The sequence below is a fragment of the Desulfovibrio sp. X2 genome (assembly GCF_000422205.1).
Classification (GTDB): domain Bacteria; phylum Desulfobacterota; class Desulfovibrionia; order Desulfovibrionales; family Desulfovibrionaceae; genus Alkalidesulfovibrio.
The window spans coordinates 1-55723 of record NZ_ATHV01000022.1 but is presented as its reverse complement, the minus strand read 5'-3'; the positions used below and the strand labels follow the sequence as shown (position 1 = coordinate 55723).

Sequence of the window (55723 nt, the reverse complement as noted above, 5' to 3'; positions counted from 1 at the left end):
TCTGAAGGTGCCCCTTCTCAAGGCCAGTGGCGCGTCCGGAGAGTTCGCGCAGGATCTCGAGGGCCCCGGCGTAGTCCCCCTGGGACACGAGCAGTTCGGCCATGGTCCGCGTGCGCAGATTGCCTTCGCCATCCGCGGCGGCTGCGGCAGCCTCGTCGGGGACGGCGGCAGCATCACCGCCCTCTTCCTCGGCGGCCTCGAACGTGAAGTCCGTATTCTCGTGGCGCTCGGGGGCGGAGGCGACGGGCTCCGGCGCCGCAGCGGGACGCGGAGCCGGGAAATCGAGAAGGTCGTCCTCCAGGGGAAGGCGGCCGGTTATGGCCTCGAAACCTTTGAGAAGCACGTCGGCCCAGGTGATGTCCCGTCCGCCGAGATGGGCGGAGAGGAAGTTGAGGGCCACGGCGGCGTCCTTCGAGCGCTCTCCGGCGCGGTCCGCCCAGAGCGCCCAGAAGGAGGGATATTTGGAGAGCAGGCCCGCCAGGGTCTCGACTTCCTCGAGGGCCTGGTCGTCCCGCTCCATCTGATGCAGGATGTCGATGAACAGGAGACGCGCCTCCATGTGGTCGGGATGGCGTGAAAGCCCCTGGCGCAGAGTCTCTCCGGCCTGGATGAGCATCCCGGACTCGGCGTAGAGCTTGGCAAGGGGGTAGAAGACCTTGGAAGTGGGGTCGGAGGCGAACAGTTCCTGAAAGAGCTCGATCTTATTTTTCATCGATTTGGGCTCCGGCCGTGTCTCCCGCGCTCGCGCGGTCCTGCTCCGGGAAAAGGTAGAGGATCTCGTTGTCGCGCACGAAATTGGTCTGGGCCCGCACTGCGCGCTCCATGTGTTCCCGGTCCGACTTGAGAAGGCGGATGTCCTGGGAGAGCTCGAGGCTCCTTTGGTCCACACTCTTCAGCTTGGCCGCCAGGTCTTCGTACCTGGCCCGCATGTCGCGGTAGGCGAAGAGCCCCTGGTTGCCGATGAAGACGAGGCCGAGCAGCGTCACGTTGGCGGCGAGCAGGATGATCAGGAACGCGCGTCGCAGGACCATGTATCCACTGACCTCACTGGAGGAAACGGGGCTTCGACCCGTCGCGTTCGAGCGCTGCGAGCGGGCCTTTGAGTTCGTCCAGGAAGCTGGCCGTGGCGCTCTCTATGCGCTCCACGTCGTCCTCCTGCAGGTCGATGTGGTCGACCTTGGACAGGAAAGCCTTGAGATGCTCGAATTCCTTGAGCAGATCCTTCCCGAGTTCGAGCCTCTCGATCTGCGGCTCGAGTTCCAGGATGGTCTGCAGGCAATTGGTGATGCGGAACATCAGGTGCAAGGACTTCCCTTCCTTCATCGCCCCCTCGTGATGCAACACGAATGCCAATCTGCCATCATTACTCGGTCTTCGCCCATATGACGTAGAAAGACCGCATATAATTCCATCCGGAATATACAGTCAATGCGAGAGCGATGTAAAGCAGCACCTCTCCGATCGGCCTCGGATCGAGTGACCCGAGGGGAAAATGGAGGATCAGGGGGCACAGGGCCACTATCTGAAGGATGGTCTTCAGCTTGCCGTAGCGGTCGGCGGCGATGACGAGCCCCTTGTCCGCGGCCATGGCACGCAGGCCGGTGACCATCAGCTCGCGGGCGATGATCAGCACGGCCACCCAGGCCGGCGCCCAGGAAAGCATGACCAGCATGACCAGCACCGAGCAGATCAGCAGCTTGTCGGCCAGGGGGTCGAGGAACTTGCCGAGATTGGAGACAAGGGCCTGACGCCGCGCGACCATGCCGTCCACCATGTCCGTGAGCGCCGCCGCAATGAAGATTACCAGCGCGATCCAGCAGGTGACGCGGTTGGGAAAGTACAGCAGGAAGACGAGCAGCGGTACCGCCGCGATGCGCAAAAGCGTCAGCTTGTTGGCGAGATTGAACATGCTGCTTACTCGGGCTTGTCTGGGGATGCCGCGGCTTCCAGGCTCTTGCCCACCTCGGCGACGATGTTGCGGGCGAGTTCCTGCAGGGCCGCCTTGACCGGCGTGTCTTCGTCCAGGAGGACAACCGGCTTGCCCAGATCGCCGGCCACCACGGTGGCGGGATCGAGAGGGATGGCACCGAGGAAGGCCAAGCCATAGCGCTCGGCCAGTTCACGGCCGCCGCCCTTCTTGAACAGGTCGATCTCCTGGTGGCAGTGGGGGCAGATGAGCCCGCTCATGTTCTCCACCACGCCCAGGATGTTGGCCTTGGCGTACTGCAGGAAGTTCACGGCCTTGCGCACGTCGGCCAGGGAGATCTCCTGTGGGGTGGTGACGATGACGCACAGGGCGTCGGGAATGGTGCGCAGCACGGTCATGTGCTCGTCGCCGGTGCCCGGAGGCGAGTCGATGACCAGGAAGTCGAGCTCGCCCCAGGAGACGTCCGCCACGAACTGGCGGATGGCCGAGGTCTTCATGGGCCCGCGCCAGAGCACGGCCTGATCCGGGTCCTTGAGCAGCGACTCCATGGAGACGACGAAGAGATTATCGTTGTATTTCTTCGGCTTGACGATATTGCCTCGGTCGACCTCAAGCTGCCCCTTGATGCCGAGCAGGCCGGGGATGGAGGGACCGTGGATGTCCACGTCGAGGATGCCGACGCGGTGTCCCAGGGCGGCCAGCGCCGCGGCGATGTTCACGGCCACGGAACTCTTGCCCACGCCGCCCTTGCCGCTCATGACGAAGAGCTTGTAGCGGATCTTGGCCAGGGTGCTTTTGATGAGCTCGTCCTGCATGGCCTGGGCGGCCGAGCCGCCCTTTCCGCCGCTGCCGCAGGAAGAACAGGAATTCGATGCCATGGTCGTGTTCCTATTTCTAAAGATGTTCGCAATAGGGCTATGCCATAGCCCTATGCGCCCCGGAGGGCAAGGGGAACACGGCAGGCGGCCTTCCCCGCCGCACCGCGCCTGCCTGTCCTACTCCTCCCAGCCGTGCTTCCCGACGAGGTCCACGAACATCACGCCGAGGCGGTCCTCCGCGCGCACGAGCCCGCGTTCCTTGCGCACCACCTTGAGCATCTGCGTGCGTTTCGCCGGACCTACGGGGATGACCAGTATCCCGTCGTCCGCGAGCTGGTCCACGAGGGGCCTGGGCACTTCAGGGCCGCCTGCGGTGACGATGATGCGGTCGAAGGGTGCCTCCTCGGGCCAGCCGAGCGTACCGTCATCGAGCTTGAGCTTGACGAAGAGGTACTTGAGCCGGGCCAGACGGTCGCGCGCCTGCTGGTGCAGCTCCTTCACGCGCTCCACCGTGAATACGTCCGCGCCCATCTCGGCCAGCACGGCGGCTTGGTAACCTGAGCCGGTGCCGATCTCGAGGACCTTCATGCCGGGCTTGAGCTCCAGGAGCTCGGTCATGAACGCGACGATGTAGGGCTGGGAGATGGTCTGGCCGAAGCCGAGGGGCTGGGGGCGGTCGTCGTAGGCCTGGGCGGCCAGGGCCTCCTGCACGAAACGATGGCGCGGGACCGTGCGCATGGCGCGCAGGACCTCGGGATCGCGCACGCCTCTGGCTTCGATCTGTTCGCGCACCATGCGCTCGCGCTTGCGGACTGGGTCGATGCTCATGTGAATTCGTGGATGGCTTAAGCGGGCGCCCCGACGGGCAAAGTCCCGCGTCGCAGGCTTGCAATGCATGGTTTAGGCATTCAAGTCAACTCAATCGGCTCCCCCCCTCTCCCGACAGATCCGGCGGCACCGGCCCCGAGCCTCGGTTGACAGCCCGATGCGCATCCGCCAAAGTGCAGCATAGAATAAAACGTCGACCCTTCGGAGGACGCCATGCTGTGCGTGGGCGAGCTGATGACCCGTGATCCGGTGGTCCTGCACGATTCGGATACGCTTGCGACCGCGAGGACCACCATGGAACGGCGCCGCATCCGCCATCTCCCGGTCGTCGGCCCGGACGGCAGATTCGTGGGCCTGCTGACGCATCGCGACCTCCTCTCCTTCACCATCTCCCAACTCGCGGACATCGACGACACCGCGCAGGATGAAATCGACGCCTCAATCATGGTCGGCACGGTCATGCGCCAGGGAGTCATGGCCGCCGAGCCGGGCACACCCGTGCGCGAGGCAGCCCAGATCATGCTCGACAACAAGTTCGGCTGCCTGCCCGTGGTGGACAAGGGCAAGGTGGTGGGCATCCTGACCGAGGCGGATTTCATCAAGTTGACCATCGGCCTGATGGACGAATTGGCCCGCATCAGGAACGGCTGACCTGTGCCGCCTGGATGAACGAAAAGCGCCCCGGAACGGCCGTTCCGGGGCGCAATATTTTTACAAGACGAATGCAAAAAATTTTCTAGAAAAAATTTTATTCCTGCCAGGACAGCGAATTACCGCGCCTCCCCGACAAGCACTCCCGGACGGTGTCCGCTCAGAACATGTCGGCGAGGTGCTCCTGCCCTTCCACCGACCGCGCCATCTCGCGCAGGATGCGCAGGCTCTCCTCGGCCTCCTGGGGGTCCAGGATGCGCAGGGCGAAGCCCGCGTGGACGATGAGGAAGTCTCCCACCTTGGCCTCGCCTTCGGTCATCATCAGGGAAGCGTTGATGAACGTGTCGCCCTCACCGACGCGGCAACGGGCCACGCCGTCTTCGATCTCCTCGATGCGAACGGGAATCGCAAGGCACATGATGTCTCTCCTCTTCGCTCGACGGACGGATCAGGCCTTGGCCGTGTAGCCGCCGCCGGCGCGTGAAATCTCTTCCAGCACCACCTTCGCGATCTCGGGCATGCGCTCGGCTATGCACGGGGAAACCTCGACGGCCATGGTCTGGAAGTCGTACGGCTCGACGCCGATGACCACCGCCTCCGGGCGATGGCCCGCGATGTCGCAGTAGATCAGCGTGTCCACGAGGTCAGTTTGATGCATCGAGTTCTTGAAGGCAAGGCTCTTTCTGAGATCGTCCCCGGTGAGACGGTAAATGCTCCCCGGATCACCGTCGCCGAGCACCGCGTCCACGACGATCAGCAGGTCGGACTCCATGATCGGCTCCATGAGGCGCATGCCGAGCGTGCCGCCGTCGAACAGGCTGACGTTCCCGCTGAAATCGTAGTTCTTCTCGAGCCACTCGACGGTGCGCACCCCGAGGCCCTCGTCAGACCACAGGATGTTGCCGACCCCCATGACCAGGATTCGTTTCGTCTCCGTCTGCTCCATGCGTCCGTCCTTGGAAGAAAAAGGGAACCTGGCCCTTTCGGGCCAGGTTCCCGGAGTGGTCGTGCGGTGCCGCTTCCTACAGGATGCGGAACTTGTGGACCTCGTTGCTCTGGGAGTCGATGACGTGCACGCCGCAGGCGATGCAGGGGTCATACGAGTGCACGGTGCGCAGGATCTCGACCGGACGCTTCGGATCGGCGATCGGAGTGCCCATGAGGGCCTCTTCCACCGCGGAGAGCTGGCCGGTCTCGTCACGGGGCCCGAGGTTCCAGGTGGAGGGCACGACGAGCTGGAAGTTGTCGATCTTGCCGCCCTTGATGTGGATCCAGTGGGACAGCGAGCCGCGCGGCACGTCCGCCCAGCCCACACCGTAGGCTTCGTCCGGCATCTTCCAGTCCTTGTAGATGTCGAGCTTGCCCTTGGAGACGTTGGAGGCCAGCTGATCCAGCCAGACTTCCATCTTGCCGGCGATGACCATGGTCTGGATGCCGCGGGCGGCCGTACGGCCGAGGGTGGAGAAGAGGGCCTCGGGGCCGACGCCCAGCTTCTTGAGGACCATGTCCACCGCGGGCTTGAAGTCCGGATGGCCCTTGGCGTAGGCCACCAGGCACTGCGCCAGGGGGCCGACTTCCATGGCCTTGCCGTCGTAGCGGGGAGCCTTGAACCAGGAGTACTTCTCACGGTCGTCCAGGCTCGTGTACATGGGCTCGGTGACGCCCTTCCACGGATGCAGGGCGGCGGAACCCTTGTACCAGGAGCGGGCCACGTGCTCTTCGATCTTCATCTGGTCGAAGGCCATGGGCTTGCCGAGGTCGCGGCCCATGATCACGCCCGGGGGCATGTAACGGGAGTTCAGATCGTACTCGTCGGTCGGGAACTCGCCGCAGCAGAAGAAGTTCGTCGTGCCGCCGATCTTCGCCCAGTCCTTGTAGTAGCTGGCGACGGTAAGCAGGTCGGGGATGTAGACCTCGTCGATGAACTTCTTGGTCTCACGGAAGAGCTGACGGAACTCCTCGATGCGCTCGGGGCGCAGGCCGTCGTAGTTGGTCACGCCGCCCACGACCATGAACTGGGTGTGCGGGTTCTTGGCGCCGAAGACGGCCATGGCGCGCGCGGCCTTGATCTGCAGGCGCAGGGCCTCCAGGTAGTGGGCCGTGGCGATGAGGTTGACCTCGGCGGGCAGGTAGTAAGCCGGGTGGCCGCCGAGGAAGTAGGCGTTGGTGAAGATGCCGAGCTGGCCGGAGGCCACGAAGGCCTTCAGCTTGTCCTGGACGGCCTTGAGATCGGCAGCGGTGGTCTTGCGGTTGGGCGAGATGTCGTTGGCGATCTTGGCGGCCTTGGCCGGGTCGGCGGTCAGCGCGGAGGTGACGTCCACCCAGTCCAGGGCGTGCAGGTGATAGAAGTGCACGATGTGGTCGTGCAGGAACTGCTGCGCGAGCACGAGGTTGCGCATCAGGGTGGCGTTCTCGGGGATCACGACCTTGACGGCGTTGTCCACGCAGCGCACGGAGGCGACGGCGTGCACGTTCGTGCACACGCCGCAGGAGCGCTGGGTGAAGTGGGCGGCGTCGCGGGGGTCACGGCCCTTGAGGATGATCTCGAGGCCGCGGAAGAGCTGTGCCGAGGTCCAAACGTTCTTGACGTAGCCTTTCTCGACCTCGACCTCGACACGGTAATGGCCCTCGATGCGGGTGATCGGGTCCACCACGACGGGGCCGCTGAAGTTCTGGGCAAACGGAGTGGCCATCACTCCGGGAGCCTGCGTCTTACATCCGGACATGTGTATTTCCTCCCTTGGGGAAAGCGGCTGGGTTCTGTTCTCCTGACACCTGACGAACGGGCCTTACATCTGCACGTAGAACGGGCTCATGGCGTCCCAGAAATTGGGCTCGCTGCAGCCGATGCAGGGGTGGCCGGCCTCGACGGGCCAGTTGGTCTGGTTGAACTTCACCGTCGGGCAGTTGTTGAAGGTGTAGGGACCGCGGCAGCCGAGCTCGTAGAGGCAGTAGCCCTTGCGCGCTTCCTCGGAGTCGAAGGAAGGAGCGAACATGCCCTGGTCGAAGTACTTCTGGCGCGGGCAGTGGTCGTGGACGGTCTCGCCGTAGAAGGCCAGCGGACGGCTGTACTCGTCCAACTCGATCTTCTTGCCCTGCAGGTACAGGACCACGGCGCCGACGAAGTTGTAGGGATTCGGGGGGCAGCCGCCGATGTTGATGGCCTTGATGCCCTTGTCCTTGAACGCGTCGTTCACGCCCTTGGCACCCGTCGGGTTGGGCTTGGCGGCCTGCACGCCGCCGAAGTTCGCGCAGTTGCCGATGGCGATGACGGCCTTGGCCTTGGGGGCCACTTCGGCGACCAGGTCGTACATGGTCTTGCCGGCCACCTTGCCGTAGATGCCGCCGTCCTTCATCGGGATGGCGCCCTCGACGACGCAGATGAAGCCATCGGGATTGTTGATGGCGCTGTGCAGGGCTTCCTCGGCTTTCTCGCCGGCGGCAGCCATAAGGGTTTCGTGGTAGTCCAGGGAAATGGTATCCAGGATCAGGTCGTCGATCATGATCGGCTGAACGGCGCGAAGGACCGACTCGGAACAGCCGGTGCACTCGGCGCAGTGCAGATACACGACGCTGGGCCTGCGCTTCTGGGTCAGCGCGGCGGCGACTTCGGTCGCCCCCGAGGCACCGAGGCCCAGAACCGCCGACACCGCGGCGCAGAACTTCATGAAGTCACGGCGCGAGACGCCGTTCGCCTGCAGCCGCTCCTCGGCGCTCCTGTCTCCGTGTCCCACGTGAATTTTCATTCGAACACCTCCAAGGTCAAAGGATCACCTGTTGCCGATTGCCATGCACCCTATGCCACCAGCCGGAAAACCAACCGCCTTTCCGGCCGGATGAAGCCGTGCGCACCACCGCCTTGGCGACAGTGATGTACGCATTGTTTCCCGGCGTTCCACCGGGTCTCCTGAAGCAGCCGTCAGTCCGCATTGCTCCGGCGTCCGCAGAAGTTTGTAACGGTTTAATACAAGTACCCCCCGTCTACTCGAATTCCAACCGCGCCGTCAATACAATTTCAGTTTTTATCAGTGCGTGGAGCCTTGCCACGCGCGGAGTTGCGGAGTTCGTCGATAGTGGCATGAATGATAATTTCGTAACACCACATGGACCGCAACGGCTCCCCTTTGCCGCACCTGATCACAACCGTACCGGGTGCACGTATGCCCCAGGATGTTTGACACGGCCCGAAAAAAACCTACGATGCTCCCCGTCCCGACCGTGGACATTCCCCCAAACCACAACCCCGGATGCAGCATGCAGATTTCCCGTTTCATCAGCGTCATATTCGGCTTGGCCGTGCTCGCCGCGGCCGTCTTCGTCGGCGTGAGCTATTTCAGCGACACCACGCCGCCTCTGGTTTCAGTCCGGCTCGAAGGCACCGCGGTCAACCGCGACCACGATATCGTGATCGACCTTGCGGACGAAGGCTCGGGGCTGCGCTCCGTGGTCGTCACCGCTGACCAGGACCAGGCGCACGTCGTGCTCCTGGACAAGAAGCTCGACGGAGCCAAGAAGGCCGAGGTCAAGGTGCATCTCGGGGATACATCCTTCAAGGAAGGCCCCTTCACCCTGCACATCGAGGCCGCGGACGCCTCGGCCTTCCACTTCGGCGCCGGCGCCAAGCAGACGGTCGACCAGCAGCTCACGCTGGATACCCGCAAGCCCGTGATCGACCTGCAGAGCCAGTTCCACAACCTCACGCGCGGCGGCTCCGGGCTCGCCGTGTACACGGCCGACGAGAACCTGAGCCGCACCGGCGTCAAGGTCGGCGACTTTCTCTTCCCGGGATACCGGCTCGCCGACGGGCGCTACGCCTGCCTCTTCGCCTTCCCGTGGTTCATGTCGGTGAACGACTTCTCTCCCGTGCTCGTCGCCGTGGACATGGCTGGAAACGAACGTGATCGCCCCCTGCCCTTCCACGCGAACGACAAGCAGTTCAGAAACGACAACATCAACATCTCCGACCGTTTTCTCGACGACAAGATGCAGCAGTTCGAGAGCGACTTTCCGGATCTGAAGAGCAATCTGGAGATATTCCTCAAGGTCAACCGCGATCTGCGCAAGAAGGACATGGCCCATCTGCTCGAGCTCGGGGCCACGAGCATGCCCGAGGTCATGTGGAAGGAGGCCTTCCTGCGGCCCGAAGGGCAGACCATGTCCCAGTTCGCCGACCACCGCACCTACATCTACCATGGCCAGAAGATCGACGAGCAGGTGCACACGGGCATGGACATCGCCAACGTGGCCAACACCCCGGTGCAGGCCACGAATCCCGGCAAGATCGTCATGGCCCAGTTCTTCGACATCTACGGCAACGCGGTGGTCATCGACCACGGCCTGGGCCTCATGTCGCTCTACGGCCACCTGAGCCAGATCAACGTACACGTGGGCGACATGGTGACCCGCGGCCAGGTCATTGGCCATTCCGGCGCCACGGGCATGGCCGGCGGCGACCATCTGCACTACGAGATGTTCGTCTCCGGACAGTCGGTGAACCCCACGGAGTGGTGGGACCCGCACTGGGTGAAGGACAACTTCTTCAGCAAGCTCGGCGGCAAGTAGCCCGTCGGGTCGAGACTGAACGGCGAAGCCGAAGGGCCGTCCGGAAACGGGCGGCCCTTTTTCGTGCGCTCTTCCGCATCCGCCCCCCTTCCTGCTGGCCCGCCTGCCCGGTCACAGCCTCCCCGTTCCTCTCCTTGCTGAAGCCGGACGCAAAAAAAGCGGGGCGGCCCAGGTGGGCCGCCCCGCTGTCGTGCATGATCGTGTCCGGAAGCCGCTACCAGTCGCTGCGCGCCCGCTGGGCCGCAAGCGCCTTGGCCTGCTCCTCGTAGTCCTTGAAGCCTGCCTGGTGCAGCGCGTCGAGCACGGTCTGCTCCCAGTTCCAGGCGGCGTAGATGACCGGCTTGTGGAAGGTGCCGCGGAAGGACTCCATCTCCTGGCGGTAGAAGGTCTCCTTGCTCGAGTCCATGTTCTCGCGCAGCTGCTCGGCAAGCCTCGTCAGCTCGCCGTCGTACCACTCGCGCAGGTCGTCCGGCGTGGAGTACTTCTTGAGCACGTGGCCGTAGTTGTTGTCGGTCAGGATCTTTTTCAGGCGCTCCATGTGGCGAGCCTTGAGCCAGGCGCCGAAACCGGAGACGGGGATGTTCTCAGCCTCCACGGCGGCCATGTCGAACTTGGTCTGCTGGTAGGTGTCAGGCACCACCGAGGCCGAGACGATGCCCGCCACGCAGACCAAGCCGCGCAGGATCTCGGAGTTGGACACGCCCTGGCCGCAGAAGCCGACCTTCTTGCCGAGCTTCTGACCGGTGAAGATGGTCACGAGGATGGCCCAGACGACCGCCGGATCCTCCTCGTCGTAGATGTGCTTGAGGTGCGAGTTGTCGCGGTCCGTGGCCAGGACCATCTGGGTCATGTCGTTGGAGCCGATGGAGAAGCCGTCGAACTCGGAGAGGAACTCCTTGGCCAGGATGGCGTTGGAGGGAATCTCGGACATCTGGATGAGCTTCAGGCCGTCCTCGCCGCTCTTCAGCTTGTGCACGAGCTCGAGGTAGCGCTTCATGCTGCGGGCTTCCTCGATGGTGCGCACGAAGGGCAGCATGAGCTGGAGGTTCTTGCCGCCGAAGATGCCCCGGGCCAGCTTGAAGGCCTCGAGCTCCCAGTCGTGGATGTTGCGCGACACGCCGCGGTAGCCGAGCATCGGGTTGTCCTCGACGAACTCGAAGAGCGCGCCGCCCACCAGGTTGCGGTATTCGTTCGATTTGAAGTCCGTGGTGCGGTAGATGATGCTCTTCCCGTAGAAGGCCATGGCGAACAGGGCCAGGTTCTGGGAGAGGATCTGGATGTAGTATTCGCGGCCGGTGCGGAAGCCCTTGGAGAGCAGCAGCTTCCTGATGCGCTCCTCCAGGGTGCGGACTTCCTCGATGGCGCCGTGCAGGCCGATCTTCACGGCCACGTCGCGCCTGAGGTCGGCGATGCGCTCGATGGCTTCGCGGATCGGGGGCAGGTCCTTGATCCGGTCCACGATCTCGCGCACGCGCTCGCGCAGCTCGAGGCGGCGGCCGCTGGCCTCCTGATCCTGAGTCTCCGGGGCAAGGAGCTCGTCCCAGCCCATGATCACGGCCACGTGGGTCTCGAGATCCACGGAGGTCTTCAGCAGGTTCAGGTGGTTGGTGGCCATGGCCACGTGCTCGTCCAGCTTGTGGTCGAGCTCGCGCAGCTTCCGGTGGATGGCCAGGATCTCGTCCGTGCCGCGGGCGCCCTCGGCCTCGGCCAGGGTGTCCATCTCGTCGGTCAGGCCGGTGACCAGGCCGACGTAGTTGCGCAGCTTGAGGGTGAAGGAGATGACGCCGGCCTGCAGTTGCTCCTGGAGCACCTTGCTGAGCTTGGCGTCGAGCTCCTTGACCTTGCGCCTGACCACGTGCTCGAGGGTGCCGTTGTCGAAGGCCTCGAGCGCCATGGGATGGATGCCGATGTTGCCGAGCATGAACTCGGCGCGCAGAAGGCCGATCTCGAAGTCCGGCACGTCGCGCAGGCGGGAGAGGAAGAGGGCCTGTCCCACGTCGGCCAGGATGAGGCCGACCTTGGTCTTGGTGGCGGGCAGTTTCGAGACGTCGAGTTCGCCGCCGACCTCGACCAGCGGCAGGCGGCCGCGGAAGATCTTGCCGCGCGAGCCGTCGACCGTGACCTCCTGGCCGTCCAGGGAACGCAGCATCTCGTGGCGCTGGATGCCGATGACCGCGGGGATGCCGAGCTCGCGCGAGGTGATGGCCGCGTGCGAGGTGTCGCCGCCGACGTCGGCCATGATGGCCGCGGCGATGCGCATGCCGGGAACCATGTCCGGGTCGGTGCGCTCGGCGGCCAGGATGTCGCCCTTGTTGATCTTGTTGAGCTCAAGCGCGCTGCGCAGGAACTTGACCGTGCCCGTGCCCGCGCCGCGCGAGGCGCCGTTGCCCTCAAGCACCACCTCGGCGCGCTTGAGCGCCTTGGGGTCGACTTCGAGTCGACGCATGAAGATGGTGTGCGGATGCAGCTCGAACTCCTCGTTCCAGCGCGTCTCGGGCCTCGCCTGCACGAACCACAGGCGTGAGGAGGCGTCGAGGCAGAACTCGGTGTCCATGATCATGCCGCCGTAGGCCTTGGAAATGGCGCGCACGCCCTTGGCGACCTCCTCGGCCTGGGCCAGGGAGAGCGACCAGCGGTAGGCCTCGTCTTCGTCCACGGAGACCAGATCGGTGCCGCCCTTGGGGCTGTAGACGATCTTCTTGTCCTTGAAGCCCATGGAGCGGATGACGACTTCGGCGCCGTCGTCGCGCTGCCAGACGTAGAACTTGTCCGGGGTGACCATGCCGCCCACGACGGCCTCGCCGAGGCCGTAGGAGGCGTCGATGGAGACGAGCTCCTTGCGCTTGGTGCCGCGGCAGCCCGTGGCCGTGTCGGCCGCGAACGCGGTGCCCGAGATGACCGGGTTGATCATGCGCATGAGGCACACCGAGAGCGAGGTGTTCTCGATGGCCCATTCCTTCTTGGCGTTCTCGGCGATGGAGTCGTCGCCGCTCTCCTCCGCCTTGGTCACGGCGTCGAGGATGGCTTCGCGGCGGTACGTCATGGAGCGGAGGTTGTAGGCCGAGGCGCAGTCCCAGTGGTAGGCCTCGACGCACATCTTCTCGCCCACGATGTTCAGGTAGGTGTCCTGCAGGCCGGCGAAGGCCTTCTTGCGCGAGTCCTCGCCGGCGGCCGAGGAGCGCACGGCCACGGGCACGTCCTCGAGGGCCGCGTCCTTGCAGATGGCGCCGTAGGCCTCGCGCACGGCCTGGGCGACCTCCTCGGGCACGTCCACGGAGAGGATGCCGACCTGCACGAGCACGGAGCGCTTGCGCAGCTGGTCGATGCCCTCGGGGGAGGTGGCGAAGCCCTCGACCACGTTGTTGACGAAGGTGCGCAGCTTGACCGTCGAGCCCTTGCGGTCCGAGTCGTCCTCCCTGGCCTTGCGCGCGATCTCGCGCACGAAGTGCTTGAGGTACTCGGGATCCTTGTTGATCTCGGCGTCGCTCCAGTCGGTGCTGTTGTACTCGTGGTCCACCAGGGAGCGGATATGGGCCGCGTTGACCTTGGTCTCATCCAGGACCTTGTGGAAGGCTAGCGCGGAGATGGCCCTGAACTGCGGCGCGCGGATGCCCTTCACCTGGCTGATGAGGGCGGTGTTGTAGTTCTTGCCGCCGACGAGGAGCTCTGCCTCCTCTCCTATGGCCACGATGTCCGCGCCGGTGAGCACCAGCTTCTGCATCAGGGCTTCAGTGGATTTGGCGGCTTTGCTGGGCTTGGAAGTCTCGGACGACTTGCTGGCTTTAGCCATTCTCCGTTCTCCTTGGGGGGCAAAAATATTCCTTCATCCGCGGGGGCATGGGGCGCAAGAACCCCACACTCCCCACGGAAACGAAATACGCATCCGGAAGGACCGGCAAACCGAACAAATTATAACCTACTCTGAGGCGTGGCGCTCCGTCAATCCACGAGCGACGGCTCATCTTCCTGTAGATTCGTTCCGCAGCGCGGACAGAAGGCGAAATCGGCGTCCGGAAGCGGGCGGCCGCACTGCGGGCAGCACTCCGAAACCGGGCCGAGCTCCACGAGAAGCTCGCCTTCCTTGACCGGGACCATGCGCCGGTCCTCCTGGTAGTTGGCGTCCTTGAGAACCCGTCTGATCATTCCGTCCATCGGCGCGAGGACGGCCTTCTCCTGCTTCATGATGGAGATGTTGCACAGCTCCTCGCCCTTCTTCACGAAGTCGCCGGGCTGAACGTGCATGACCCACATGTCGCCGTTGGAAGGCGCGGCGACATGATAGGGATTGTTCGGGTCGGCCATCTCCAGGCTTCCCTTGTGGTCCGCCTTGGCCTCGGCAACCTTCACGTCGAAGGACATGATCTCGGAATCGAGCGTGTAGCGCACCACGCGCACGCCGCGCGTGTCAACCGGGGACATGTCGATGATGGTCATGACGTGGGGCTTGCCCGAGCCATCGGTGAAGGTCATCTCGCGGCCGGCCTCCAGCCCCTCGAACCAGACGTCCAGGGGGACGTTGTTCGGGTCGCTGAACTGGCTGCGGAAGGTGATGGTCTTCAGTGCGTCGCCGGGGTGGTTCAGGTACATGACCACCTCCTCGTCCGTGGGGCGGCGCTCCAGGCGCTGCGCGAGGGTCTCCTCCTCGGCCGCCATGTCCAGATCCGGCAGGGCGTCCAGGGGCGAGATGGTCGTGCGCGCGGCGATGGCATCGCCGTACTCCTTGCCGAAGGCGCTCTCGTAGACCCAGTCCGGCGGCCAACCGAGGGGCAGGCGGCCGTACTTGCCGAGCAGGAGCTGGCGGAAGGCGTCGTTGGAATCCTGGTAGATCATGAGGCGGTCTTCCAGTTCCGCCGGGGTGAGCTCGTTCTCGGCCTTCGCGGTCACGGCGTCAAGGACCTCGAGCAGCGAGCGCACGGCGCGCTCCCCGCCGCGCTTGAAGGCCCCGGTCACGGCCAGGAAAGCCGTGTTCCAGGTGATCTGCGAGCCGGGCGTGACGTCGTGGTAGCGCACGATCTTGCGCGTCCCGGCCAGGAACTTGAGCATGTAGGGCAGGAGATTGATGTACCCCTGCTTCAGGGCGCCTTCCTGCGAGGAGGACGTCGCGCCCCCCGGCATGCCGTGCTCGACCACGTCATAGTCGATGCCCCTGAAGTAGGGCGCCGTGTAGCGGTCGTAGTAGGGCATGATCTGCTTGAGCACGAAGTTTCCGTCGCGGATGACGTTCGTGTTCAGGATGTTCTTCAGGCCGAACTCCTGCTCCACGTAGGCCGCGGTGGAGAGCACCTCGCCCTGGCCGTACCAGCGCACCGAGGCGCCGAGCGCCACGTCGGTGATGTGCGCGCCGGCCTGCAGGGCCGCGCCCACGGCGGGCACGAAGAGGCCGTCCGTGTAGTGGCGGTGGTAGTGCAGGACCAGGTCGGGATACTTCTTGCGCAGGGCGCCGATCATCTCGCGCATGAAGAACGGCGGACAGACGCCGCCCATGTCCTTGAGCCCGAGGATGATCATCTTCTGGACCTTCTTGGCGCTCACCCCGGCCGCCTTGGCGGACACGCGGATGATCTCCTCGGCCACGCCCATGTAGTGCTCGACGGTGAAGCCCTCGGCCCAGGACATGGAGATGGCCGGCTGCCAGATGGTGCCCTTGGACTCGGCCGACAGGGCGACCTCGGCGAAGGGCAGCATGTTGTCGATGTGGTTCAGGAAGTCGAAGCAGCGGATGACGTCGAATTCCTCGCAGATCATCTCGCCCGTGCGGCGCATCAGGTTCTTCGGCTGCGGCTTGTAGCCCAGCACGTTGGTGGAGCGGATGAGAATCTGCTTGAGCGAGCGCGGGGCAAAGACGTTCCATTCCCGCGCCTCGGTGAAGGGATAGGTCATGTTGGCCAGCATGGCCACGTGGAAGTGGGCGCCGCCGCCGTTCTCCAGCGAGAAGAAGTTGCACAGGTCGAGGTAGGGACCGATCATGCGGTCCTCGCCCAGGCGGAAGCGGTTGCCCGAGTTGGACTGGGTGATGTCGCGCGTGGTCGTGTCCGAGAAGTGGACGATGCCCTCGGCGCGGGTGTCGCGCACCTTGTCCAGAATGGCCTTGCGGTCGCCGCGCGGATACGGGATGTCCGTGGCGTTCAGGTCGAGCGGCGGACGCACCGGATCGAAGCGGCCCACGCGCTTGTCCGACGGCCCCCGGTATTCGCCGAGCTGCACGTGGGGGTTGTACCCCTTGGCCGAAATCTCGGCCACGAGGCGCGAGAGCCTGAGTTCCTCGGACTCCTCGTCGCGGTAGTCGTAGAGCTCGGGGTGCTGGCGCACGAAGTTGGTGTCGAAGTCGCCGGCGATGAAGCGCGGATGCTTCACGATCTGCAAATGGAACGGGATCGTGGTCTTGACCCCGCCGATGATGTACTCTCGGAGGCCGCGCTCGAGGGTGGCGCAGACCTTGCTCCAGGTCCGGCCGTAGGCGATGAGCAGCGAGGCTGCGGAGTCGTACTGCGAGGGGAACTCGTAGCCCATGCAGATGCACGAGTCGAGGCGGATGCCCTGCCCGCCCGGCGAGACGTAGCGCGTGATGAGCCCGGAATTGGGGGCGAAGTTCTTGCGCGGGTCCTCGCAGTTGATGCGCATCTGGATGGCCCACTGGCGCGGCTTGGTGTTGCGCTCGTTGAAGCGCAGCTTGGCGCCGAAGGCCACGGCGATCTGCTCCTCCACGAGGTCCACGCCGTAGCGGCACTCGGTGATGCCGTGCTCCACCTGCAGCCGCGTGTTGACCTCGATGAGGTAGGGCGTGCCCGTGGTGTCCACCAGGAACTCGACGGTGCACAGCGAATGGTAGCCGACCGCCAGGACCAGCTTCTTCGAGTACTCCTTGAGCCGTTCGCGCAGATCGGCCGTCATCCCCTTCCAGGGCGAAGGCGTGATCTCCACCAGCTTCTGGTGGTTGCGCTGCACGGTGCAGTCGCGCTCGTCGAAGCAGAAGACGTTGCCGTACTTGTCGGCGATGACCTGGATCTCGATGTGGCGCACCGAGGTCAGGAGCTTTTCCACAAACAGGCGCGGGTTGCCGAAGGAGGCCTGGGCCAGGGCCGAGGCCTTGAGGAACGAGCTCTCGAGCTGCTCGTCGTTGTACACCTCGTAGATGCCGCGGCCGCCGCCGCCGCCCTCGGCCTTGAGCATGATCGGGAAGCCGATCTCGTGGGCCAGCCTGCGGGCCTCCTCGACGGTCACCGAACCTTCGGAGCCGGGGACAACGGGCACGCCGCAGCGCTTGGCGAGCTTGCGCACCTCGACCTTGTTGCCGAGCAGGCGCATGGCCTCGGCCGTGGGCCCGATGAAGAGCAGGCCGTTCTCGGAGCATTTCTTGGGGAAGGATTCGTCTTCCGCGGCGAATCCCCAGCCGGGGTGCACAGCGATGATGCCCCGCTGGTTGGCCTTGCGGATGATCAGGTCGATATCCAGATAGGCCCTGGGGTCCTCGCCGAGCAATAGCAGCTCCCGGGCTGCAGCCGTAGTCGGAGAGGCCTTGTCGAGATCGGTGGCGGTCATGATCGCCACGCCCTGGGCCATCTCGCGGATGGTCCGAACGATGCGGCGGGCCGGGATTCCCCGGTTCGCAACGAGAATGGACTTGCCCTTGATCTCCTCGACAACCTGGTCAAACGTCTTTTCGGCCATTATGCTTCCTCAGGGGGGCGGATTGGCGGGTTTTTTCCACAGGCGACCTCGCGCCAGGAACCTCTTAACATATAGGACAAATGCTGCCCGAGTAAAGGGTCATTCGCCCCCCTTCCCGGCCGAATCGCTCGATCACCAGTCCGCCGTCCCCCGCAAGGCCCGCCAGCCGTCCCTCCACGCGTTCTGCACCATCTTCCACCACGACCCTTTTCCCCTTGAAGGCAAGACGTTCGTTCAGCGTTTCAAGCAGCTTCCCCGTCGATCCTTCGGCGGTTGCCATGGAAAGAATGGGAACCATCCCGGAAAGTGTTGCCAGCCAAAGTCTGAGCGGGCCGAAGCCTTCAGGCATACCCGGCATCAAAGCGGGGGGAAGGGCATGGCCGAGACGCAGGGCCGAGGCAGGAGGCAGATGGACGAGGTTCATGCCGATGCCTGCGATCATCCGCCCCGCGCGCTCCTCGACGAGAATGCCGCCGACCTTGCCCTCGTGCGTGACCAAGTCGTTGGGCCACTTCACTTGCGTGGCCGCTCCCAGCCGCTCGAGCGCCAAGCTGGCCGCGAGCCCCACGAGCAGCGAGGCCACGTCGGCGGCTTCCGACGGCAGGAGCGGCAGGGCAAGGCTGACGTAGAGGTTGCCCGGCGGCGAATGCCAGCCGCGGCGAAGCTGCCCCCTGCCCTGCTCCTGGCTGGCGGCGACGAGGCTCGAGAAGGGGGGCATATCCCCTGCCTGCGCGAGCCTCCACGCCTCGTCCATGGTCGAGGAGCAGGCGGGCAGGACGCGCACCGGACCGGACGGGGAGGCAGCCTCGGCCGCCTGTCCGCAAGGGTGCGTGCGCCACGGACCGAGGGCGGCGACGTCCGCCGCCCAGGACGGGTGCATCCCGGCCAGAGTGCCGGGTTCGTGGGGAGACAGGATGCAGATGAGAGGCCGTGCGCCGATGCTGTCCGTAATTCCCTGCCTTCGGCCCGGCTATTCGCCCTGCGCGCCGTTTTCGGGCGCGAAGTCGAACCCCTGCCGCTCGTTCAGCAGCTTCTTGATGTGCCGGGCCAGGATGGTGATGTCCGGTTTCGAAATCTGGTCGTCCGCTCCGACGGCAAGCCCCTTGTGGCGCAGCCTGTCGGTGATCAGGGAGGAGAAGAGGATGACCGGCAGCGTGCCCAGCACGGGATCGTCCTTGATGCGCTTGCACAGGTTGTGGCCGTCCATGATCGGCATCTCGATATCCGAGACAACGATATTGAGGAGATCGGTCAGGGGGCGCTGTTCCTGCTCGGCTTGGTGCTTGAACGCTTCCAAACGGTCCCAGGCGTCTTTGCCGTTGCTCGTCTGCACCACCTCGAAACCGACCTTCTCCAGGCCGCGCGACAAGGTGCGGCGTATCATGGAGGAGTCGTCGCTGATCAGCACGCGCACGGGCCGCGCGGCGACACGCCCCTCCTCGGCCTCCTCGGACTTGTCCAGACGGAAGGTCAGGTTGGGGTTCAGATCGGCGATGATCTTCTCCATGTCCAGGATGAGGATGATGCGGTCGTCGAACTTGACTACGCCGGTGATGCTCGATCCGGTGTAGCGGACGAGGTTGTCGTCGGGCGGCTCGATCTGGGTCCAGCTCAGGCGGTGGATGCGGTTGACCCCGGAAACCAGGAAGGCGTTGATGACGTTGTTGAACTCGGTGACGACCACCTTCTGGGCCTCGCTCTCCTGCATCCTCTTGCCGAGCCAGAGCGAGAGATCCACCAGGGGGATGATGCGCGAGCGCAGGTTGAAGGCCCCCTTGACGCAGGGGTGCGGCTGGTTGGGCATGGCCGTGACCTGCGGCTTCCTGATGATCTCCAACACCTTGGCGACGTTCACCCCGTAGTGGCCCGTGTAGACCTTGCCGTCGCTGCCCACCTCGTCGATGAAGAACTCGACGATCTCCAGTTCGTTCGTGCCCGATTCGAGCAAAATGTTGGTCTGGCTCATTGCCCCATCCCGATCGTAAGAGGTCGTCCCGCGTCTGCCGCCCTTCTGTCAAAAAAAACGCGGAAAGGAAACACGCGAAATGGCCCTTCGTGCCCGGCCGTCCGGGTCTTGCCCCCACTTCGATCAGCAACCATACCCGCGCAAGGCACGGCAAGACTATTAGAATCTCGTTTCACTCCCACCCTTCCGGAATATTTCATATTCCGACACAAGAGCCCAACCGGGCAGACAGTTTCGAATAGCGCCCGCTTATACGCAAAAAACGGCGCGCGCGCATTGCTCCAGAAACGGAAATCGGTTAAGAGCGCTCGAATCCCGCAGAAAACGCACGGGAAGCGGCCCCAAAACGCCTGCGAGGCACAAAACCGTCCCTGTCCGCGATTTCTGCGCGCGGCAGGATGCGAGCTCCCGGCCCGCATCCCCCTAAAGGACGACGCATGAAGCTGACATTTCTCGGAAGCGGCTCGGCCTTCACCACGGACGGCAACTACCACTCCAACATCCTGGTGGAGAGAGACGGACGCCGCCTGCTCCTGGACTGCGGCTCGGATGCCCGGCTGTCCCTGAACGAGATCGGGCTCGGCTACCGCGACGTGGAGGCCGTGTTCGTAAGCCACTTGCACGCAGACCACGCAGGCGGCCTGGAATGGCTCGGCTTCACCTCCCACTTCGATTCCGCTTGCGAACGGCCCGATCTCTATGTCAGCGCCGACATGGCGGACGCGCTCTGGAAGAACACCCTGTCCGGCGGCATGGGCTCGCTCGGCGGCGGCAGGGCCGATCTGAACACCTTCTTCAAGCTGCACCGCGTTCCCCGGGGCGGCTTCTTCCTCTGGAACGGCTGCAGGTTCCAGCTCGTGCAGACCGTGCACGTCAACAACGGTCACGCCCTGAGCCCCTGCTACGGACTGTTCTTCAGGGCGGGCCGCCGCACCGTGTTCCTGAGCGGCGACACGAGCTTCATGCCCGAACAGCGCATGGGCCTGTGCGAGCAGGCCGACGTCGTCTTCCACGACTGCGAGACGTCCGCCGCGGCCTCCGGAGTGCACCCGCGCTACGCGGAACTGTGCGGCCTGCCGGAGGCGGTCCGGGCGAAGACATGGCTCTACCACGTCAATCCCGGCCCCCTGCCGGACGCCCGCGCGGACGGATTCGCCGGGATCGTGGGCAAGGGGCAGTCCTTCGATTTCCCCGAAAGCTGACTCCATCCCCTGATCCCCGGCGATCGGGAACGGTTCCTTATCAAGCCGGTTTTCTCAGGCCAACCGGCTCATGCCAGAACGATGCGCGGACAGAGCGCCCGCTTGGGCGTGAAGCTTTCCATGGGCAGGAGCCCCGCGGGATTGAGCCCGAGACGCTTGCGCAGGTATGACGAGGCGGACTTGCGGATCAGGGCGTCTGGCTGGAAGTCCGGAATGCACAAAAGCTCGCCCCAGTTCGTCAGGCACACGGACCAGACCTCGCGCAGCTCCTTGACCTCGCGCGGTACGGCGAGGTTGAGGATGAAGAAGGCCTTCTCCACACGTTCTTCGTCCAGGTAGTTCGCGCTGTCCACGGCGAAATCCTCGGGCGGGAAGAATTCCGTCAGGCTCGCGAGCAGGGTCTTGACGTCCTCGATGGCGAAGGGCGCGATGGTCGCATCCCCCTGCAGGGGGATGCTGTCCACATAGAGCCCGTTGGCCGCGGTCCAGACCAGCAGCGCGGACGGGTCCTCGGAGCGCCGCAGAAGCTCCCATTCGTCGGTGCCGTACGACTTGCCCCGAAGCAGCCACTTGGTCTTGCGCCCCGGCGCCTTCTCCGCGGTGAAACGCATCTCGCGGAATGTCCGCTTGGAGAGCTTGAGGAAGGGGATGCGCTCCACCTTGTGGTCGCGCCGCGCGAAGCTGGCCATGATGCGGCGCCCGAGCTTGGTCATGTCCTGCGGCGTGATGCGCGAGGCCAGGAGCGATTCCCCGTCGGAAAGCCGCGAGCGGATGCGGCCGTACGTGTCGATCATGAACTTGTTGACCAGGGCGCCCATCTTGACGCTCTTGCCGAAGCTCCAGCCGCCGGGCCCGGCCGCGCCGAGCTCCTTCTCGCCCAGGGAGCCGCCGAAAGCGGGCAACAGGGCGCTCACCTCGGCGTAGACCTCCTCACGCCGCGAGCCGGGCTGGGCCTTGCCGGGCTGCGAGAAGCGCTCCATGAAGGCTTCGCGCAACAGGTAAAGGGCCTCGATGTCCTTGAGCCCGGTATAGTAGCCGCGCACCCGCGCAAAGAGCGCCAGATAGGGATCGCGCTCGACCGCATTCGTGCGGCCGCGCAGGATGTTCTCCTTGAGCGTCTCGCACAAAAGCTCGGCCGCCGCGCCCGTGCCCCGCGCGTACTGCTCCAGCAGGCCGAACTTCATGACCGACTTGAAGGGGCTTTTCATGGCCTTGACGATCTGCCACAGGCAGGCGCCGAAAAATTCCTCGGGCGGGATGTCCTCCAAAGGGCCGAGGTCGACCACCCGGTCCTGCTCGAGCAGGGGATGGCGCAACGCGGTGGGCAGGCGCTCGCGGTAGGCCGCGGAGCCGAGTCCCGGCGGCATGAGCCACCAGGCCGGGATGCGGCCGCCGAGCACCAGGCAGGTGCGGTAGAACTCGTCCTTGAGCAGCAGGGCCTGGGCCGAGCCCGAACTCTCCTCGTCGCTCTTGCCGAAACGGTTCGCACGCACGTCGTCCAGGGACATGAGAAAAAAATGCGTCTCCAGCCCGAAGCGCTCCTCGGCCCAGCGCTCGAGCGCGGCCAGCTTGGCCTTGAGCCCCTGCCGATCGGCCGCCGCAACCTCGTTGCCGTCCACGCAGACCCAGCAGTCCAGGTCGGATTTGGAAGTCTGGGCCAGGGTGCCCAGGCTGCCCATTGCGTAGATGCCCTCGATGCGAAGACCTGCAGGCGGATCCTTGCCCTCGGGCACCACGTCCGGGAAGTGCCTGCGCAGCAGCTCGGCCTGCTCCAGGGACGGCAGGAAGTTGTCGACCTGGCAGGTCGGCACCCCCGAAAGCCCCCTGGCGGTCTCGAAGACGTCCGTGTGCAGCAGCAGGGGCAGGAGATGGACGAATTCGCCCTGCTCGGGCGTCATGACCTCGCAGGCCCAGGAGAGCCGGTCGGCGTTGGCCGCGCGCATGGCCAACTCGAGGAGCGCCATGTCCCGGTGCCTGGCCCAGGCCGCAAGAAGGCCCTCCATGAAGTCCCGCCCGGACGGCGCGAGGAGTCCCGACGGAGGGGCCTCGGGCTCGCCCTGGGACGTGAGTCGCGAGGCGGCCTCGCGAAGGGTGGACTCGGCAAGCTCCATGAAGGCCGAAACGTCGGTCTTGCAACGCACGGCGCGCGCCCCGGCGAGCCGCGAGGCGACCACCGTGCAGGCAAGGAAGGAACAGGACTCGAACTCGGCCCCCTGGACATCGCAGTCTTCGAAACGGACGCCCATGAAGGCGCTCTCGAGCCCGAGCACGGCCGCAAGCCCGCAGTCCTCGAAGAGACAGGTAAAGAGACGGCAGCGGCGCATCTGGGCGCCCCCCGCCTGCGAGCCCCGCAGGCTCACGTCGGAAAGCCTGCAGCCGTCGAGTCTCGTTCCGCCCAGGTGGCATTGCAGGAGCTGACCAGCGGCGATTCTGCCGCCGTGCAGCACGGCGTCGCTGAAGTCGCAGGCCCTGAAGTCGCAGTCGAGGAACGTGCAGCCGTGCAGCCAGGCTTTCCTGAACGAAACGCCGCTGAAGGTGCAGCGCTTGAACACCGACTTCCTAAATGTCGCGGCTGAGCAGTCCACATTGGCGAAGGACGCGGACTCGAAATGCACGTTCACGAGGACCGCTCCGGCAAGACGGCAGTCGCGGAAGCTCCGCCCGGAGAGCGAGACGTCCGAGAGCGTGCTGCCCGCGAAATCCTCGCCGATGATGGCTCCGCGAGTCACGGATCGCCTGAGGTCGCTCTTGCCACGGCCGAAAAGGCGCGAGAAGAAGCCGGCATTCACCTGCTCAGCGCCCTGCCTGGGCGGCGCCACCTTGCCGAAACGCTCCGCGAGGGGCGTGAAGGCGCCTCGTTTCATCTGCCGCAGAAAGAACTTCTCCGCTGCCGCCATGTCGTCCGGCGAAAGGCTGTTCGCAAGCCCCACCTCGCGACGCTTGAGACAGGCCAGGCAGAACTCCGGGGCCAGACGAGATAGGGACAGGAAGAGATAGAGCGCCACCTTGTCGCGCTCGCCCTGCTCGAACTGCCCGAGGAAATCCGCGGCTTCCCGCTCTCCCAGGAGCAGCGCCTGGTGTCCGAGCGCCCGCCGAAGCGCCGGAATGCGCAAAAAGAAACGCCCGAGGGCCTCGCCGGTCTTGCTCCAGCCGAGCCGCAGCAGCGCGTCTGCAGCCTGGACGGCGAGGGCCTCGTCCCCGCCTGCGAGCAGCCCCACCAGAATCTTGAGCAACCCCGCATCATCACGCGAACCGAACGTGCCCGCCAGGGCGACGAGCTCACCGGTCCATCGTCCGGGCCGGTCGGCCGCGGCCTGGACATGGGCGAGCACGCCCTGCTCGTCCTCGAGCAGCCGCAGCGCGGCCAAGGCGCGCGGCTCTCCCGGATGCTCGCTCGCAAAGGAAGGACGGGTGCGCAGCCACTCTCCGAAAGCTCCGCGCTGCAGGGCCTGCCGGAGAGGCCAGGCGATCCGCTCACCTTCGGCTGCAAGGTCGCCGAGAAAATCGAGGATTTCCTCTTCGCGCATGTCTCGCAGATGGGCCACCAGGGAAGAGGAGAACTCCTGCACAGCGGAGCCGCCCGCAGCCGATTCAGTGGAAAGGAAGAAGGCGTTGCCCAGATGCAGCCGGGCCCGCAAGGGCAGCTGCTCAAGAAGCGCCGTCAGCTGCGGCCAGGGCAGCGGAGCCTCGGACACGAGGTGCAGGGCCAGCCGCCGCCCGTGCGCCCCCAGGCGCAGAAGCAGTCCCAGGACGTCCGCGAGACTCCCCATCTCCCGGGGCAGCATGCCCGGCAGGGCCAGGGAGACCGCAAGATCGAACGCCGTGCGCAAGGCCTCCGCATCGCCTTGCCCGCCTGGAGCACCGTCCTTGGCCAAGCGCAGCAGAGCCGTGTGCAGCTTCGGGGCGGACGGGCCGTCGGAGGGGATGCAGCCCTCGCGGAAACGAACGGCAAGGGTTGCCACGGTGTCGGGTGCGGACTGCATGGTCTCCTGCGTCATCCTCGGGCAACGATCCGGCACCGCCCTGCCCTCGGACAAGGAAAGAGGCGGCGCCAAAAGCAATTTCTATAACAATTCGCGGCGACGGGAAAGCCGGGACCGGCGGGCTCCGCCTGCTGGCCTCGGCAGGCCGGGCCAGGATAGCGCGCCAGCACTTCGGGCACCCGGACCCTCAGCCCTGGGGACGCGCGGCCCTCACAGCCGCCAGCAGGCCGGGCACCTGTGCGGCATGGCTGTCGTACAGATCACGCAGATGCTGTTCAAGAGTGCCTCGGAACCGCTCGAACGGAGGCAGCGCGGGCAGTTCGGGGATGTCCTGGGCCTTAAGGGACACGGGCGAAAAGGCCATGGAGCTGTCCAGGCCGCAATTCTCGTCCTGCAGCGGCCCGCCGGCAAGGTCGCGCCGTCCCTGAGCCTCGGGATCCATGTTGCGCACCACGCGCAGGGCGCAGGTCGGTCCCTGGTAGGTGTTGACCGTCGCCACGCGTTCGTTGATGCGCTCCGCCTCCTGGGCGAGCATGGCATAGTTGGGCGTGAGGGCCTTGCGGCCCGGACGCTTGGGATCGTCGTACCAGGTGCCGTGCCGATAGTCCTCGATCCCGGCGAGCAGGAGCGCGTAGGCGTCCTCGACGAGTCCCAGGTAGCGCCCGAAGCGCGTCCAGGCAAAGGGAACCCGCAGATCGGCCAGAATCCCGCTTGCGTCCGGCTCCTCGAGCCGCCCGGCCAGCTGCAGAAAGACTTCGGCGTCGACGCCGAGCGTTTGGTAGAAGCCCCGGGCGCCGTCCGCGCCGAAGAGAACGGCCTGAAGCCCGGCCGCGCGCCCTGCAAGGAGCTCGAGCCTTCCGCGGAGCTTTCCTGCCAGCTCCTGCCAATGGGCGATCGAGTCTTCGAGCTCGCGTCGCGCGCCGAAGAAGGTTTCGGCCATCTCGGCCGTCACCTCGTCGCGCAATGCGTCCGCGTAGTCCTCGAACTCCTTGCCCATGACGTCTCCCGGCTTGGGAAAAGCCGCCGGATGGCGGCTCCATTGCAATCTTGTAGCTCCGCCGGGGGAAACAATCAATCGCGGCTAGAACGAGGAAGTGCCGAAGACGCCGCTCATGGCCAGGAGCGCGGTGGCGGCGGCCAGCAGGCCGTAGGCGCGCTTCCAGCGCACGGCCAGGATGCCGCCGAGGCTCGCCGCCAGCCACATGTGCACCCAGCCGATGTCGAACGGCGAGGTCACGTCGCGCCACATGGGAAGGAGCGCGGGCATGACGGCGTAGAGCGCGGCCAGGGCCAGGCCGAAGCAGGCGAGGGAGCCAATCGCCATCTCCGCCAGGGCGCGGTAGACGATCCGCTCGGGCGCGAAGCCCTCGCCGAGGTGGCGGGCGTCGTGCACCAGGGAGTTGTAGTGGCGGTTCTGCCAGGAGCGCAGGAGCTGCTCCAGCTTCGCCCCGAGGGGGCCGAGCGGCATGGCCACGATGATGCAGAGCAGCGCGTCCTGCGGCGCGTGCAGGCCGAAGGCCGAGGCCAGGCCGAGCGCGGCGCAGGTCGAAGCCACGAGATGGGGCGGGATGAAGGTCCCTGCGGGAAAGAGGTCTATCCAGAGCAGCTCGAAGAAGACGGCGACGCCGAGCGAGGTCTTGGCGTGACCCGAGATGGCGGCCCAGAGCAGCCCGATGACCAGCGGCCGCTCAAGGAAGCCCGTGTTCAGGCCGAAGCGGAAGAACGAGAAAAGGACAAAAAAAAAGCCGTGACGAGATACCAGGGAATCTCGGAATACATGGCGATCACCACCGTTTCTTCACCTGTACGGGGTCGTTGGGCACGCAGCGGTAGTCGAGGGCCACGTGTTCGGCCGAGAAGAACCCGAGACAGCTTTCGTCCTCGCTGCTCACGGCCACGTGCGCGCAGATCTGCTTCTTGCCGGGAGAGTAATGGAGGTTGCCGATGTTGATGCTCGAAAAGTGCAGCCCCGCCTCATAGGCCCTGCGGGCGTCGATGCAGGTGGCGAAGAGGACCATCACGTCGGGCGCGCTGCTGCTGCCGGAAAGGCTCGCCACCAGATCGGGCAGCGCCTGCACCCGCGCGAAATGGAGCGAGATGTCCTCGGGGATGGCCAAGGCCATGATCTCCTGGCGCAGGCCGTCCTCGGCGAGTTCATCGTTGGCCACGACCAGGGTCTCCGCTCCGGTGAAGGGGAGCCAGGCCTCGATGATCTGGCCATGCACGAGACGGTTATCGATACGCACCCAGAACATCTTCAGCTCGCGGCGATCTTTTTGCGCAGCACCTCGCCGGCCACGACGATGCCCTGCACGCCTGCGTTCTTGGCCAGCCCGGCCATCTCCTGCGGCGTCTGGCCGCGGTGCTGCAGGACCTTGATGAGCATGGGCAGGTTTACGCCGGTGATGACCTCCACCTTGCCGGCGGTGAGCAGGGACAGGGAGAGGTTGGTGGGGGTGCCGCCGAACATGTCGGTGAGGATGAGAACGCCGTTGCCGCCGTCCAGCTCCTTGATGCACTCCTTGATCGCGCCGACCGTGGCGCCCACGTCCGAACTGGCGTCCACGCCGATGCTCGCAAGGCGCGGCTGGTCTCCGACGATGAACTTGGCCGCATCGATGAGCGCCTTTCCGTAGTCGGCATGGGTCACCAGCAGTATGCCGGTGATCTTGTTCGTCGCGCTGTCCGCCATGTTGACCCGTTCCCGGGGCGCTCAGGCCCGATCGATGTGACGGTGCTCGAGGGTCACCGCGTAGTTCTTTGCCTTCAGTTCCTTGAACAACCGCTCCGCCACGGCCACCGAACGGTGATGCCCGCCCGTGCAGCCGATGGCGATGGTCAGCCTGAAACGTCCCTCGCGCGAATAGAGCGGCACCAGATAGTCCATGAAGCCGAGGAAACGCTGCAGGAACTCGCGCCCCGTGGGGTTGTCCAGGACGTAGGCGGCCACTTCGGGATCCTTGCCGGTGAGGGGCTTGAGTTCGGCGTCGAAATACGGATTCGGCAGGAAGCGGAGGTCGAACATCAGGTCCGCTTCCTTGGGCGCCGCGTACTTGAAGCCGAAGGAGATGATGTGGATGCGCAAGCCGCGCGGCCCCTCGTTCAGAAAGGCCCATTTCCCCTGGAGCGTCCGTCTCAGATCATGGATGGAATACTGGGTGGTGTCAATCACCAGGCCCGCGGAGGCGCGCAAAGGCTCGAGAAGTTTGCGTTCCTCCTCCAGGGCACGCTCGAGCCCCAGGTCCTCGGATTCCAGAGGATGGGGACGCCGCGTCTCGTGGTAGCGCCTGAGCAGCTCCTGCTGGTCGGCTTCCAGGAAGATCACCTGCACGCCGACGTTTTCCGCGGCGAGCTCGGCAAGCGCCTCTTCCCAGTCCTTCAGAAAGTCGTGCTGGCGTATGTCCAGCCCCAGGGCGAGGCCTTTGGTGCGGCGGTCGGCCTGCCCCTTGTAGAGGGAGGCCAGCTTGGGCAGCATCGCGGCAGGGAGGCCGTCCACGCAGAAGAAGCCCATGTCTTCGAAGACGCGCAACGCCGTGCTCTTCCCGGCCCCGGAAAGACCGGTCAGGACGACGATGGCGAAAGCCGGCTCCGCGTGCATCAGAAGCCTCCTGCGCTGCGCGCTGCACCATGGTCGGCGCGCGGTGCCATTCTTCCCTTGTTCGTATTCCCGGGCCGTATTCCCGGGCGGCTCGGCCCGAGGCCCGTCCGCACGACGAGATGCTCCCTAGACGCCCTGCAGCAGCGCAAGCAAGCTTTCCTTGTCCGAAGCGGACAGGAAGGCCTTCTTGAATTCAGAATCCTTGAGCAGGCGCGAGATGTGGGCAAGGACGCGCAGGTGCTGCCCGGCCGCCTCTTCCGGCGCAAGGACGAGAAAAAAGATCTGGCAGGGCCTGTGGTCGAGGGCATCGAAGTCGATGCCCTCGCAGCAGCGCGCCGCCACGAGGACGATGTCGGAGAGCCCTTCGATCTTGCCGTGGGGGATGGCGATGCCGTCCCCGATTCCCGTGGTCCCGAGCCGTTCGCGCTCCAGAAGGACGCTGACGGCGCGTTCCCGATCGATGTCCGGATGCGTGCGTGCCAGGGGCTCGACCATCTCGGCGAGGACAGCTTCCTTGCTCCTCGCCGAGAGGTCGGGCAGCACAAGCCCGGGGTTCAGATAATCACCGAGTTTCATGCCGTTCGCCGTGTCGCCTAGAGGCCGGGATCGATGATGCCGAAGTTGCCGTCCCTGCGCCGGTAGACAACGTTCACCCGCTCGGTCTCAGCGTTGCGGAAGACCAGGAACTCGTAGTCCAGGGTCTCGAGCTGCATGGCGGCCTCCTCGATGTCCATGGGCTTCGGGCTGAAGCTGTCGGTGGCCACGATGCTCTTGGATTTGTCCTCGCCCTCGCCCACGAAGCTGAAGACCTCGTGACGCACGGACTTGTCCGCGGTCTTGGCCGCACGCTTGCTCTTCTGCTTCTCGCGGATGCGCTTCATCTGGGCCACGATCTTGTCCACGACGAGATCGATGGCCGAGTACATGTCGTCCGCGGACTCGTTGGCCGAAAGGTGCAGGTTGTCGTCGGAGACGATGACTTCGACCATCTGGCGGATCTTCTCCACCGAGAGGTTCACCTGAACCTCGGCGGCATCGTGGTTGGCAAGATATTTCTCAAGCTTCTCGAAGCGCTTCTCCGCATAGTCCTTGAGGTGGTCGGAAGGATCGAAGTTCTTGAAGTTGAAGGCAATGTTCATATGCTCGCTCCTTGTTCGGGGGCTTTAGAAAATCTGCTTGCGCTTGCTCGACGAGGGAATGTTGAGCGCCGTGCGGTACTTGGCCACCGTGCGGCGCGCGATGTTGACCTGCAGCTTGTCCTTCAGGATGTCCACGATCCGTTCGTCGGACAGGGGCTGCTTCGCGTCTTCCTCGCCGATGAGCTGCTTGATGAGCGCCTTGACGCTCTCCGAGCCGACCTCGCTTCCGTCGTCCAGGCTCAGGGCGGAGTTGAAGAAGAACTTGAGCTCGAAGATGCCGTGCGGCGTGGCCACGTACTTGTTGGTCGTGATGCGGCTGACGGTGGATTCGTGCATCCCGATGTCGTCGGCCACGTCCTTGAGGATCAAGGGACGCAGGTGGGTCACGCCTTCTTCGAAGAAGTCCCGCTGAAAGCGGACGATGCTCTCGATGACCTTGTAGAGCGTGCGCTGGCGCTGATAGAGGCTCTTCATCAGCCACACGGCCGAGCGCACCTTCTCCTGGAAGTAGTCCTTGTCCTTGCCCTTCCCGCCCTGCAGGCTGTCCATGTACAGGGAGTTGAGCTGCAGCCTGGGCAGCCCGTCCTCGTTGAGCACGATGACGAAGTTGTCGTCGAACTTGTACACGTACGCGTCCGGAGAGACGTACATGGGCTCGCCCGAGCCGAAGCTCGAGCCGGGCATGGGATCGAGCGTCTGGATGATGTCCAGGTATTCCCGGAGTTCCTCCAGGGAGATCTTGAATTTGCGGGCAAGCGGCTTGTAGCGCTTCTTCTCCAGGTCCTCCAGATGGTCGGAAACCAGGGAGAGCAGGATCGGATCGTCGTAGCCGTAGACGTCGAGCTGGACCAGCAGGCATTCGCGCGGGTCCCTGGCGGCCACGCCCACCGGGTCGAAGCGCTGCACGCGCAGGAGCACCGACTCCACCGCCTCCGGAGTGCTCCCGGTGACGTGGGCGATCTCGTCGACCGTGGAGGAAAGATAGCCGGAGGAGTTGAGGTTGCCGATGATGTTCTCGGCGATCTCCTTCTCCTCTTCGGTGAAATTCGAGAGGCGGGTCTGCCAGGCCAGATGCCCATCGAGGGACGGCTTGGCCGTGAGGCGGGCTTCGAAGGAGAGCCCCTCGTCGAGGGCCTCGTGCTCGCGCATCTGGGACTGGCGGGAGGCGCTGGCGAAGTCGCCCAGGTAGTTGTCCCAGTCCGCTTCGCGCTGCAGACTCTTCTCGTCGGAGGGCATCTCGTGGACGACGCCCTCGGCCTCCGCAGGCTGGGCGTTCTCAGGGGACTCGCGCTCGCTCTCCGCTTCCTCGAAGCCTTCCTCGAGAAACGGATTTTCCAGCAACTCCTGCTGCACGGTCTCCATCAGCTCGAGCCGGGAGAGCTGCAAGAGCTTGATGGCCTGCTGCAGCTGGGGGGTCATCACCAGCTGTTGCGAAAGCTTGAGCTGCTGTCTGAGTTCGAGCGCCATGCGTCCTAGCTCGCGCGGAGCCCGAGGGCACTACCGCGCAGTGGCAAAAGTCCGGCCAGGGAATGACCCGTTTCCACCCCATGCGGAAACGCGCCAGAAATACCGCCCCAAACATTCATGGGGCCGATACATCCCGTGCTGGAAATATGCCACACTCGGCAAGGTGTTGCAACGGATCAAGTCTTGAACGGCGAGCTTTTCTGAGGCATTGGCACGAAAATTCCATCAGAGGCAGAATTCCTCACCGAGGTACACCTTCCGCGCTCGCGGGTTGGCCGCGATCTCTTGCGGAGTGCCGGTCAGGATGATCGTGCCCTCGAAGACGATGGAGGCGCGATCGCAGATGGACAGGGTCTCGCGCACGTTGTGGTCGGAGATGAGGATGCCGATGCCCTTGTCCTTGAGCCCCCGGATGATCTCCTTGATGTCGTCCACGGCCAGAGGGTCGATGCCCGCGAAGGGCTCGTCGAGGAGGATGAACTTGGGGCTCCTGATGAGCGCCCGCGCGATCTCGAGCCTGCGTCGCTCGCCGCCGGAGAGGTGCACGGCGCGGGAGTTCTCGAGCCTCGTGATGCCGAGTTCCTCGAGGAGCGCGTCGCAGCGCGCGCGCTGCTCCTTGCGCGAGAGTCCGGTGTGCTCGAGGATGATCTCCATGTTCTGGCGCACGGTGAGCTTCTTGAAGATGGAGCTCTCCTGCGGCAGGTAGGACAATCCGGCGCGGGCGCGCAGGTGCAGCGGCCAGTGCGTCAGCTCCGTGTCGTCCAGAAAGACCTTCCCCTCGGTCGGCTTGATGACCCCGAGCAGCATGTAGAAGGTCGTCGTCTTGCCTGCGCCGTTGGGCCCAAGAATGCCGAAGACCTCGTTCTGGTCCAGGCCGAGATCAACGCCCTTGACCACTTCCCGCTGGCCGTACTGCTTGCGCAATCCCCGCGCTTCGAGCCTGCTGACCATGGGCTACTGCTTCTCCGGCGCGGCGCCGTCGGCGGGCTTCGCGGCATCGGGCGCCTTGGAGTCTCCGGACGGCTTGGCGGTGGGACTCAGGGATTCCTGCTTGGTGAAGAAGGTGGCCTCCACCTGCTTCTTGCCGCCTAGGACCTCGCTGCGGTTGGTCTGCGTGTAGAATTTGATGACCTCGCCGGTGACCTTGTTGCGTCCGTCCAGGATCACGGGGTTGTCCTCCATGACCAGAAGCCCCTCCTCCACGTGGAAGGTGGCCTTGCCGCAGAAGCCTTGCCTGCCTTGCTGCTGCATGCGCACGTTGCCCACGGCGACCACGCTCTTGATCTTGGCGTCCTTTTTCCCGCCCAGGGGGGACTGCGGCGCGGCCGGGGGCTCGACCGCCTGCTTGCCCTTGGCGGGCTCGGGCTCGCTGGGCTCGAGGTAGGCCGTCAGGCGGTCGGACCAGAGCTGCATCTCGCCGCGGGTCACGTGCACGTGGCCCTCGAAGACCACGCTGTCCCGGTCCTGGCTGTAGGTCAGCCTGTCGGCCGTTATGTGCGTGGGGATGTCCTTGCCCTGCTCGCCCCGCAGGGACGAGGGGACGGCGTTGCCCTGCGCCGAGGCGAGGGGCGCAGGCACGGCGGCGACGAGAGCCGCCAGCATGAAGAGCACGAGGCGCATACGCGTCATTTCTTGGACTCCGGGGCCGGTTTGGCGGCCGGGGATTTGCGGGCGATCACGACCCGCACGCCCTCCGAGGCGATGATATCCCTGTTGGTGAGGTCGATCTCGAGCTTGGGCCCGGTCATGACCATGTCTTCCTTCTGCACCACGACGTCGCCGCTGATCAGGATGCGTCTGGTCTTGCCCTGATAGTCGAGACGGTCGCCGGTGACGACGACCTGCCCGTAAACGGCCTTGACCTTCGGCGTCAAGACCATGGTGTTGTTCGTCTGGTCCACCTCGCCTTGCGGGGCCTCGATGCGGACCGTGCCGCCGTCCGCGGCGTGGTAGGTGATCACCGGATTGGTCAGGACCACTGTCCCCTTGCCGCTCTTGTAGGCGGCGCTGTCCGCGGTGAGGTCCCACAGGAGCTCCCCGGCCTCGCCCTGGGAGAGGGTGACGCCCTTCGCGGAGACGTCGATGTTGACGTCCTTGGGGAGCTGGCGGGCGACCTCGCGGGCCATGTCGATCTCGGTGCGGAAGAAAGACCAGCCCCACAGACCGGCGCCCACCAGGACGGCCAGAGCGAGAAGCGCGATGGACAGCTTGCGTCCCATCACTCGCTCCAGGCCCGCCACATCTCCTCGTATTTGCCCTGGGCTCGGAGAATGAAGGAGATGGCCTCGCGCACGGCCCCTTGGCCGCCGGGCTTTTCGGAGATCCAGGCCGCGAGGGTCTTGATCTCGGGCTGGGCGTTGGCCACGGCCATGGGCATGCCGACGGCGCGAAGCGGCTTGGCGTCGATCCAGTCGTCGCCGAGATAGGCGACCTCATCGAAGGTCAGTCCCTTGCGCTCGACGAGCTCGGTGAGGAACGGCATCTTTTCCAGATGCCCTCCGGAATAGTCGGTGATGCCGAGCTCGCGCACCCTGGCCGCCACGGCCGGCTGGTCGAGCCCCGTGATCACGGCGAAGGTGAGCCCCTCGCGCTGGGCCAGCTTGATGCCCAGGCCGTCCTGGACGTTGAAGCGTTTCAGTATCCTGCCCTCAGCATCGTAGTAGATTCCGGCATCCGTGAGCACTCCGTCCACGTCCAGAACCATCAAGCGCACCTTGCGGGCGCGTTCCTCAGGAGATGGCACTCGGGAGCCTCCAGATGGCAAGAAGATCAGTAAGCAGGGGAAGGAGTTTGTCCAGGGGCCAGGAGTTGGGGCCGTCGCACAGGGCCTTGTCCGGGTTCGGATGAACCTCCAGGAAGACGCCGCCGGCCCCCGCGGCCACGGCAGCCCGGGCCAGCGTAGGCACGTGCTCGCGCTGGCCGCCGGAGCACTGCCCCTGCCCGCCCGGCAGCTGCACGGAGTGGGTGGCGTCGAAGACCACCGGGTGGCCGAAGGCCTTCATGATCGGGATGGAGCGGAAATCCACCACGAGGTTGTTGTACCCGAAGCTCGCGCCGCGCTCGGTGAGCCAGATGCGCTCGGTACCGGCCTCGCGCAGCTTGCCCACGGCGTTTCGCATGTCCCAGGGCGCCAGGAACTGGCCCTTCTTGACGTTGACCACCTTGCCGGTGGCCGCGGCGGCCACGAGCAGGTCGGTCTGACGGCAGAGGAAGGCCGGAATCTGGAGCACGTCCGCGACCTCGGCCACCGGCGCGGCCTGCTCGGGGAGGTGGATGTCCGTGATCACGGGAAGCCCCGAGGTCTCGCGCGCCTCGGCCAGCCACTCGAGGCCCTGCTTCATGCCGGGCCCGCGGTAGCTCTTCACCGAGGTGCGGTTGGCCTTGTCGAAGGAGCTCTTGAAGATCACGCGCAGCCCCAGGCGCGCGGCGGCCTCGGCCACGGCGGCCGAGGCCTCGAGCACCAGGGAGCGGCTCTCCAGGACACAGGGACCCGCGATGACGAAGGGCGCCTCGCGGCTCCCGGCGTAGAGCTCGTCCGGAGTGGGCAGCCTGGTCGTGGTCATGCGCAACGTCCCGTCTGCCGCCTACTTGCGGCCCTTCTTGCAGGTCTTGGCGGCCTTGATGAACTCCCGGAAGAGCGGATGGGGGCGCATGGGCCGGGACTTGAACTCGGGATGGAACTGGCAGCCCAGGAACCAGGGATGGTCCTTCAGCTCGACGATCTCGGCCAGCTCGCCGTTGGGCGACATGCCGGAGAAGACGTAGCCGTGCTTCTCCATGTCGGGCAGATACTTCTGGTTGAACTCGTAGCGGTGGCGATGGCGCTCGTGGATGGACTCCTCGGCGTAGGCCTCGAAGGCCTTGGTGCCCTTCACGACCACGCAGGGGTAGCTGCCCAGGCGCATGGTGCCGCCGAGGTCGGAGTTCTTGTCGCGCTTCTCCACGCACTGGCTGCGGAAGTCGAACCACTCGGTCATCAGGTAGATGATCGGCTCCTGGGTCAGGGGGTCGAACTCCTCGGAGTCGGCCTTCTCGACGCCGAGCACGTTGCGCCCCGCCTCGATGCAGGCGCACTGCATGCCCAGGCAGATGCCGAAGAAGGGAACCTTGTTCTCGCGGGCGTGGCGGATGGCCTCGATCTTGCCCGGGATGCCGCGGGAGCCGAAGCCGCCGGGCACGAGCACGCCGTCGCATCCGGCGAGCGCCTTCTTGACGTTGGCCGGGGTGACTTCCTCGGAGTTGACGTACTTCAGGTTGACCTTGACGTCGTTGGCCACGCCGCCGTGGATGAGGGCCTCGTGCAGGCTCTTGTAGGCCTCCTTCAGGTCCACGTACTTGCCCACGATGGCGATGGTGACCTCGCCGCGCGGGTTGTCGAGCTTGTGGGTCAGGGTCTCCCAGGCGGTCAGGTCGGCGTTCTTGGCGGGCAGCCGCAGCATGATGGCGATCTTCTGGTCAACGCCCTCGGTGTAGAACTTGAGCGGCACCTTGTAGATGTTGTCCACGTCCACGGCGGAGAACACGGCGTCGGAGTCCACGTTGCAGAAGAGCGCGATCTTGCGCTTGATGTCGGCGTCGAGCTCCATCTCGGAGCGGCAGAGGATGATGTCGGGCTGGATGCCGATGCTGCGCAGCTCCTTGACGCTGTGCTGGGTGGGCTTGGTCTTCAGCTCGCCCGCGGCGCGCATGTAGGGCACCAGCGTCAGGTGGATGTAGAGGCAGTTCTCCTTGCCCAGGTCCGTGCGCATCTGGCGGATGGCCTCGAGGAAGGGCTGGCCTTCGATGTCGCCCACGGTGCCGCCGATCTCGATCAGGGCCACGTCCTCGTCCGTGACCACGGAGAGGATGGCGCGCTTGATCTCGTCGGTGATGTGCGGGATGACCTGGACCGTGCCCCCAAGGTAGTCGCCGCGGCGCTCCTTCTGGATGACGCGGTGGTAGATGGAGCCGGAGGTGAAGTTGTTCTTCTGGGTCATGAAGACGTCGATGTAGCGCTCGTAGTGCCCCAGATCGAGGTCGGTCTCGGCTCCGTCCTCCGTGACGTAGACCTCGCCGTGCTGGAAGGGATTCATGGTCCCCGGGTCCACGTTGATGTAGGGGTCGAGCTTCTGAATGGTGCACTTCAGGCCACGGGCCTTCAGCAGGGCGGCGATGGACGCGCCGGCTAGGCCCTTGCCCAGGGACGACAGCACTCCGCCGGTAATGAAAATGAACTTGGTCTTCATGCGGCTCCTCATACCTTGAAATACGTGCGAAATTTCTCGCCCACACGGCGATCCGGCGGATTGTATTCGGCTGGACGCGGCTTGAAAAGGGCTTTTTCACGCAAAGAGCGCCACGCCCGGCAACTCACGGTTGACGCCGCCTGCGCCTCCCCTTATGGTGCGCCCGGGCATGCAATGCTAGAATGCGGAAAATGCCCTCCCCGACAGGAGAACCCCCTTTGAGCCAGGTCAATACACTCGTCATCACCGGCTACGGCACCAACTGCCACAAGGAATCCGCCCACGCGGCGAAACTGTGCGGCAGCGACAGCGCGGACGTGGTCTTCTTCTCGGATCTGCGCGCGGGCCGGGTGAAGCTTGCGAACTACAACTTCCTCATCTTCCCCGGCGGCTTCCTCGACGGCGACGACCTGGGTGCGGCCCAGGCCGCGGCGTTGCGCTGGCGCTACATGGCCTCGGGCGACGGTGCGCTGATCCTCGACCAGCTCAAGTCCTTCTTCGAGGACGGCGGCCTGATCCTCGGCATCTGCAACGGCTTCCAGCTCCTGGCCAAGCTCGGGCTCCTGCCCGCGCTCGGCGGCCGCTACTTCGAGCGCACCATCTCGCTGTCCAACAACGACTCCGCGCGCTTCGAGGACCGCTGGGTGTGGCTCAAGTCCAACCCCGAGAGCCCCTGCGTCTTCACCAAGGGCATAGACCGCCTCTACCTGCCCGTGCGCCACGGTGAGGGCAAGGTGGTCTTCGAGGACGATGCGGCCATGGCCGCGGTCACGGACGCGGGCCTCGTGGCGCTGCAGTACGTGCACCCGGAGACGGGCGACCCCACGCAGGAGTATCCCTACAATCCGAACGGCTCGCCGCTCGGCATCGCCGGGCTGACCGATCCTTCGGGCCGCATCCTGGGGCTCATGCCCCACCCCGAGGCCTTCAACCACCCGACCAACCATCCCAACTGGACGCGCGGCGCGAGCGATCCCCTGGGCATCAGCCTCATCGAGGCAGGCATCCGCCACCTCAAGGACTCCTGATTGGCCGACGAGCCCGCTGCGCCGCTCCCCTCCCTGCCTCCAGGCCGGTCCTCGTTCGAGGATCTCATGGACCTGGCGATCACGGAGGCGCGGCGCGGCGCGGGCCTGGGCGAGGTGCCTGTCGGCGCGGTCCTGGTCGGTCCTGACGGCGCGATCATGGCGAAGGCCTGCAACGCCCCCATTTCCGAAAACGACCCCACGGCCCACGCGGAAGTGCGCGCCCTGCGCGCCGCCGCGGCCGCGCTCGGCAACTACCGCCTGCCCGGCACCACCCTGGTGGTCACGCTTGAGCCCTGCGTCATGTGCCTGGGCGCGCTGGTCCACGCGCGCGTGGAGAGTGTGGTCTTCGGCGCGCCGGATCCCAAGACCGGCGCCTTCGGCTCGCAGCTCGACGGTCCGGCCCTGCCCTTCTTCAACCACCGTTTGAAAGTCCTCGGCGGCGTGCGGGCCGAAGCCTGCGGCGCGCTCCTGCGCGACTTCTTCCGCGCCCGGCGCGACTAGCCATCCCGCAGCGATGGTCCCCGGTCATGGGCTCACATGAGCACCGGGGCACTCAAACCGGCGCGCGCACCGCGCACCAGCGCGGCAGTGCGCGCCGACCATGCCCGGCTCCCATCTGCCGCGCCGCACTCCGAAAACAGGCACGACGCGCTTTTGCGCACCGGCAAAAACTCGTCTTGACGCCCGCCTCCCCTGCGGGTATCAAACTGCCCTTCCGTTTGGCGCGGAGAGGTACCGAAGTGGCCGTAACGGGCCCGACTCGAAATCGGGTTGTCGGTGTGAGCCGGCACGTGGGTTCGAATCCCACCCTCTCCGCCATTCTTATTCCATCTCTTTTCATCTCCTTTGCCCTTCAAAAAAACGACCTCTTGTTCTGTTGCAAGATGTCTCATTTGATGCCCATCGCGAAATTAGCCCTTGTGACAAAATAAATACTAGTACATAGTAATTTGACTATCATTTCATCTTGAAAAATAAGGTTGCCCCCGATGCGCACTCTTTTTCCTGGCTACTACCGCTACGATCAAGATGAATTCAAGCATCTCTGGCAGAAAGCACTGTTTATTTTTGACGCAAACGTCCTATTGAATTTTTATAGTTACCCGGAAGACCTCAGGGACATATTCTTTTCTGTATTAGAAAAGGTATCCGATAGAATTTGGATCCCATATCACGTAGCCCTTGAGTTTCATAGAAACAAGTTCAATAAGATTAGAGAGGCAAACTTAAAATTAGAAAATTTGCTTCAAACAATAGATAAAACCAGTGATGATTTAAGTAAAGAAATTAGATTGATTGAATTGGAGAAGCGACGGATTGGTGTAGACAACATCCAAGACCGCATTTCAGCTGTACATGAAGCACATAAAAATCTTTCTGAAGCTGCTGCAAAAGCATGTGAGCGATTGCCAGAAATATGTTTAAACGATGAGATCGGGAATCACATTTGTGAACTTTTTCATGGCAGGGTTGGGTCACCACCAAGTGATCAGAATGAAATTGAAAGAATTAATATTGAAGGTCAAAAGCGATACGACAATAGAATACCGCCAGGGCATGAAGACCAAAAGAAAAAAGGCGATGGCCAATTTCATGACAGAGGCATCGTCTATTATAGAAAATATGGAGATTTTATCATATGGAAGCAATTGTTAGGGCATACAGCAACTAACGACATTAAGGATGTAATATTTGTCACAGGAGATAGAAAGGAAGACTGGTGGTGGATTGAGGAAGGGAAAATAATTGGCCCCCAACCTGCACTAGTTCAGGAGATCATGCGGGATGGGAAAGTATCAAACTTTTGGATGTATACAGCAGATCAATTCCTAAAAAGATCCGAAGAATTACTGCAAATAGAAGGGATTACAGATGAAACGATCGCTCAAGTTAAAGATTTTACAGAATCAGAGAAGAGCTTGCCAAAACTTGATAATGAGTCGCGTGTCGCCATTAATGCTATCACATCTTCATTTTTTGATGCTGCCCTAAACGATTTATCGTTTTTAAATAACCAAAGTGGTATTTATCACATAAAAAATAATATTCTAAACACTTGGAAGAATGAATATCAAGATGAAGATGCCGTTTATGCATGGCTACAAGAAACACATGAGAATGTATTTCGAAACAGAACTTTTCCAGATTTCATAGCGCACAGAAATACTAGGACTATTGGGTATGAAGTAAAATATTTGAGAAATTTTGAAAAATTCATCTTTCCCCCTTCAATCATAAATTCCCTCCTTCGTGGATATATGGAAGTTCACGAAGGAAGACTTAGTGAATTTCATGTAATTGCTATTATTAGCGCTGATGATGCCCTTGCTATAATTTCTAATGAAATGATACCAGAACTGCGCAGAAGAGTTTCAAATCTCTTAACAAAATACCCAGCTGACTCTATTATTGTTGGCTGGATTAACGGAGAAGAATTTATCCCTCTTCTTTTTTAGGAGCTGTAGATTCAACGCTGACAACTATCCTCTCTTCATTCTGATCAAACGAAAATCTCTGGATTCAAAGTTTTCTATTTTCTACCTAGCCGCATCTTTACGATTCCTGCCCCCTCGTAGTATGAAAACACCGTTCATGCTGTCGAAACCCTGCACAGAAAAGGTGTTCCGATAGTGCCTCACAGCCTGTCCGACAGGCCTTTCCCCTGTTAGGGGAATGATTCGGCCACCGTCCAGGCTGGCTTCGCATATCCGTCGAAAACAGAGGATTCAGACTCTTCCCAATCAGTTTTTCGACCCTACCTTTAAACAGCATTCAGGACTCGAACGTCCTGCAGCGACTTGTGTCTGGACACGAGGGGGAACAATCATGTCCGTTCGTCACGTCGTGCTGAGCGCCGCAGGCGCCGCGGCACTGGCAAGTATCGTCATTCTCGTCTGCCTCATTGCGGAGACGCCCGTCCCGCTCTGGCTCGCGGCCGTGGCCGCGCTTCTGGCCGTGGGCACGCTCGTCGCGGCGGTCGCGCTCGTGAGCGCGCCGCTGGCGAAGCTCCAGACCATGCTGCCCGCCGCTCTGGCCGGGACGCTCGACGCCGCTGCCGCGCTTCCGGGCTCGGGGGAGATGGCCGCTCTCGGCAAGGGACTCGTGGAACTTTCCGCGTGCATCAGCGACACCCGAAAAACCGTGCGCGACAAGGAGCGCCTGGCGCTCGAGGCCCAGACCACCTGCACCGAGGCCATCGCCCAGGCCAAGGAGGCCTCGAGCCTGGCCGAGCATTCGCGCGCCGACTACCTGCTGACCGCCGCAAAGCGGCTGGAGAAGGTCGTCGAGCGCATCCAGCGCTCCGTGTCCTCTCTCTCGGACAGGATGGAGCGCATCTCCGAAGGCGCGGACCTGCAGAAGCAGCGCATGCTGGAGACGGCCACGGCCATGGGCGAGATGAACATGGCCATCACCGACATCTCCAAGAGCTCGTCCGAGGCCTCCCTGAGCGTGGAGAACGCCAAGGAGCAGGCCGACCAGAGCGCCAAGATCGTGGGCGAGGCCATCGCGGCCATCGCCACGGTCAACGAGGCCACATCGAGCCTGCGCAGCGACATGGGCAGCCTCGGCGAGCAGGCCAAGTCCATCGACCGCATCATCAACGTGATCAACGACATCGCGGACCAGACCAACCTGCTGGCGCTGAACGCGGCCATCGAGGCCGCGCGGGCGGGCGACGCGGGGCGCGGCTTCGCCGTGGTGGCCGACGAGGTGCGCAAGCTGGCCGAGAAGACCATGAACGCGACCAAGGAGGTCGGCGACTCCATCATCGCCATCCAGAACTCCGTGCAGGCCAACGTGGGCCAGATGGACGCGGCCGTGCACCACACCGACGACGCGGCCAGCCTCGCGCACGACTCCGGAGAGGCCACGCAGGAGATCCTGCGCTTCGCCGAGGAGAACACGATGATGATCCATGCCATAGCCGCGGCCTCGGAGGAGCAGTCGGTCAGCTCCGTGCACATCAGCCGGGCCATCGAGGAGACCGAAAAGGTGGCGGGCGAGATATCCGACGGCATCCACGACTCCACGCGCGCGGTGCAGGAGATCTCCGACCTCTCGCACGAACTCTCACTGCTCCTTTCCGACCTCAAGAGCGGCATGAGCCTGGACACGCTGATGCCCTGGAACAGCACCCTGGCCACCGGAGTGAAGATCATCGACGAGCAGCACAGGAAGCTCGTGGACATGATCAACGGCCTGTACACGGCCATGAAGTCCGGCCAGGGGCGCAGCGCCATGCAGGGCCTGCTGGACGGGCTGGCCCAGTATACGGTGCAGCACTTCGCCACCGAGGAGAAGTACTTCGACAAGTTCGGCTACGCCGAGAAGGCCGGACACAAGCGCGCCCACGCCGAACTCACGGGCCAGGTCCTGGACTTCGTCGGCAAGGTCAAATCCGGCGAGGCCGATGTGACCATGGAACTCATGAACTTCCTGCGCGACTGGCTGATCAACCACATCGTCAAGACCGACAAACGCTACGCGAAGTTCTTCCTGGACAACGGGCTCGAAGCGGCCTGAGGCCGACGAGACAGGAAAGAAGGAAAGGCGCCCCTGCCGCTGATCGCGGCAGGGGCGCCTTTTCTTTGTAAAAGCGGGCCGAACTCAGCCCAGGTATGCCTTCTTGACCCGCTCGTCGGCCATGAGAATCTTGGCGTCGCCTTCCACGACCAGGCTGCCTGCCTCGAGCACGTAAGCACGGTGCGCCGCCTGCATGGCCAGATGGGCGTTCTGCTCCACGAGCAGGATGGTCGTGCCTTCGCGGTTCAGCGCCGCGATGATCTCGAAGATCTCCTCCACCACGATGGGCGCGAGGCCGAGCGAGGGCTCGTCCAGCAGGAGCAGGCGGGGCCTGCTCATGACCGCGCGGGCGATGGCCAGCATCTGCTGCTCGCCGCCCGAAAGCGTGCCCGCGGGCTGGCGCTCGCGCTCGCGCAGCCTGGGGAAGAGGGAGAACATGCGTTCCAGATCCTCGGCTACCGCGACGGCGTCGTCGCGGATGTAGGCGCCGAGCTCCAGGTTGTCGCGCACGGTGAGCTTGGCCAGCACCTGGCGGCCCTCCGGGCTGTGCGCGATGCCGAGCCGCACGACCTTGTCGGGCCCGAGCCCGGCGATGTCGCGCCCCTCGAAGCGGATGGCGCCCTTCTTGACACGCAGAAGCCTGGACACGGCGCGCAGGATGGTGGTCTTGCCCGCGCCGTTGGCGCCGATGAGCGTGACGATCTCACCCTCGTTCACGCGCAGGCTGACGTCCTCCACGGCCGCGACCGGACCGTAGGAAATGCTCACATGATCGAGCTCAAGCATGGGATTCTCCCAAAGCGGACTCACCCAGATAGGCCTGCACGACCTTCTCGTCGTCCTGCACTTCCTCAGGCGTGCCCAGAGCGATGAGCTCGCCGAAGTTGAGCACCGCGATGCGGTCGCACAGCCCCATGACCATGGGCACGTGGTGCTCGATGAGCAGGACCGTGAGAGAGAACGTCTCGCGTATCTCGCGGATGAATCCGGACAGGGCCTGCTTTTCCGAGGGGTTCATGCCCGCGGCGGGCTCGTCCAGAAGGAGCAGGCGCGGCGAGAGCGCCAGGGCGCGGGCGATCTCGAGGCGGCGGCGGTCGCCGTAAGGCAGGCTGCCCGCGGCGCGCTCCGCCCGGGACTCGAGCCCCACGAGGCGCAGAAGCTCCCAGGCCCGCTCGCGGCCTTCGTCCTCCTCGCGCCGGGCCGCGGAGAGGCCCACCACCTGGCTCCACAGTCCGGAGCGCAGCCGGCACTGCCCGGGCACGCGCACGTTGTCCAGGACGCTCATGCCCGCGAACAGGCGGATGTTCTGGAACGTCCGGCCGATGCCGAGGCGGGCGATCTCCTCCGGGATGAGCCCGGCGAGGTCGCGCCCCGCAAAGGCCACCCGGCCGGAAGTCGGCCGGGTCATGCCCGTGAGCATGTTGAAGAAGGTGGTCTTGCCCGCTCCGTTGGGACCGATGAGGCCGAAGATCGAGCCCTCCTCGATGGACAGCGAGACACCGGCCACGGCCGTCAGGCCGCCGAAGGACTTGGTCAGGTCCGAGACTTCGAGGATGGCGCTCATGCCCCCTCCCCTTCCGGCTTGCGGCGGAGCGTGATCCCGGCCAGGCCGCGCGGCAGGTAGACGCAGGCCAGCACCAGGACCAGGCCGTTCAGGATGAGGCGCGAGTCGCGCAGCGGCCTGAGCACCTCGGGCAGGGCCACGAGCAACGCGGCGCCGAGCAGCGGACCCCACTTGGAGCGGCTGCCGCCGATGAGCACGTAGGCCAGGCAGGCCACCGAGGCGTCGAAGGTGCCCTGGCGCGCGTTCCAGGTATTCAGGAAGGGAGCACTCATGGCCCCGGTCACGCCCGCCACGGCGCAGCCGATGGTGAAGGCCGCCACCTTGCTGCGCGTGGTGCGCACGCCCATGGCCCCGGCCGCGAGTTCGTCCTCGCGGATCGACATGAAGTCGCGTCCCGCGCCCACCCGCTCGAGCCGGGTCACGAAGACCAGGGTGAGCAGGAGCAGCGGCCCGAAGAACCAGAAGTAGGCGATGCGGCTGTCGAAGGCCTGCGGGATGCCGAAGATGCCCACGGCGCCGCCCGCGATGGGCATGTTCAGCACCACCACGTTGACCACCTGCACGAAGGCGATGGTGGCCAGCGCCAGGTAGATGCCCCGGAGCCTGAGCGCCGGAAAGCCCACGGCCACGCCGAGGACCACGGAGAGCGCCAGGGCGAACAGCCATTCCACCGGGTACATGCACCAGCCGAGCGCCGCGCGCCACGCCGTAAAGGCCGGGTGCGTGCCCATGATCGCGGCCACGTAGCCGCCCAGCGAATAGAAGCCGATGGAGGCCAGGCTCAGCTGCCCGGCCATGAGCGGGAAGTAGAGCGAGTAGCCGAGCAACGCCTGCTGCAGGATGGAGATGATCAGAAAGCCGTAGAGGTCGAGAAAGGTTCCCATGGCCGCCCCCTAGACCTTCTGCTCTGTCTTGCCGCCAAGGATGCCCTGTGGCCGGACGAGGAGGATGATGAAGAGCAGCGCATAGGGCACGGCCTCCTTGAAGGAGGAGAGGTCCGGCGGCAGGAAGGCCTCGGCCAGGCCGATGAGCAGCCCGCCGAGCACGGAGCCCGGAATGGAGCCGAGCCCGCCGAGCACGATGACCGCCAGCCCCTTCAGGCCGTAGGAGACGCCGAAATAGGGCCCGGCGAGGCCGAAGCTGACGCCGATGAGCGTGCCCGCGAGGCCGCCGAGCAGGCCGGAGATGAAGAAGGTGCCCATGATGAAGAGATCCACGTTGATGCCGAGCAGGCTTGCGGTGTCCGGGTTCTCCGCCGTGGCCAGGAGCGCCTTGCCCGACTTGGTACCGTGGATGCCCCAGACCAGCAGGCCGAGCATGAGCATGCTCACGCCGAAGAGGACCACCTGAACGGTGCGCACGATGACCGGCTTGCCGCCGACCTTGAAGATCACGGCCGCGGGCAGGGAGCCGAGCACGCCCTGGGGAAAGGAGTAGATCTCCGCGCCGAAGACGTACTGGATGCAGTTGACCAGGATGAGCGCCACGCCCAGGCTCGAGACCAGGGCCAGCAGGGCGTCGGCCTGGCGCTCGCGCAGGGGCTTGAAGGCCAGCCGCTCGACGAGCAGGCCCGCGAGACCCGCCAGGACGGTTCCGACCAGGAGCGCCAGGGGAAAGGGCAGCGTGAAGGGCAGCGCCTTCCCCGCGAGCATGCCGTTGATGCCGAAATGGCCCACGGCCAGGATGTAGGTCAGGTACGCGCCGAGGGTGAAGACCGCGCCGTGGGCGAAGTTGATGATCCCGAGAATCGAGAAGACCAGTGTGTAGCCCAGTGCGAAGATGGCATAGACCGAGCCCATGCTCAGGCCGTTGAGCAGATTCTGGACGAACCAGGAAAGTGTCATGGGAGCGCCGAAACGGCGGGGGAAGGCGGATGCCGCCTTCCCCCGCGCGAAGTCTTATATGTTAGCGGGGAAGCAGCACGAATTTGCCGCTGGAGCCGTCTTGCGCCATATGGATCTGGGAGACGTAGAAATCCTTCTGCTGGACCTCGCCCTGCTTGTTCATGCTGATCTCGCCGAGCGGGGTCATGACCGAGCCCTGGCGCAACGCGGCGTTCAGGGCGGTGCGCACCTGGGCCAGGTCCATGTCGTTCACCTTCTTCTTGGCGGCGGTGCCCACCTTGCGCAGGGCTTCCACCACGACCTGCACGGCGGCGAAGGACTGGGCCGAGAACTGGGCCGGAGCCTTCTTGTAGGCCTTCTCGAAGGCGGCCACGAAGGCCTTGTTGACCGGGTTGTCGGCCTCGGGGCTGTAGGCCTGGGCCACGAGGATGCCCTCGCACAGGGAGCCGCAGACTGGGAACATGTTGGGCGAGTTGAGCCCGTTGCCGCCCACGATGGGGCCGGAGAAGCCGAACTGGCGCAGCTGCTTGACCAGGTTGCCGGAGTCGGCGGCCAGGCCCGAGATGACGACCATGTCGGCCTCGGCCCCGAGCACCGCGGTGACCTGGGTGGTGAAGTCGGTGTCCGTGGTCTGGAAGCGCTGCACGGTCACGATCTGAAGCCCCAGGCTCTTGATGGCATCCTGGAAGACGCCGGTCTCGGAGGTCGAGAAGGCGTCGTTCTGGGCGAAGAGCACGGCCACCTTCTTGACACCCGGGTGCAGGGCCAGGGCCTTCTTCAGGGAAACGGGCGCGACCACGGTCATGGGGGCGGAGATGCGGCCGATGTACTCGCCGATCTCGGGGATGCCCTTGGCCGTGTTGGAGGGGGCGATGACCGGAACCTTGGCGCGCTCGGCCAGAGGGTCGGCGGCAAAGGCCTGCTGGGAAAGCGTCGGACCCACGATGGCCACGACCTTGCCCTGGGTGATCAGGTTCTGGAAAGCGTTGACCGCGCCGGCCTCGTCGCCGCCGGTATCCTGGAAGATGAGCTTCACGGGAACGCCGTTCACGCCGCCGTTGGCGTTCAGATACTCCTCGGCGATCTTGGCGCCGTTCACCTGCTCCTGCCCGAAGAGGGCGATGTTCGTGGTCTGGGCCACGGCGATGCCGATGGGGATGGGGGAACCCACGGTGTCGGCCCGAGCGGGCACGGCCATCGCCAGCAGCAAAGCCATGATCAATACGATGCGGGACATGCTCTCCTCCGTCAGATATGCGGTAGCAACCGAAGCGTGATAAATCGGCGCAAACTTCCGGCCTTGTCAAGCTGAGAAACGCCTGTGCGCAACAGGAATCGGCATTTTATCCAAAAATGGCAAGATACCGTTTTCGTCTGTCCCGGGCGCCCGTTCAGAGCAAAACGACACGGCCCCTCAGGTTGTGGGCCGGAAATTATTCTGCTAGAGGCCAGCGCCATGGGGCGAAGCCCCGTCCCGGGGCGCCGGAGCCCATGCCCCGCACAAGGAACACGCATGACGACCCCGTTCACTCTTTTCATAGAGACCTACATCAAACTTTTCTTTCTGCTCACGCCCTTTTTCGTGCTCTCGGCCTTTCTGTCCATGACGCGCGAAATGGACCTGCGCGCCCGGCGCGCGCTCGCCCTCAGGGTCATGCTGGCCGTGGCCGTGGCCGGCTGCGTGCTTTCGCTGGCGGGCAACGCCATCTTCAACCTCTTCGGCATCACCCTGGACGCCTTCCGCGTCGGCGCGGGCGCCCTGCTCTTCCTGTCCGCCGTCTCCCTGGTGCGTGGGACCAGGGCCGAACAGACGCCGGAGAGCGAGGGCGACATCAGCGTGGTTCCCCTGGCCATTCCCATCACCATCGGTCCGGCCACGGTGGGCGCGCTGCTGGTCATGGGCGCCCAGCTCGAGGCGCCCCTGGAGCGGGCCGTGGAACTCGGCGCCTTCGTCGCGGCCAGCATCTCCGTGGGCGTCATGCTGCTCGCGGCCACGGCCATCGAGCGCCTGGTCGGCCGCATGGGGCTGACCATCCTCTCCAAGCTGACCGGTCTCATCCTGGCCGCCCTCTCGGCGCAGATCGTCTTCACCGGCATACGCGGGCTGCTGGGCCGCTAGCCGACTCCCCCGCTCCGACGCCCCCGACTCCGCGACGCCGACGACGGGAATGTTACCCGTGTCACATATTGCCGCGGCGTCTTGCCAAGGAGCATCCCTTGCACTAGACCTTGTTTCCAGGAACTGCCCGCTCCAGGAAAACAGCCTATGCTGCCACTCATCAACTCCTCGTATTTCCAGAATCTTGTCGAAGGATTCACCAACGGCGTCCTCATCGTCAACAGCAACGGCGAGGTCTACGTCGCCAACACCGCCGCAGCCCACACCCTGGGCTTCGAACTCGAGGAGTGCACCGGCAGGACGTGGGGCGAGCTGCTGGCAGGCGTGCACTACGCCACGAAACTGGAAGGGTTCATGCATGACGCCGCAGCCATGGACCGCTGCAACCTGCCCTTCTTCACGCCCTACCAGCGGCCGGACGGCCAGACCCGCTACCTGAACCTGACCACCACTCCCCTGGTGGAGTGGCACAAGATGTTCGGGATCATGATCCTGATCACGGACGTCACCTCCCTGCAGCTCCTGCACCAGCGGGAGAAGGCCATCCTGACCGAGAACAACCAGCTGCAGCTCGAACGCTACGAGAGCCTGCACAACATCTCCCAGGCCATCGCCCACCAGATCAGGAACCCCATGCTGACCATCGGCGGCTTCGCCGGACTCCTGCTGCGCCGCGCAGGCAGCAGCGGCGAGCCCTGCCGTCCGGACCTGCTGGAAGGCATCCTGGACGCCTCGCGCCGCCTGGAGGAGATCGTCAACGCGGTCAGCCACTACACCTCGCTCTCGCTCCAGGACCCTCTCCCCACCTCGATCACGCGGCTGATCGAGGAAGCCAGAGCACTGATGGACGAGCAGACCGGAGCCGGAGAGCAGAAGCTCGAATGGGACATCCGCGTGGAGCCTGCCGAGGTGGTACTCGACGTACGCCTCTTCATGGACGCGGCCCGGGAGATCCTGCGAAACGCCCTGGAGGCCCTTTCCCCCCGTCCCCGCGGGGCGGGCCGCATAGCCCTGCGCGGCAGCCGCAACGGCCAGACCTATCTCCTTATCTTCTCGGACAACGGCCAGGGCATCGATCCCGCCCACCTGCCCTACGTCACCGATCCCTTCTTCACTACCAAGGCCGTGGGCGTGGGCATGGGACTGACCAACGTGGAGCGCATCGTGCGCGAGCACAAGGGCACGCTGTTCATCTCCTCGCAACAGGGCAAGGGAACCGCGGTCTCCATCGAGATGCCCCTGGACCTCTCCGTCGTCAACGTTGCGTCCTGAGGCAACCGCGAACGCCGAGGGAGCAACCGTTTTTTGCGCGTCTGAACGCGAAAAGGCCGCGCCGAGCATCTCGGCGCGGCCTTCGCGTCTTTGCTGGTCGGAAGGGACGGTCTAGTCGCGCTTCTTCAGCCAGGGCATCATGGAACGCAGCGAGGCGCCGACCTTCTCGATCTGGTGCTCGGCGTTCATGCGGCGCATGGCGTTGAACCTGGGCTTGCCCGCCATGTTCTCGACGATGAATTCGCGCGCGAACTCGCCCTCCTGGATCTCGGAGAGGATGCGCTTCATCTCCTTCTTGGTCTCGCAGGTGACCACGCGCGGGCCGCGCGTGTAGTCGCCGTACTCGGCGGTGTCGGAGATGGACCAGCGCATCTTGGAGAGGCCGCCCTCGTAGAACAGGTCCACGATGAGCTTCATCTCGTGCATGCACTCGAAGTAGGCGATCTCGGGCTGGTAGCCGGCTTCGACCAGGGTCTCGAAGCCCGCCTTGATGAGCGCGGAGACGCCGCCGCAGAGAACGGCCTGCTCGCCGAAGAGATCGGTCTCGGTCTCTTCCTTGAAGGTGGTCAGGATGACGCCGGAGCGGGTGGCGCCGATGCCCTTGGCGTAGGCCAGGGCCTTCTGCAGGGCCTGCCCGGAGGCGTCCTGCTCCACGGCCACCAGGGCGGGCACGGCGCCGCCCTCGGTGTATGTGCGGCGCACCATGTGGCCCGGGCCCTTGGGCGCGATCATGAAGACGTCCACGTCCTTGGGGGCCACGATCTGGCCGAAGTGCACGTTGAAGCCGTGGCCGAAGGCCAGGGCCTTGCCGGCGGAAAGCCCGGGCTTGATTTCGTTCTCGTAGAGGCTGCGCTGATACTGATCCTGGATGAGGATCATGATCACGTCGGCCTGCTTGGCCGCCTCGGCGGCGGACACGGGCTTGAAGCCGTGCTCCACGGCCAGGTCGTAGTTGGGGCCGCCCGGACGCTGTCCGACGATGACGTTCACGCCGGAGTCGCGCAGGTTCTGGGCGTGGGCGTGTCCCTGGCTGCCGTAGCCGATGATGGCCACGGTCTTGTCCTTCAGCAGTCCGAGATCGGCATCCTGTTCGTAATAGACTTTCATCATTATCCCCTTTTTTTCTGGCGGCCCGAAGGCGAGACGAGACCTGTCGCCGTGTGCGGCAGGCCTCCGCCGTGTTGTCGTTGCTTACGTCCTAGTCCTGCAGGCTGCGCTTGAGCGCCACGGTTCCCGTGCGGGCGATCTCCTTGATCCCGAAGCGCTGCAGCATGCTGAAGATGGCCGAGATCTTCCCCCTGTCGCCGGTGGCCTCGATGGTCAGTTCCTCGGGGCTCACGTCCACGACCTTGCAGCGGAATATGTCCACGATGCGCAGTATCTCGGCACGCCGGGAATCCTCGGCATTGACCTTGAGGAGCACCATCTCGCGCTCGACGGAGATGTGCTCGGTCAGATCCACCACCTTGATGGTCGTCACGAGCTTGCGAAGCTGCTTGACGATCTGCTCGATGATCTGCTCGTCGCCGAAGGTGGTGATGGTCATGATGGACATGCCCCGGTCGAGCGTCGGCCCGACGTTCAGCGACTCGATGTTGAAGCCCCTGCCGCTGAACAGGCCCGCGACGCGCGAAAGCACGCCGGGCTCGTTCTCGACGAGGATGGAGAGAACGTGTCGTTTGCCTTCCATGGTCCCCTCCTACACCAAGAGCATTTCGCCCAGCGACTTTCCGGCCGGGACCATGGGGTAGACGTTTTCTTCCTGGGCCACCCGCACGTCGACGATGACGGTCTTCTTGATGGCGAAGGCCTCTTTCAAAACCTTCTCCACGTCGCGCGAGCGCGTCACGCGGAAGCCGGCCGCGCCGTAGGCCTCGGCGAGCTTCACGAAGTCGGGCTGGGCCTCCATGCAGGTGGAACAGTAGTTCTTCTTGTAGAAGAGCTCCTGCCACTGCCTGACCATGCCGAGGAATCCGTTGTTCAGGATGATGATCTTCACCGGCAGGTTGTAGCAGACGGCCGTGGCCAACTCCTGGATGTTCATCTGGATGGAGCCGTCGCCCGCGATGTCGATGACCAACTGGTCGGGGAAGGCCATCTGGGCGCCGATGGCCGCGGGAAACCCGTAGCCCATGGTCCCGAGCCCGCCCGAGGAGAGGAAGGTGCGCGGCGCCTGGAAGCCGTAGAACTGGGCCGCCCACATCTGGTTCTGGCCCACTTCCGTGGCGATGATCGCCTTGCCCTTGGTCAGCTCGTAGATCTTCTCCACCACGTACTGCGGCTTGACCGCCTCGCCCTTCTTGGGAGGCGTGTACTTGATGGGATGCTCGAGGTCCCAGTCGATGGTCGTCTTGACCCAGGGCTCGTGGGCGCTGACGAAGTCGAAGGCGCCGAGGTCCGACTCGACGATGGCGCGCATCTCGGCCAGCGCCAGCCCCATGTCGGCGACCATGGGCACGTGGACGGCCACGTTCTTCTGGATGGAGGTCGGGTCGATGTCGATGTGCACGAGCTTGGCCTTGGGCGCGAACTCCGCGATCTTGCCGGTGACGCGATCGTCGAAGCGCGCGCCGAGCGCCAGGATCAGGTCGGAGTCCTGGATGGCCTTGTTGGCCGTGAAGGTGCCGTGCATGCCGAGCATGCCGAGCCACAGGGGATCGTCCGCCGGGAAGCAGCCGAGCCCCATGAGCGTGGCCGTGACCGGGATGTGCAGCTTGCGCGCGAGCCAGGTCAGATCCTCGGCCGCATTGGACGAGATCACGCCGCCGCCCGCGTAGATCACGGGCCGCTGGGCCTTCTTGACCAACTCGATGATCTTCTGCAGCTGCCGCTTGTTGGGCTTGATGTTGGGATTGTAGCTGCGCATCTTGATGGCCTCGTCGTCAGGCCAGACGAACTTGATCTTCGCCTGCATGATGTCCTTGGGCAGGTCCACGAGGACCGGTCCCGGACGGCCGGTATGCGCGAGGTAGAAGGCGCGGCGGATGGTCAAGGCGAGGTCCTTGATGTCCTTGACCAGGTAGTTGTGCTTTGTACAGGAGCGGGTGATTCCGACGATGTCCACTTCCTGGAAGGCATCGTTGCCGATGAGGGGAGTGGGCACCTGCCCGGTGATGATGACCACCGGGATGGAATCCATGTAGGCGGTGGCGATGCCGGTGACGGTGTTGGTCGCGCCCGGCCCCGAGGTGACCAGGCAGCAGCCCGTCTTCCCCGAGGCGCGGGCGTAGCCGTCCGCAGCGTGGATCGCACCCTGCTCGTGCCGAACAAGGATATGCTGGATGGGGTGTTTCGGAAGTTCGTCGTAGATGTCGATCACGGCCCCGCCGGGGTAGCCGAAGATGACGTCAACTCCTTCTCGCTTCAAACATTCCAGCAGGATCTGAGCTCCGGTGAGCTCCATTGGGGCCTCCGATCAGTCTTTATATTTATTCAAGACCGCTTGCAGCTTGGTCTTGCCCGCAAGCTTCTTCTTCTTCAGTTCCTTCAGTTCCAGCTCCTCGTTCGGGCTTAGGTAAGGCTTCTTCGATAGCCGATCTAGACGACGTTCGTAATCGAGATGGAGGTCCCACAACGCCTTGAGCTCCGCATCCTGGGCGAGATTCTTTTCAATCAGGGAAAGCTCTTGCGGTTCCATGTGTCCCCCTTGGCAGGGTTTGAGGTTTCTATCGGCCACCGTCCGTCGCCTGCGGCCAGGGCAGGCTGTCGCCCGCCCGGACGAGGAGCGTTTTCTTCCGGGCTGCGTGGCCGCTTGCCAGCTCGATCTGGCTCTGCCTGATGCCGAGCAATGCAGCGAAATAGGCGATCAGGGCCTTGTTCGCCTTGTTGTCGTTCGCCGGGGCGGCCACCCTGATCTTCAGCCGCCCCTGGTACTCTCCCGCCAGGGAGCTCTTGCTCGCTCCCGGCTGCACCCAGATCTCCACCCGGAACTCGCCGGGGGCCGACCTGGTCGCGTAAAACGGCAGATCGCCGTCCACGGCCGTCCTAGGTCGCCTTCTTGAAGAAGGTGAGCTTGGACTCCACGGAGTCGATCTCCTCCTGCTCGCGGCTCTCGAGCTCCAGAAGCTTCTGGTGCGCGTCCAGCAGACTCTTCAGCTTGACCTCGAACTGCGTGCGCTGCCGCTTGAGCTCCACGATGTCGTTGTGGATCTGGGCCAGGCGCAGATGGGCCTGGTTCAGTATCTCCTCGGCCTTGCCCTGGGCCTCGTCCACGATCAGCTGGGCCTCCTTGCGGGCGTTGGCCTTCAGCTGGTCGATCATCTTCTGGGTGGTCATGAGGGTGTCGCGCAGGGTCTGCTCGCGCTGCTTGTGCTCGTCGAGCAGCCCCTCGAGCCGCTCCACGGTCTCCTGCAGGCGCTGGCGCTGGTCGGCCGTCTCGCCCAGGACCTCGGAGACCTCCTGGAGGAAGGCGTCCACCTCGCGCTTGTCGTAGCCTCTGAAACGACGGGAAAAGGTCTTGTTGTCGATGTCGATCTTGGTCAGATGCTGCATGTCGCTCCCTGCATGCGCCCTACATGCGCACGGCGAAGGTATAGAGGGAGGCCACGACGAACCATTTGACGAACTGGATCGCCAGGATGACCACGATGGGCGAGAGGTCTATCCCGCCGACGACGACAAAGGGAACCCAGCGCCGGATGCGGTAGAAGACCGGCTCGGTCATGTTGCGCAGGGCACGGACGATGGGATTGTACGGGTCCGGGTTGACCCAGGACAGCAGTGCGGAAATGATGACGACCCAGAGATACAAGGTAAGGACCAGATCGAGAATCCGGGCTATGGCCCCCACGAAATTCACGCCGAGAACGTCCATTCGACCTCCTGAATGGAATGCAGGGGGCGTCTCCCCGCATTAGTTGATAGAAAAACACACCAATGGCCGCAAATCAAGCGCAAAGTTCGCTCCGGGGCGGCGCTCTCAGGCCGGAAGCTTGTCCGGACAGGCGCGCAGGGCGGCCATCAGACTCTGGAAGCTCGAGACGTGCAGGTCGGCACGCAGGTTCTCGTTCTTGTACGCCCAGAACGGGACCCCCGCGGAATGCGCCGTGCCCTCGTCGACGTCGGAATCGCCGAGGAAGGCGATCTCTTCCTTCTCCATGCCCCAGGTCGCGAGAATCTTGTACAGGCTCTCGGGATGAGGCTTGGGATGGGAGACGGTGCCTGCGGTGACCACGGGCGAAAAGAAGCCCTGCAGACCGAAGTGGTCGATGACCATGTGCATGGTCGTGGTCCGGTTGGTGTTCACGGCCAGGCGCACGCCGCGACCGCGCAGAAAGCTCAGGAATTCCACCAGCCCCGGCTCCATGACCAGGGTGGGCAGGATCTCGCTGTAGTCCATGGAGGCGCGCGCCTCGGGAATGCGGTCGTGCATGCGCTCCGGCGTGATGTGCCGCAGGCATTCGTCCACGGTGCGGACGTGCACGTAGTCCTCCTGCGCCGTGTTCATGGGCGGCAGGCCGAGCTTGCTCAGGTAGAGATTGTAGTAGCTGACGTTCGAATGGCGCGAATCGAGCAGCACGCCGTCGCAGTCGAAGACCAGGCCGCGCAGCAGGGACGGCCTGGCCGCCTCGCAAAGGGATGAACTGGGAAACACGTTGCCGATCCTCTCGCAGGTAATGGTCGTGAACCGCTCCGCCTCAAGAGACGGGAAGAAAATATACCCTGACGCTTCCGCCTTGAGCGCCCTCGCCCGCTCCTGCGGACAGGGCCGCTGCATTGAGCAGGGACAGGGGAACGTCGGCGCACAGGGCGCCCTCGCCGAGCCCGGCATCCCCGGGAGCAGGGACGAGCGCCACGCCCGCCTCGGCCAGGTCGTCGGCCACGGCCTGCTCGCAGGTCACGAACGAGGCCTTGGGCGCGAATACGGCCATGGCCCTCAGCACCGTGCGCCAGGAGGCGGCAAGCTCATCCCTGGCCCGGCTGCGCGAGGCCTCTGCCAGCGCCTCGACAAGCCCGCCGTCGTCCTCGTCGTCCTCGTCCAGGCCGATGGTCCGGCGCAGGGCCTCCATGTCCTCGGAGAGGCTCTCGTCCAGCCGCTCGAGGTCCATGATCCGCTCCTCGAAAGCCCAGGCGAAGAGCAGCGTGGCCTGGGCGGTGAGCGCCGCCTGCCGCACCTTCTCCGCGCTGGAGAGTTCCGACGCGCGTCCGCCTTCCAGGCGCGAGAGCTCGGTGCGGATGGCCAGGGCGGACTCGCCGCCGAGTGGGGCCGGTCCCTGCCGCATGGCCGCGGCCATGTCGTGGACGTCCTTGAAATTCTCGCCGAAGGCCAAGGCCTCGGCCATGTAGGCAGCCGCCGTCCGGGGCTCCATGGGCAGCCCTTCCGGCCTGAAGACGGACCGTTCCCCTCCGCCGGGCGACGGGGCTTTCCCCGGGGCCAGCCCCGGATCGAACGTCACCGCCAGAGCGGGCAGTCCGCTTTTCTGGAGTTCACGATGCAAAAAGGGAAAGGCGAGCAGCATAAATACCTTGATATCAGACGTTCATACGCTTGCCGCGCGGCTGGAACCGGCGGCAGACTCCTTCGCAGCGAGGCAGGGCGCACAGGCAGAGATCGCCCATGAGGTGCACGCACTTGAGCAGCTCGTACTCCCCTCCCCTGCCGAAATGCTCGCAGGGAACGTCCATGCGCAGGAGGGACTGGAAGCGCTTCTCCCAGATGGAGCCGGCGGTCTCGTCCTCCAGGCCGAAGGCCTCGGCGCGCTGGACGAACTCGTCGTACTCCTCCTCCCACTTGCGGACCACGGCGCAACGCCAGGAGGCGTTGTACCCGGGGTTCAGCCGCTCCTCGTACAGGCAGCGCCCGTGCCGGTAGAAACGGCAGGCGTTTCCCGGCATCTGACGCACCTTGTCCGGATGCATCTCGTCCGAGCGCACCTGATCCGGACTCTCCTTGTCACGGCGCGCCTTGCTCATGGATCCCCCTCCCGCGGGCATGCCGTTCAGGCTTGCGGCCGCGAGGTGGTGTAGACTATCCGATCGCCGCGGCCCCGGCAACCCCGCATTCCGCCATTCGCTCCTTGACCGTGGCCGGGACGGCGGTGTAATGCCTGCTGCAAGCTTCAGCCGGAGGATACAGCAATGGGCGGACTGGGCAGCGGAGAATTGCTCATCATCCTTGTGATCGTCGTCATCCTCTTCGGGGCCAACAAGCTCCCGGAGATCGGCAGCGGCATCGGCAAGGCCATCAGGAATTTCAAGAAGTCGACCAGCGAGCCGGACGAGATCGACGTCACCCCCGGCAAACACACGGTGGACAACTCGGCGAAGTCCGAGAAGACGGAACACAAGAATTCCGGCGAATAACCGGTTTGCCTCCTGAACGACGAAGGGCCCCGGACG

General features: G+C 64.4%; 54 protein-coding genes and 1 tRNA gene (1 of these 55 cut by a window edge). 11 read left to right on the top strand and 44 right to left on the bottom strand.

All coding sequences use genetic code 11. The annotated features are described in order from the left end of the window. The 6 genes from DSX2_RS08705 to DSX2_RS08680 all read right to left on the bottom strand — a co-directional run. Positions 1 to 712, bottom strand: partial view of a M48 family metallopeptidase gene (locus DSX2_RS08705; protein WP_020879806.1) — the 5' portion only. Its footprint begins 176 nt before the window's first position; the window shows 712 of its 888 coding nt (coding positions 1-712); it begins with the start codon at positions 710 to 712; the stop codon falls past the left edge of the window. After that, the gene (locus DSX2_RS08700) at positions 702 to 1031 is read right to left on the bottom strand and encodes a septum formation initiator family protein (RefSeq protein WP_020879805.1); all 330 of its coding nucleotides are present in this window, start codon (positions 1029 to 1031) and stop codon (positions 702 to 704) included. Before DSX2_RS08700 ends, DSX2_RS08705 begins: the two co-directional genes overlap by 11 nt. A gap of 13 nt (positions 1032 to 1044) precedes the next feature. Next, positions 1045 to 1323: a hypothetical protein gene (locus tag DSX2_RS08695; RefSeq protein ID WP_020879804.1), complete on the bottom strand. Its 279-nt coding sequence runs from the start codon at positions 1321 to 1323 to the stop codon at positions 1045 to 1047. A 40-nt stretch (positions 1324 to 1363) separates the two neighbouring features. After that, positions 1364 to 1909, bottom strand: a complete 546-nt coding sequence (pgsA, locus tag DSX2_RS08690) for a CDP-diacylglycerol--glycerol-3-phosphate 3-phosphatidyltransferase (protein WP_020879803.1) — start codon at positions 1907 to 1909, stop codon at positions 1364 to 1366. Between the two features lie 5 nt (positions 1910 to 1914). After that, entirely contained in the window at positions 1915 to 2805 is an 891-nt protein-coding gene (locus DSX2_RS08685; RefSeq protein ID WP_020879802.1) for an Mrp/NBP35 family ATP-binding protein, read from the bottom strand. A 117-nt stretch (positions 2806 to 2922) separates the two neighbouring features. Then, positions 2923 to 3573: a protein-L-isoaspartate(D-aspartate) O-methyltransferase gene (locus tag DSX2_RS08680; protein ID WP_020879801.1), complete on the bottom strand. Its 651-nt coding sequence runs from the start codon at positions 3571 to 3573 to the stop codon at positions 2923 to 2925. 213 nt (positions 3574 to 3786) lie between these two features. Here DSX2_RS08680 and DSX2_RS08675 point away from each other — a divergent pair, with 213 nt between their 5' ends. Further along, positions 3787 to 4224, top strand: a complete 438-nt coding sequence (locus DSX2_RS08675; RefSeq protein WP_020879800.1) for a CBS domain-containing protein — start codon at positions 3787 to 3789, stop codon at positions 4222 to 4224. 160 nt (positions 4225 to 4384) lie between these two features. Here DSX2_RS08675 and DSX2_RS08670 read toward each other — a convergent pair whose 3' ends face one another. The 4 genes from DSX2_RS08670 to DSX2_RS08655 form a co-directional block, all read right to left on the bottom strand. Beyond that, positions 4385 to 4642, bottom strand: coding sequence for a HypC/HybG/HupF family hydrogenase formation chaperone (locus tag DSX2_RS08670; RefSeq protein WP_020879799.1), 258 nt, complete (start codon positions 4640 to 4642; stop codon positions 4385 to 4387). Between the two features lie 30 nt (positions 4643 to 4672). Further along, complete coding sequence (locus DSX2_RS08665; protein ID WP_020879798.1) at positions 4673 to 5170, bottom strand: HyaD/HybD family hydrogenase maturation endopeptidase; 498 nt, start codon at positions 5168 to 5170, stop codon at positions 4673 to 4675. 76 nt (positions 5171 to 5246) lie between these two features. Further along, positions 5247 to 6950, bottom strand: coding sequence for a nickel-dependent hydrogenase large subunit (locus DSX2_RS08660; RefSeq protein ID WP_020879797.1), 1704 nt, complete (start codon positions 6948 to 6950; stop codon positions 5247 to 5249). A 63-nt stretch (positions 6951 to 7013) separates the two neighbouring features. Beyond that, positions 7014 to 7970: a hydrogenase small subunit gene (locus DSX2_RS08655; RefSeq protein WP_020879796.1), complete on the bottom strand. Its 957-nt coding sequence runs from the start codon at positions 7968 to 7970 to the stop codon at positions 7014 to 7016. Positions 7971 to 8478: 508 nt separating this feature from the next. On the opposite strand from DSX2_RS08655, the gene DSX2_RS08650 reads away from it, so the two are divergent. Next, positions 8479 to 9786 (top strand): M23 family metallopeptidase, encoded by a 1308-nt coding sequence (locus DSX2_RS08650; RefSeq protein WP_020879795.1) that lies wholly within the window; start codon positions 8479 to 8481, stop codon positions 9784 to 9786. Between the two features lie 214 nt (positions 9787 to 10000). Here the strand turns inward: DSX2_RS08650 and DSX2_RS08645 are convergent, their stop codons facing one another. From DSX2_RS08645 to DSX2_RS08630, 4 genes are all read right to left on the bottom strand, one after another. After that, the gene (locus tag DSX2_RS08645; RefSeq protein ID WP_020879794.1) at positions 10001 to 13576 is read right to left on the bottom strand and encodes a PEP/pyruvate-binding domain-containing protein; all 3576 of its coding nucleotides are present in this window, start codon (positions 13574 to 13576) and stop codon (positions 10001 to 10003) included. Positions 13577 to 13725: 149 nt separating this feature from the next. Then, positions 13726 to 17454 carry a pyruvate carboxylase gene (locus tag DSX2_RS08640; RefSeq protein WP_020879793.1) on the bottom strand — a complete coding sequence of 1243 codons (3729 nt, stop codon included), beginning with the start codon at positions 17452 to 17454 and terminating at the stop codon, positions 13726 to 13728. Between the two features lie 64 nt (positions 17455 to 17518). Then, positions 17519 to 18334, bottom strand: a complete 816-nt coding sequence (locus tag DSX2_RS08635; protein ID WP_052014738.1) for a biotin--[acetyl-CoA-carboxylase] ligase — start codon at positions 18332 to 18334, stop codon at positions 17519 to 17521. A 90-nt stretch (positions 18335 to 18424) separates the two neighbouring features. Next, positions 18425 to 19420 carry a chemotaxis protein gene (locus DSX2_RS08630; protein ID WP_020879791.1) on the bottom strand — a complete coding sequence of 332 codons (996 nt, stop codon included), beginning with the start codon at positions 19418 to 19420 and terminating at the stop codon, positions 18425 to 18427. Positions 19421 to 19857: 437 nt separating this feature from the next. On the opposite strand from DSX2_RS08630, the gene DSX2_RS08625 reads away from it, so the two are divergent. Then, entirely contained in the window at positions 19858 to 20622 is a 765-nt protein-coding gene (locus tag DSX2_RS08625) for an MBL fold metallo-hydrolase (protein WP_020879790.1), read from the top strand. Between the two features lie 68 nt (positions 20623 to 20690). On the opposite strand, the gene DSX2_RS08620 is transcribed toward DSX2_RS08625, so the two are convergent. From DSX2_RS08620 to DSX2_RS08550, 15 genes are all read right to left on the bottom strand, one after another. Continuing rightward, positions 20691 to 24605: a class I adenylate cyclase gene (locus DSX2_RS08620; RefSeq protein WP_020879789.1), complete on the bottom strand. Its 3915-nt coding sequence runs from the start codon at positions 24603 to 24605 to the stop codon at positions 20691 to 20693. Positions 24606 to 24792: 187 nt separating this feature from the next. Next, complete coding sequence (locus DSX2_RS08615) at positions 24793 to 25602, bottom strand: hypothetical protein (protein ID WP_020879788.1); 810 nt, start codon at positions 25600 to 25602, stop codon at positions 24793 to 24795. Between the two features lie 84 nt (positions 25603 to 25686). Further along, positions 25687 to 26367, bottom strand: a complete 681-nt coding sequence (locus DSX2_RS08610) for a PTS sugar transporter subunit IIC (protein WP_035041496.1) — start codon at positions 26365 to 26367, stop codon at positions 25687 to 25689. Positions 26368 to 26389: 22 nt separating this feature from the next. Beyond that, positions 26390 to 26860, bottom strand: a complete 471-nt coding sequence (locus tag DSX2_RS08605) for a PTS sugar transporter subunit IIB (RefSeq protein WP_020879786.1) — start codon at positions 26858 to 26860, stop codon at positions 26390 to 26392. Positions 26861 to 26862: 2 nt separating this feature from the next. After that, positions 26863 to 27297 carry a PTS sugar transporter subunit IIA gene (locus tag DSX2_RS08600; RefSeq protein ID WP_020879785.1) on the bottom strand — a complete coding sequence of 145 codons (435 nt, stop codon included), beginning with the start codon at positions 27295 to 27297 and terminating at the stop codon, positions 26863 to 26865. Positions 27298 to 27318: 21 nt separating this feature from the next. After that, positions 27319 to 28203: an RNase adapter RapZ gene (gene rapZ, locus DSX2_RS08595; protein ID WP_020879784.1), complete on the bottom strand. Its 885-nt coding sequence runs from the start codon at positions 28201 to 28203 to the stop codon at positions 27319 to 27321. Between the two features lie 126 nt (positions 28204 to 28329). Further along, positions 28330 to 28779 (bottom strand): PTS sugar transporter subunit IIA, encoded by a 450-nt coding sequence (locus DSX2_RS08590; protein WP_020879783.1) that lies wholly within the window; start codon positions 28777 to 28779, stop codon positions 28330 to 28332. Positions 28780 to 28796: 17 nt separating this feature from the next. Continuing rightward, complete coding sequence (gene raiA / locus DSX2_RS08585; protein ID WP_020879782.1) at positions 28797 to 29342, bottom strand: ribosome-associated translation inhibitor RaiA; 546 nt, start codon at positions 29340 to 29342, stop codon at positions 28797 to 28799. A 24-nt stretch (positions 29343 to 29366) separates the two neighbouring features. After that, a complete protein-coding gene (gene rpoN / locus DSX2_RS08580) occupies positions 29367 to 30809 on the bottom strand; it encodes an RNA polymerase factor sigma-54 (RefSeq protein ID WP_020879781.1) in 1443 nt (480 codons plus the stop codon). Between the two features lie 225 nt (positions 30810 to 31034). After that, the gene (gene lptB / locus DSX2_RS08575) at positions 31035 to 31760 is read right to left on the bottom strand and encodes an LPS export ABC transporter ATP-binding protein (protein ID WP_020879780.1); all 726 of its coding nucleotides are present in this window, start codon (positions 31758 to 31760) and stop codon (positions 31035 to 31037) included. A gap of 3 nt (positions 31761 to 31763) precedes the next feature. Next, positions 31764 to 32438: an LptA/OstA family protein gene (locus DSX2_RS08570; RefSeq protein WP_020879779.1), complete on the bottom strand. Its 675-nt coding sequence runs from the start codon at positions 32436 to 32438 to the stop codon at positions 31764 to 31766. Further along, positions 32435 to 33028 carry an LPS export ABC transporter periplasmic protein LptC gene (lptC, locus tag DSX2_RS08565; RefSeq protein WP_020879778.1) on the bottom strand — a complete coding sequence of 198 codons (594 nt, stop codon included), beginning with the start codon at positions 33026 to 33028 and terminating at the stop codon, positions 32435 to 32437. The genes DSX2_RS08570 and lptC overlap by 4 nt, the downstream gene beginning before the upstream one ends. Then, positions 33028 to 33513 (bottom strand): HAD family hydrolase, encoded by a 486-nt coding sequence (locus tag DSX2_RS08560; protein WP_020879777.1) that lies wholly within the window; start codon positions 33511 to 33513, stop codon positions 33028 to 33030. The genes lptC and DSX2_RS08560 overlap by 1 nt, the downstream gene beginning before the upstream one ends. A gap of 25 nt (positions 33514 to 33538) precedes the next feature. Next, positions 33539 to 34372 (bottom strand): 3-deoxy-8-phosphooctulonate synthase, encoded by an 834-nt coding sequence (kdsA, locus tag DSX2_RS08555; RefSeq protein WP_020879776.1) that lies wholly within the window; start codon positions 34370 to 34372, stop codon positions 33539 to 33541. A 21-nt stretch (positions 34373 to 34393) separates the two neighbouring features. After that, positions 34394 to 36034, bottom strand: coding sequence for a CTP synthase (locus tag DSX2_RS08550; RefSeq protein WP_020879775.1), 1641 nt, complete (start codon positions 36032 to 36034; stop codon positions 34394 to 34396). 218 nt (positions 36035 to 36252) lie between these two features. On the opposite strand from DSX2_RS08550, the gene DSX2_RS08545 reads away from it, so the two are divergent. From DSX2_RS08545 to DSX2_RS08530, 5 genes are all read left to right on the top strand, one after another. Then, positions 36253 to 37062 carry a phosphoribosylformylglycinamidine synthase subunit PurQ gene (locus DSX2_RS08545; RefSeq protein ID WP_020879774.1) on the top strand — a complete coding sequence of 270 codons (810 nt, stop codon included), beginning with the start codon at positions 36253 to 36255 and terminating at the stop codon, positions 37060 to 37062. 66 nt (positions 37063 to 37128) lie between these two features. Then, complete coding sequence (tadA, locus tag DSX2_RS08540; RefSeq protein WP_020879773.1) at positions 37129 to 37563, top strand: tRNA adenosine(34) deaminase TadA; 435 nt, start codon at positions 37129 to 37131, stop codon at positions 37561 to 37563. Positions 37564 to 37788: 225 nt separating this feature from the next. Next, positions 37789 to 37881 (top strand) — tRNA-Ser (locus DSX2_RS08535). Between the two features lie 170 nt (positions 37882 to 38051). Further along, complete coding sequence (locus DSX2_RS18280; protein ID WP_020879772.1) at positions 38052 to 39518, top strand: PIN-like domain-containing protein; 1467 nt, start codon at positions 38052 to 38054, stop codon at positions 39516 to 39518. 370 nt (positions 39519 to 39888) lie between these two features. Then, positions 39889 to 41586, top strand: a complete 1698-nt coding sequence (locus tag DSX2_RS08530) for a bacteriohemerythrin (RefSeq protein WP_020879771.1) — start codon at positions 39889 to 39891, stop codon at positions 41584 to 41586. Positions 41587 to 41670: 84 nt separating this feature from the next. Here DSX2_RS08530 and DSX2_RS08525 read toward each other — a convergent pair whose 3' ends face one another. The 5 genes from DSX2_RS08525 to DSX2_RS08505 all read right to left on the bottom strand — a co-directional run bounded on the left by DSX2_RS08525 (position 41671) and on the right by DSX2_RS08505 (position 46231). Then, positions 41671 to 42372 (bottom strand): ABC transporter ATP-binding protein, encoded by a 702-nt coding sequence (locus tag DSX2_RS08525; RefSeq protein WP_020879770.1) that lies wholly within the window; start codon positions 42370 to 42372, stop codon positions 41671 to 41673. After that, positions 42365 to 43150, bottom strand: coding sequence for an ABC transporter ATP-binding protein (locus DSX2_RS08520; protein ID WP_020879769.1), 786 nt, complete (start codon positions 43148 to 43150; stop codon positions 42365 to 42367). The genes DSX2_RS08525 and DSX2_RS08520 overlap by 8 nt, the downstream gene beginning before the upstream one ends. Further along, on the bottom strand, positions 43147 to 44034 hold the full coding sequence (locus DSX2_RS08515; RefSeq protein ID WP_020879768.1) for a branched-chain amino acid ABC transporter permease: 888 nt from the start codon (positions 44032 to 44034) through the stop codon (positions 43147 to 43149). The genes DSX2_RS08520 and DSX2_RS08515 overlap by 4 nt, the downstream gene beginning before the upstream one ends. A gap of 9 nt (positions 44035 to 44043) precedes the next feature. Continuing rightward, the gene (locus DSX2_RS08510; RefSeq protein ID WP_020879767.1) at positions 44044 to 44994 is read right to left on the bottom strand and encodes a branched-chain amino acid ABC transporter permease; all 951 of its coding nucleotides are present in this window, start codon (positions 44992 to 44994) and stop codon (positions 44044 to 44046) included. A 61-nt stretch (positions 44995 to 45055) separates the two neighbouring features. Next, positions 45056 to 46231 (bottom strand): ABC transporter substrate-binding protein, encoded by a 1176-nt coding sequence (locus DSX2_RS08505; protein WP_020879766.1) that lies wholly within the window; start codon positions 46229 to 46231, stop codon positions 45056 to 45058. 276 nt (positions 46232 to 46507) lie between these two features. Here DSX2_RS08505 and DSX2_RS08500 point away from each other — a divergent pair, with 276 nt between their 5' ends. After that, entirely contained in the window at positions 46508 to 47113 is a 606-nt protein-coding gene (locus tag DSX2_RS08500; RefSeq protein WP_020879765.1) for a MarC family protein, read from the top strand. Positions 47114 to 47260: 147 nt separating this feature from the next. Continuing rightward, positions 47261 to 48385: a nitrogen regulation protein NR(II) gene (locus tag DSX2_RS08495; RefSeq protein ID WP_020879764.1), complete on the top strand. Its 1125-nt coding sequence runs from the start codon at positions 47261 to 47263 to the stop codon at positions 48383 to 48385. A gap of 111 nt (positions 48386 to 48496) precedes the next feature. Here the strand turns inward: DSX2_RS08495 and ilvC are convergent, their stop codons facing one another. From ilvC to DSX2_RS08445, 10 genes are all read right to left on the bottom strand, one after another. Continuing rightward, a complete protein-coding gene (gene ilvC, locus DSX2_RS08490; protein WP_020879763.1) occupies positions 48497 to 49492 on the bottom strand; it encodes a ketol-acid reductoisomerase in 996 nt (331 codons plus the stop codon). Positions 49493 to 49583: 91 nt separating this feature from the next. Beyond that, positions 49584 to 50075: an acetolactate synthase small subunit gene (ilvN, locus tag DSX2_RS08485; RefSeq protein ID WP_020879762.1), complete on the bottom strand. Its 492-nt coding sequence runs from the start codon at positions 50073 to 50075 to the stop codon at positions 49584 to 49586. A gap of 9 nt (positions 50076 to 50084) precedes the next feature. Then, on the bottom strand, positions 50085 to 51788 hold the full coding sequence (gene ilvB / locus DSX2_RS08480) for a biosynthetic-type acetolactate synthase large subunit (protein WP_020879761.1): 1704 nt from the start codon (positions 51786 to 51788) through the stop codon (positions 50085 to 50087). Between the two features lie 12 nt (positions 51789 to 51800). Continuing rightward, positions 51801 to 52022: a DUF465 domain-containing protein gene (locus tag DSX2_RS08475; RefSeq protein ID WP_020879760.1), complete on the bottom strand. Its 222-nt coding sequence runs from the start codon at positions 52020 to 52022 to the stop codon at positions 51801 to 51803. A gap of 28 nt (positions 52023 to 52050) precedes the next feature. Continuing rightward, the gene (locus DSX2_RS08470; protein ID WP_020879759.1) at positions 52051 to 52362 is read right to left on the bottom strand and encodes a DUF167 domain-containing protein; all 312 of its coding nucleotides are present in this window, start codon (positions 52360 to 52362) and stop codon (positions 52051 to 52053) included. A gap of 7 nt (positions 52363 to 52369) precedes the next feature. Further along, positions 52370 to 52876 (bottom strand): DivIVA domain-containing protein, encoded by a 507-nt coding sequence (locus DSX2_RS08465; RefSeq protein WP_020879758.1) that lies wholly within the window; start codon positions 52874 to 52876, stop codon positions 52370 to 52372. Positions 52877 to 52895: 19 nt separating this feature from the next. Then, positions 52896 to 53198, bottom strand: a complete 303-nt coding sequence (locus DSX2_RS08460; protein ID WP_020879757.1) for a YggT family protein — start codon at positions 53196 to 53198, stop codon at positions 52896 to 52898. 105 nt (positions 53199 to 53303) lie between these two features. Then, positions 53304 to 53978 carry an HAD family hydrolase gene (locus tag DSX2_RS08455; RefSeq protein WP_020879756.1) on the bottom strand — a complete coding sequence of 225 codons (675 nt, stop codon included), beginning with the start codon at positions 53976 to 53978 and terminating at the stop codon, positions 53304 to 53306. Between the two features lie 43 nt (positions 53979 to 54021). After that, the gene (locus DSX2_RS08450) at positions 54022 to 54693 is read right to left on the bottom strand and encodes a hypothetical protein (RefSeq protein ID WP_035041449.1); all 672 of its coding nucleotides are present in this window, start codon (positions 54691 to 54693) and stop codon (positions 54022 to 54024) included. Between the two features lie 163 nt (positions 54694 to 54856). Next, positions 54857 to 55297: a hypothetical protein gene (locus tag DSX2_RS08445; RefSeq protein ID WP_020879754.1), complete on the bottom strand. Its 441-nt coding sequence runs from the start codon at positions 55295 to 55297 to the stop codon at positions 54857 to 54859. A 165-nt stretch (positions 55298 to 55462) separates the two neighbouring features. Between DSX2_RS08445 and DSX2_RS08440 the strand changes: the two genes are divergently transcribed. Further along, positions 55463 to 55687: a twin-arginine translocase TatA/TatE family subunit gene (locus DSX2_RS08440; RefSeq protein WP_020879753.1), complete on the top strand. Its 225-nt coding sequence runs from the start codon at positions 55463 to 55465 to the stop codon at positions 55685 to 55687. The last annotated feature ends 36 nt before the right edge of the window (positions 55688 to 55723 follow it).

Bases quoted from the DNA above. Each gene is read 5' to 3' on its own strand.
- DSX2_RS08700 (WP_020879805.1), bottom strand. From the start codon at position 1,031: ATGGTCCTGCGACGCGCGTTCCTGATCATCCTGCTCGCCGCCAACGTG.
- DSX2_RS08695 (WP_020879804.1), bottom strand. From the start codon at position 1,323: ATGAAGGAAGGGAAGTCCTTGCACCTGATGTTCCGCATCACCAATTGC.
- pgsA (WP_020879803.1), bottom strand. From the start codon at position 1,909: ATGTTCAATCTCGCCAACAAGCTGACGCTTTTGCGCATCGCGGCGGTA.
- DSX2_RS08685 (WP_020879802.1), bottom strand. From the start codon at position 2,805: ATGGCATCGAATTCCTGTTCTTCCTGCGGCAGCGGCGGAAAGGGCGGC.
- DSX2_RS08680 (WP_020879801.1), bottom strand. From the start codon at position 3,573: ATGAGCATCGACCCAGTCCGCAAGCGCGAGCGCATGGTGCGCGAACAG.
- DSX2_RS08675 (WP_020879800.1), top strand. From the start codon at position 3,787: ATGCTGTGCGTGGGCGAGCTGATGACCCGTGATCCGGTGGTCCTGCAC.
- DSX2_RS08670 (WP_020879799.1), bottom strand. From the start codon at position 4,642: ATGTGCCTTGCGATTCCCGTTCGCATCGAGGAGATCGAAGACGGCGTG.
- DSX2_RS08665 (WP_020879798.1), bottom strand. From the start codon at position 5,170: ATGGAGCAGACGGAGACGAAACGAATCCTGGTCATGGGGGTCGGCAAC.
- DSX2_RS08660 (WP_020879797.1), bottom strand. From the start codon at position 6,950: ATGTCCGGATGTAAGACGCAGGCTCCCGGAGTGATGGCCACTCCGTTT.
- DSX2_RS08655 (WP_020879796.1), bottom strand. From the start codon at position 7,970: ATGAAAATTCACGTGGGACACGGAGACAGGAGCGCCGAGGAGCGGCTG.
- DSX2_RS08650 (WP_020879795.1), top strand. From the start codon at position 8,479: ATGCAGATTTCCCGTTTCATCAGCGTCATATTCGGCTTGGCCGTGCTC.
- DSX2_RS08645 (WP_020879794.1), bottom strand. From the start codon at position 13,576: ATGGCTAAAGCCAGCAAGTCGTCCGAGACTTCCAAGCCCAGCAAAGCC.
- DSX2_RS08640 (WP_020879793.1), bottom strand. From the start codon at position 17,454: ATGGCCGAAAAGACGTTTGACCAGGTTGTCGAGGAGATCAAGGGCAAG.
- DSX2_RS08635 (WP_052014738.1), bottom strand. From the start codon at position 18,334: ATGCACCCGTCCTGGGCGGCGGACGTCGCCGCCCTCGGTCCGTGGCGC.
- DSX2_RS08630 (WP_020879791.1), bottom strand. From the start codon at position 19,420: ATGAGCCAGACCAACATTTTGCTCGAATCGGGCACGAACGAACTGGAG.
- DSX2_RS08625 (WP_020879790.1), top strand. From the start codon at position 19,858: ATGAAGCTGACATTTCTCGGAAGCGGCTCGGCCTTCACCACGGACGGC.
- DSX2_RS08620 (WP_020879789.1), bottom strand. From the start codon at position 24,605: ATGCAGTCCGCACCCGACACCGTGGCAACCCTTGCCGTTCGTTTCCGC.
- DSX2_RS08615 (WP_020879788.1), bottom strand. From the start codon at position 25,602: ATGGGCAAGGAGTTCGAGGACTACGCGGACGCATTGCGCGACGAGGTG.
- DSX2_RS08605 (WP_020879786.1), bottom strand. From the start codon at position 26,860: ATGTTCTGGGTGCGTATCGATAACCGTCTCGTGCATGGCCAGATCATC.
- DSX2_RS08600 (WP_020879785.1), bottom strand. From the start codon at position 27,297: ATGGCGGACAGCGCGACGAACAAGATCACCGGCATACTGCTGGTGACC.
- rapZ (WP_020879784.1), bottom strand. From the start codon at position 28,203: ATGCACGCGGAGCCGGCTTTCGCCATCGTCGTCCTGACCGGTCTTTCC.
- DSX2_RS08590 (WP_020879783.1), bottom strand. From the start codon at position 28,779: ATGAAACTCGGTGATTATCTGAACCCCGGGCTTGTGCTGCCCGACCTC.
- raiA (WP_020879782.1), bottom strand. From the start codon at position 29,342: ATGAACATTGCCTTCAACTTCAAGAACTTCGATCCTTCCGACCACCTC.
- rpoN (WP_020879781.1), bottom strand. From the start codon at position 30,809: ATGGCGCTCGAACTCAGACAGCAGCTCAAGCTTTCGCAACAGCTGGTG.
- lptB (WP_020879780.1), bottom strand. From the start codon at position 31,760: ATGGTCAGCAGGCTCGAAGCGCGGGGATTGCGCAAGCAGTACGGCCAG.
- DSX2_RS08570 (WP_020879779.1), bottom strand. From the start codon at position 32,438: ATGACGCGTATGCGCCTCGTGCTCTTCATGCTGGCGGCTCTCGTCGCC.
- lptC (WP_020879778.1), bottom strand. From the start codon at position 33,028: ATGGGACGCAAGCTGTCCATCGCGCTTCTCGCTCTGGCCGTCCTGGTG.
- DSX2_RS08560 (WP_020879777.1), bottom strand. From the start codon at position 33,513: ATGGTTCTGGACGTGGACGGAGTGCTCACGGATGCCGGAATCTACTAC.
- kdsA (WP_020879776.1), bottom strand. From the start codon at position 34,372: ATGACCACGACCAGGCTGCCCACTCCGGACGAGCTCTACGCCGGGAGC.
- DSX2_RS08550 (WP_020879775.1), bottom strand. From the start codon at position 36,034: ATGAAGACCAAGTTCATTTTCATTACCGGCGGAGTGCTGTCGTCCCTG.
- tadA (WP_020879773.1), top strand. From the start codon at position 37,129: ATGGACCTGGCGATCACGGAGGCGCGGCGCGGCGCGGGCCTGGGCGAG.
- DSX2_RS18280 (WP_020879772.1), top strand. From the start codon at position 38,052: ATGCGCACTCTTTTTCCTGGCTACTACCGCTACGATCAAGATGAATTC.
- DSX2_RS08530 (WP_020879771.1), top strand. From the start codon at position 39,889: ATGTCCGTTCGTCACGTCGTGCTGAGCGCCGCAGGCGCCGCGGCACTG.
- DSX2_RS08525 (WP_020879770.1), bottom strand. From the start codon at position 42,372: ATGCTTGAGCTCGATCATGTGAGCATTTCCTACGGTCCGGTCGCGGCC.
- DSX2_RS08520 (WP_020879769.1), bottom strand. From the start codon at position 43,150: ATGAGCGCCATCCTCGAAGTCTCGGACCTGACCAAGTCCTTCGGCGGC.
- DSX2_RS08515 (WP_020879768.1), bottom strand. From the start codon at position 44,034: ATGGGAACCTTTCTCGACCTCTACGGCTTTCTGATCATCTCCATCCTG.
- DSX2_RS08510 (WP_020879767.1), bottom strand. From the start codon at position 44,994: ATGACACTTTCCTGGTTCGTCCAGAATCTGCTCAACGGCCTGAGCATG.
- DSX2_RS08505 (WP_020879766.1), bottom strand. From the start codon at position 46,231: ATGTCCCGCATCGTATTGATCATGGCTTTGCTGCTGGCGATGGCCGTG.
- DSX2_RS08500 (WP_020879765.1), top strand. From the start codon at position 46,508: ATGACGACCCCGTTCACTCTTTTCATAGAGACCTACATCAAACTTTTC.
- DSX2_RS08495 (WP_020879764.1), top strand. From the start codon at position 47,261: ATGCTGCCACTCATCAACTCCTCGTATTTCCAGAATCTTGTCGAAGGA.
- ilvC (WP_020879763.1), bottom strand. From the start codon at position 49,492: ATGAAAGTCTATTACGAACAGGATGCCGATCTCGGACTGCTGAAGGAC.
- ilvN (WP_020879762.1), bottom strand. From the start codon at position 50,075: ATGGAAGGCAAACGACACGTTCTCTCCATCCTCGTCGAGAACGAGCCC.
- ilvB (WP_020879761.1), bottom strand. From the start codon at position 51,788: ATGGAGCTCACCGGAGCTCAGATCCTGCTGGAATGTTTGAAGCGAGAA.
- DSX2_RS08475 (WP_020879760.1), bottom strand. From the start codon at position 52,022: ATGGAACCGCAAGAGCTTTCCCTGATTGAAAAGAATCTCGCCCAGGAT.
- DSX2_RS08465 (WP_020879758.1), bottom strand. From the start codon at position 52,876: ATGCAGCATCTGACCAAGATCGACATCGACAACAAGACCTTTTCCCGT.
- DSX2_RS08460 (WP_020879757.1), bottom strand. From the start codon at position 53,198: ATGGACGTTCTCGGCGTGAATTTCGTGGGGGCCATAGCCCGGATTCTC.
- DSX2_RS08450 (WP_035041449.1), bottom strand. From the start codon at position 54,693: ATGGAGCCCCGGACGGCGGCTGCCTACATGGCCGAGGCCTTGGCCTTC.
- DSX2_RS08445 (WP_020879754.1), bottom strand. From the start codon at position 55,297: ATGAGCAAGGCGCGCCGTGACAAGGAGAGTCCGGATCAGGTGCGCTCG.
- DSX2_RS08440 (WP_020879753.1), top strand. From the start codon at position 55,463: ATGGGCGGACTGGGCAGCGGAGAATTGCTCATCATCCTTGTGATCGTC.